We start from the raw sequence: 57,671 nt of genomic DNA, 5'->3' as shown, positions 1-57,671 counted from the left end.
GGCTTCGCTGCGACCCTGGCCCAGGTTCTCAACTACGACGGGGCTCAGATCCTGGAGATCCTCCCCGACAATCGAACCCTGCGCCTGCATCGCGCGCAGCTGATCGAGCAGTTCGGGCTGTGAACCGGCGTACTGCAGTTGCGACGGGCGGGCCGGTTTCCCGGCCCGCCCGGTCCGCGTATCGGCGGCCGGGCGTCCGCATCGGTGTTCGGCCGGGTGAGCGGCCGGATGGGAGACTGTTCGGGTGAATGCGTTTGGATCTTCAGCATCCGGGGCCGCCACCCCGGTCGGGGCCGTGCGACGGCGCGCCGTGGTGGACGCGCTGCGGCGCGGCGCCGTCCCCGAGAGCGGCCTCGACCTGCTCGCCACCGGCCTCGGCCGCTTCGAGCGGGCAGTTGACGAGGAACTGGACACCGTCGCCGGCGGCGGCTCGGTGTTCAAGGCCGTGCGCGGCGAGTACGGATCCGGCAAGACCTTCTTCACCCGCTGGCTCGGAGAACGCGCCAAACGACGCACCTTCGCCGTAGCCGAAATACAGGTGTCGGAGACCGAGACCCCCCTGCACAAGCTGGAGACCGTCTACCGGCGACTCACCGAACGCCTGACCACCGCGAGCTTCCCGCCCAGCGCCCTGCGGCCGGTCGTCGACGCCTGGTTCTATGCACTGGAGGAGGACGCACTCGCCGACGGCGCGAGCGAGAACGAGCTGCCGCAGGCCGTGGAGAAGCTGCTCACCGCCCGCCTTGCCGAGGTATCCCGGCACGCCCCCGCGTTCGCCACCGCCCTGCGCGGATACAAACAGTCCCTGGACGCCGGAGACGAGGCCACCGCCGCCGCGGTCATGGCCTGGCTCGGCGGCCAGCCACACGTCGCCGCAGCCGCCCGACGCAGCGCAGGAGTCCGCGGGGAGCTGGACCACTTCGGTGCCTTCGGCTTCCTGCAGGGCCTGCTCACCGTGCTCCGGGACGCTGGACACGCCGGACTCGTCCTCGTCCTGGACGAAGTAGAGACCCTGCAACGGGTCCGCTCCGACGCCCGCGACAAGGCACTCAACGCACTGCGGCAGCTCATCGACGAGGTCCACTCCGGCCGCTTCCCCGGCCTGTACCTCGTCATCACCGGCACGCCCGCCTTCTACGACGGACAGCAGGGCGTACAGCGACTCGCACCGCTCGCCCAGCGCCTCGCCACCGACTTCACCACGGACCCCCGCTTCGACAACCCTCGGGCCGTCCAAATCCGATTGCCCGGATTCACCGAGGAGTCACTGACCGGCCTGGGTGCCACCATCCGTGACCTCTTCGCCGAAGGCTCCCAGTCTCCCGACCGGATCAAGCAGCTCGCCGACGACGCCTACCTCACCGACCTGGCACGGGCCGTGGGCGGGGCCCTCGGTGGAAAGGTCGGAGTAGCACCACGGCTGTACCTGAAGAAGCTGGTCGGAGATGTGCTCGACCGGATCGACCAGTTCTCCGACTTCGACCCGCGCACGCACTACAAGCTGACGGTGGGAAGCGGCGACCTCACGGCCACTGAACGGAACTTCGCCGCTCCCGCGCCGGCGGCCTCGGCGGATGACCTCGACCTCGAGCTCTGAAGACCTATTTCTCGAAGTCCCGAACTCTGATGGACCAGTGCAGGAGTGACAGACGTGCAGGATCAGCCGCGCGGCACCGACCCGGTGGGACGCCTCGACCCGGTCGTCCTGCACCACATCGTCAACACGCTCGGGTGGCCCGATCTGCGCCCCCTGCAGAAGGCTGCCGTACATCCGCTGATGGACGGCGAGGACGCGATCCTGCTCGCCCCGACGGCAGGCGGGAAGACGGAGGCTGTCACCTTCCCGCTGCTGTCCGCCATGCGGGAGAAGCGCTGGACCGGTACCTCCGTGCTCTACCTGGCCCCGCTCAAGGCGCTCCTGAACAACCTGGTGCACCGGGTCGACAGCTACGCCCAGTGGTTGGGACGCCGAGCCGCGCTCTGGCACGGCGACACCCCTGAGTCCGTACGCCGCCGCATCCGCACCGATTCCCCTGACTTCCTGCTCACGACACCCGAGTCTCTCGAAGCGATGCTCATCAGCGTCAAGACCGACCACACGCACATGCTGGGCCGTGTGCGCGCCGTGGTCGTCGACGAGGTGCACGCCTTCGCAGGGGACGACCGTGGCTGGCACCTGCTCGCTGTGCTCGAACGCCTGGAGCGACTGGCCGGCCAACGCATCCAGCGCATCGGCCTCTCCGCCACTGTCGGCAACCCCGACACTCTGCTCACCTGGCTCCAGGGCGCAAGCCCCGCCGACCGCCGCGGCCGGGTCGTCGCCCCCGGCGTCATCCTGCCTGCCGCCACCGGCACCGCTGCAGCCGGCTCCGGAGACCTCCCGCGCCCCGCAGGGGAGGTAGAGCTCGACTATGTCGGATCCCTCGCCAACGCCGCCAAGGTGATCTCCGCCCTGCACCTGGGCGAAAAGCGGCTCATCTTCTGCGACTCCCGCAAGCAGGTGGAGGAACTCGGTGCGGCACTGCGAGCCCGCGACGTCACCGTGTTCCTCTCCCACGCCTCCCTCTCCACCGACGAACGCGCACGCTCCGAGCAAGCATTCGCCGAAGCCCGCGACTGCGTCATCGTCTCTACCTCCACCCTCGAACTCGGCATCGATGTCGGCGATCTCGACCGCGTCGTCCAGATCGACTCACCCAGCACCGTGGCCTCCTTCCTGCAGCGCATCGGCCGCACCGGACGCCGCACCGGAACCTCCCGCAACTGCCTGTTCCTGACCACCCGCCCCGACACCCTGCTCCAAGCCGCCGGCCTGCTCACCCTGTGGGCCCGCGGCTGGGTCGAACCCGTGACCCCGCCGCCCTCGCCCCGCCACCTCGTCGTACAGCAACTCCTCGCCGTCACTCTGCAGGAACACCGCATCGGCGACCGCCTGTGGCCCGAACAGTGGAACGGCCTCGCCCCCTTCGACCGCTCCGCCGCCCCCCTCCTGTCCCACCTGCTCGACGGCGGCTTCCTCGACAGCGACGGCGGCATGCTGTTCGTCGGCCCCGAGGCCGAGAAGCATTTCGGCCGACGGCACTTCATGGAACTGACCGCCTCCTTCACCGCACCCCCCGAGTTCACCGTGCTCGCCGGGCGCACCGAGATCGGCACCACCGACCCCACCGTCCTCACCGAAGAACGCCAAGGCCCGCGCCGCCTGCTCCTGGCCGGCCGCAGCTGGCAGGTCACCTTCATCGACTGGGCCCGACGCCGCGCCTTCGTCGAACCCGTCGAAGACGGCGGCATCGCGAAATGGCAGGGCAGCGAAGCCCGCGGCCTGTCGTACGCCCTCACCCGAGCCATGCGCGACGTCCTCCTCGGCACCGACCCCGACGTCCGCCTCACCCGCCGCGCCACCGCGACCCTTGCCGAACTCCGCATGGACCGCGCACCCCACGAAGTGCACCCGGCGGGCACCCTGCTGGTGCACGACGCGGATGCCGCACGCTGGTGGACCTGGGCCGGCTACCGCGCCAACGCCACCCTCACAGCTTCCCTCGGGAATCTCGCCGACCCTGTGCAGCGCCCCACCGACACCCACGTCCGCCTCCGCCAGGACCTCTCCCCCGCCGACTGGAAGTCCGCCCGCGCTGAACTACCCGACTCCCTCACCCTGCCAACCGTCGACCCGCGCGCCGTCCGCGGCCTCAAGTTCTCCGCCGCCCTCCCTCCCCGACTCGCCACGACCACGCTCGCCGAACGCCTCGCCGACTTCGACAGCGCCCTTGCCGCCGCCCGCGAGCCCGTACGGGTGGAATGGAGCAGCTGAATACCCAAGACTGTGGTCCGTCGAAGAACCGATCGTTCGCGCAGTGGCTGACGTAAGGCGCGCATGCCGCACGCGACCCGTGCGGGAGTGTCATGAATCAGGTGTGTTCCTCCCCGAAGGAGTCATCTGATGAGTACGACGACAGGTCACCTGATTGAGACCGTGGACCGCGTGTCGCTTGCCGTGGCTGACAGCAGTGTCCAGGGTGCCGACGTGAAGTCGATGCCGGTGTCTCAGAACGGTCTGTCCAGCGAGCTGCTGGAGGAGCTGGCCGCGCTGGCGGCCGAGAAGGTCCGCGGGGAAGGGCTGCGGCTGATGGGCGAGGGCGGGCTGCTGCCCGAGCTGGCCCAGCACCTGATGCAGGCCGCCCTGGAAGCCGAGATGGACGAACACCTGGCCGCCGAGGCCGGCCGGAGCGGCGGGCGCGGGTCCCGCTCAGGCGGCAACATGCGCAACGGCTACCGGACCAAGAAGGTCATGACGGAAGTCGGCGCCGTGACGGTGCAGGTCCCCAGAGACAGGCTGGGCACCTTCCGGCCCCGGATGCTGCCCGCGTACGCCCGCCGCACCGGCGCGCTGGACGACCTGGTGCTCTCGCTGACCGCCAAGGGCCTGACCTCCGGCGAAATCGTCTCCCACCTCGCCCAGACCTACGGGATGACGACCACGAAGGAGACCATCTCCACGATCACCGACAAGGCCCTGGAATCGATGGCGGAATGGCGCACACGCCCGCTCGATCCGGTCTACCCGGTCGTCTTCATCGACGCCGTGCACGTCAAGATCAGGGACGGTCACGTCGCCAACCGGCCCGTCTACGTGGCCATCGCGGTCACCGCCGACGGCTACCGCGAGATCCTCGGCCTGTGGGCCGGGAACGGCGGCGAGGGCGCCAAGTACTGGCAGACCGTCCTGACCGAGATCAAGAACAGAGGCGTCCGCGACGTGCTCATGCTGGTCTGCGACGGGCTGAGCGCCCTGCCCGACGCGGTGAACACCGTCTGGCCCCAGACCGTCGTGCAGACCTGCGTCGTCCACCTCATCCGCGCCAGCCTGCGCTACGCATCACGCCGCGACTGGGCCGAGGTCGCCCGCGACCTCAAGCCCGTCTACACCGCCGTCAACGAGGAAGAGGCCCGGCAACGGCTCGCCGACTTCGACACCGCGTGGGGCAAGCGCTACCCCTCGATCGCCGGCACCTGGCAGCGGGCCTGGAGCGAGTTCGTACCCTTCCTCGGCCTGCCCGACGCCATCCGCCAGGTCGTCTACACCACCAACGCCATCGAATCCCTCAACTCCCGCTACCGGCGCGCGGCCCAGGCCTGCGGACACTTCCCCAACGAGCAGGCCGCCCTCAAACGCCTCTACCTCGCCACCCTCGCCCTCGACCCCACCGGCCGCGGCCGCCAGCGCTGGAACAACCGCTGGAAGTCCGCCCTCAACGAGTTCGACGTCCTCTTCGACGGCCGCCTTACCGCCGGACGAGTGTAGGCCGAACAGCCCACCGAACAACTCGTAGGCCAAACAGACGAATCACACCTAATTCCTGATAGACCCACCCGTGCGTCTCCCACGTTTGGGAGTCGCACGGGTCGCCTTGGGCTCCGTCAGCGCAGTGCGCTGCCCGACGGCAGCATCGAACTCCGCGAGACCGCCTTGTTTTTGTGGGTGGGGAAGACGGCGCTGTGGGATGGAGGCCGGGGGAGGGTCATCGAGGATCAGCGGCGTCCTCTTCCTTGGCGCCTTCTTGTTCGACAGATCGCCGGTGGTGGGGGTGGTCCTCGTCCATCTTGCGGGCCAGGTGTAGCGGTGTGGGGAGGGACTGGCGGTAGTCCCAGGCCGCTGCTTGGTTGGTGAGGATGGCCGCCGCTTTGCCCATCCACACTGGATCTGCGTCGGCGTCGAGGGCAATGGCAGTGAAGTGTGTACTGGTGTGCGCGTAGAAGATCTTGCGCAGGCTGTCTTCTGCCTGAGTTGACCAGCGAGTCCAGTCACGGCCTGGGCGGTGCTTCAGCTCAGCGTAGTTCTTGGGGATGTTCGGCAGGGCGAAGCTGGCGATGCGCAGATGGTCAGGTCCTGGGGCCTGGAGCTGGAAGAGAATGCGTACGGTGTGGTTGGTCTGCTTGGCCCACTGACCTGTGGACTTGTCCAGGACCCACCGTTCGGTACCTACAGGGCGGGCAAGGCGCTGGGAGTTGGGCAAGACGCGAACGACACCGATGGGTCGTTGCGTTGCCGGCAGGGTCCCACCAGGGAGCCACCGCGGGGTATTCAGTTCCGGGGGCTGCTCGCCGGCCAGGGACAGGTCGCGAAGGCCGGTCCAAATCCGCTCCGTGGCATCTCCATCCACGTAGACGATGTAGGGGCGGGGCTCTGGCAGTTGGCGTCGGACGGCGGCGAGTGCGTTGTGGGCGGCCTGGGCGATTTGCTCCTCGTCTATGGGGATTCCCAGGTCGTCGGCGTGGAGTTGGGTGGTGGCCTGCGCGTAAGGCTGCCAGCGGGCGCTGCGTGGGGACCATGCCCAGGTCTGCCAGGGGCCGCCGTCGGTGCCGTTCGCCGGACGCATGGCTGTGAAGGTGAGGGTGACGGGCGCTGGCTGCTGGGTTCCTCCACGGCCGGCTGTTGCTCGGGTGGCATGGCGTCGTAGCCACATGCCGATGTGCCAGACGCCGTGGAGGCCGATGGGTGCGAAGGCGTGGCTGAGACGGGCGTCTACCAGGCCGTGGCGGCGTAGAAGGTCGCGGACTGCGTTGAGAGCCGTGTGCTGCTTCTGCTTCTGCCAGGCGGCGCGCTGCCTGGCCTCTGCTTGTGCCGAGGGTTTGGCCTTGGGCTTTGCCGAGTGGAGGGTTTCGTCGTCGGTCTCTTCGCTATCTCGTTCACCGAGTGCAGGTGGCTTCTCGGCCATGTACTGCAGGTACTGGGTGCCGACCCCATGCGTGGCTAGGGCGCGCTGGGAGAGGTGCTTGCCGTCCTGCTGTTCAAGCTCTTCTCGTTGGGCGTGTGGGGTGTGGGCGTTCGTTTGAGCACCTTGGGTTTCGCCGAAGACGGAGATCGTCCACCCGGAGCGGGGTTGCAGTTCGGGGTGGTGGTGCAGGAGCTCTCTGCGCTGGGTCGCGGTCATCGTGCCGTGGGCCAAGATGTTGTGCTTGTCGTGGCGAAGAACGATCTCGACTCGGTCGTCTGCACAGCGGTGGGTGGTTTCGGGGCCGGTGAGGGCGTCGGTCGGTAGACCAAACTGTGTGATGAGGGCCTGGCGCATGCGGGCGCAGACACTGTCGTTGCTCCAGAGGGCAACGATCCTCAGGTTGTTGATGTGCGCCGCGTCCAGAGTGACGGGAATGTCCTCGGGCTGGATGAGCCCCTTGTGGGTGCGTTCGCCGGAGACATGGGGCAGGGGAAGCTTGGGGACAGCGACATAGTGGGGTTGGCGTGCGGCCAGGTCGGGATTGACCGCGGCGACCCGTTGTTCCACTTGCCGGTAGAACTCCATGCCCATGCCGCGGCCGAGCGGAGCGGACTCGGTCTTGGGCTGAATGGCCCGTAGAGAGCCCAGCGTCGTGAGGCTGATGGTGTCCAGATCGTCAGGGAGGGCCGAGAGGCCCCTGAGGTCCCATGGCCTAGGAAGGTCTGCTTTGCCGGCCAGACGGCGGGCTACGGAGACCATGGGCACATTGAGGCGGGGTGCCGTGCGAGGTCCGTCGGTGCGGGCGGTAAGCAGTAGCGGCAGACCGGGGAGGTCATGGGTGATTGTGCGCACCTTGTACCAGGAACGGGCCAGCAAGGTGGCGTACGCGTTGATGTTCAGGACGGGGTCGGGCAGGTGACCGCTGGTGCCCTGGGACACGGAAAGGCGTGGCATCTGGTATCGCCGCTGTCCGTGGCGGTTCGGGGGTCCGGCGATGGTGTGATCCCACGCATTGAGGACACCGTGAGTGTCCATGCGCCACGTGATCTCCTGGCCGTCAAGGGTCCACGGACTTGCGGCCAGTTGTTCGGCGAGGTTCCAGGCGGCGAGTTCGGCTGCCCACCAGTGCTCCGTCTGCCCGCCTCGGATAGCTGGAAGCGGGGCCGGTCCAGGGACGGCGTTGGTGTCGGCCGCGATGTCGCCCAGCAGCCGTCCGAGTTGCTCCCCTTGCTGTCCAGGTAGGACGGCTTCGGCCCAGAAGGTCAGTACGTCCCGCAGGTCTTCTGGATCGAGCTGGCTGCGGGCGACGATCCGGATCGTTCCGTCGTCGTGCAGCAGCCAGCGTACCCAGTCTCCGTGGACTGCCCGAAGCACGCTGTCGAGGGCCCGGTAGGGCGGCTGGACGTCCTTCTTGCCGACCGTCTTTTCGTAGGCGGCACTGAGGTCGTACCAGGTGTCGGCTGCGCGCGGGGGCAGGACGTAGGTGACGATGCGACCGCAGTCGGTCGAGGTGATGCGGTAGGCGAGCTGGCGCAGACGCTTTCCGCGGAAGGGAGGAGGTTCGCTAGTGATGACCGGCTCCTGTGGAGGTGAGGCTGCGGCCCCGGTTCAGTCGGGTGATCAGGTCGGGGCTGGCAGCCGCGTAATGGAGGAAGCTCTCGGCCGTCCTGCCATGGATGGCACCGGTCCAAAGGAGCTCGTCCTCGGTGTAGGACTCGTACAACATGCGGAGGAGTGCGGGCAGGTCACTTCCCCAGCTGGTGTCGTGGAAGGCGCCGTCGAGGAAGTGGAACTCGACGTCGGTCTGTCCGCGGCGACCACGGCCGGCCAGCTGGGTGATGTTTCCGACCACGGTGGCGACGAGGTCGCACTTGAGGTCCGGATGCAATGCGGTGAATCGCTTGGGCGAGCCGAGCAGGAGCTGGATGCGTTGAATCGCGAGGGCTCGAGCGTGGCGCAGAGTGCGGGCGAGGTCGTCGTCGGGCTGCATGTGCCGGTAGACATGGCCTGCGATGTTGGCGGCCATGTCCGCGGGGGAATCCAGCGGCATGACGGGCCGGATAGCTAGGGCGATGAGGCCGATGGCTGATTCTCGGCGGCCATCCGATCCTTCAGCGAGTACGTTCAGGCAACGTGCGCAGCGCGACAGGGGTGCGACCATCACGTCACCATCGAGGGCGACCAGGTCGACGAAGCGGTCGCGGGTGATGCGACCGATCTGTTCGGGGATGCGGGGCAGCTTGGCTGTGACGCCAGGGTCGTCGGACTCGGCAGCGAAGATACTCATGCTGATGCCGTCGCGCACCAGCCCTTCGTGGAGACCGTGGGCGAAGATGCGGTCTTGAACATAGGAGTTGGTGGCCACCAGCCCGTGGGCACGATGACGCGTGGCGGGGTCAGCGCGTAGTCGGGCAAGTGAGACGGCCAGTTCGTCGGCCCAGGCGTAGGCCAGGTTGAAGACGTTGTCCTCACGCTCGGAGAGACGCGTCCCGCCCACGGCGATGGGAGATCCGTTGCGCTGTGGGGTGCTGGCGAAAAAGTCGATGCGGCCGGCATTGTCGTCACACATCCACCAGGTCGGCGGAACGATCAGGTGCGTGGCGGCGGCCCGGGGCAAGAACCCGGTAGCCGACATGCCCAGGACTGCTCGCTGGTGGTCGGCGGCAGCCAGGGCGACTACGTCACCGAGGTAGGCGGTGTGGATGTGTGGGTCGCCCCGCAGCATTTCAAGGGTCAGCCGGGGCCGGCCGGAGGGGTCGTCGATGCCGTCGATACGGAACCCGATGATCAAGTGGCCGAGCGGGCCGTAGGGAACGATGGTAGCGCCGTCGTATAGGCCGGTCTCATCTGCGAGCTTCTGTGCCGAGCGCAGCCCGGATTCGCGGAGCTCATCGGCTTTGCGTGCGAGTTCGAACACACAACGCTGAAGTGTGGACAGCCACGTCTTCATCATCAGGCTGTGTAGGGCGCCGGCCGTCTGGATCTGAACCCAGCGCTCGTGTTCGGCACGGTCGTCGGGCAGGTTCTCGGCCCAGAATTCCTTGTCCTCACCGTAGGCTTCCGCATCGAAGGGGAAGTTCTCCTGGAGGGCTGCTAGCAGGCACTCTCGGAGCTGTTCCTTGATGGCGGAGGCGTGGCTCTCGCTCTGGGAGCCTTCCCGCTCATCGAGGCTGAGCATGTCTTCAAGCAGGCGTCGAACGGGACGCAGGGCGGGGCGCAGTCGATCGGGTGGGATGCGGTCCTTGGGCCGTACCGCGGTGGCGGGCATGAGTGCGGTGAGCTCCTCGCGCTGAGTGGCGTTGGCCTGGTCGTCGGGATCAACGCCGATGAGGAGTTCAAGCAGATCGCGGTCGTAGCGACTGGCTTGGTACCAGTGCCGACGGTACTGGCGGGTGCGAGAGACGGTGCGGGCGTCTTCGCCAGCGGCCAACAGGCGGGCTTCATGGGGCTCGGGGCGGATAACGGATTCCGCAACCAGGTCGAGGAACTGCTCGGCCAGGTACTTCATGCGGGTGACGGGACGGCGGAAGGCCAGGGAGACTGCGGGTGCGACGTGATCCATGTCAGCTTCGAGATCACGCAGGACCGTGGTGCGGTTGCTGTGATCGGCCAGGACCGCTTGCTTGGTGTTCTGAGTGAAACCGGCGGCCTGGAATTGGTCGACCTCATCGATTGTGACCTGGTGAGAGATCCGGAGCAACAACTCCTGCGCGCTGATGCTGCTGCGGATGACGCCGTCGATGGCGACGGGCACAGAGATACGGCCGGACAGAAGAAACGCGTGGTTCGTGACGATCACCGACGCGGTGGCGGCTGCGGTGAGCTGGTCGAACTTGCCGCAGTCCTGGACGTAGCGGCACAGGTGGCGGGGGTTGGGAACGTCGGACGGAAGCCCCGGTCGTACCCATGTGCGGCAGGGCTCCTGACCGCCGCGGATGCCCGGCTTCACCTCCACCATGTCGCTGACCGGACATCCGTAGCCGGCCTGGTCGATGCGATCCAAGACCTTGGAGCCGAGCAGGCTCAGGGGGACGCCGTCGTTGTCAGCCTTGACGCTCTTCAGCGTGAACTCATGGCGGCCGTGAGGTGACGTCAGCGGCGTGCAGCGAAGCCGCGACGTATCGCCTTGGCCGCTGAGCTTGGCCAACGCCTTGTCGATGGTGGCGGCCTCGACATAGACGTCGTCATTCTCGCCCACCACGAAGGTCACTGTGTATCCCCGCAGGGCCAGGTGGACGCACAGCACCTCAGCCAGGACGTTCTTGCCTGCTCCGGTAGGCGCACTCAGATGCAGCAGCGCGCCAGCCCGCAGATTTGCCGTGCAGTGTCCGCCCTCCCGGTACCCCATGGCCACGCTCAGCAACACGTGCAACTGCCTATGACGGTAGGCGGGGCCGGGAAGAATGGAGTCCATCAGGCTCGCGGTCAGCAGCAGGGCGTCCAAGTCCACCATGAGGTCGAGACATGCAACCTGGGTGGTGAACTGCGGCGGGTTGTAACGAGGCTTGCCTTCAGCGGTGAAATCCACCTGGATGGCACGTCCGCCCAGAGAGGCTTGCCATCGGCCGTTCCCCGCGACGCGAACCTTGGCTGAGCCTCGCTGGGTACGCTCCGCCTGGTCCAAGGCGCGGTCGGCGACCTCCAGCGGAGCCTGGCCGTGGACGGGCACCAGGGTGAGGAGCCGACCGGACGCGTCCATCTGGCCGGGCCGGTAGCAGGCTTTGATCAGGTTGTCGTCATCGTGGGCCAGCAGCTCCGACACCTGCTCGCGCATGCGGCTGTAGCTGGCCAGCTCCGGCGCCCGGTGGCGCAGCATGCGCCCGACGCGCTGCTTTTCGGGGTAGGGCAGGGAGTGCCAGGCCCTCCAGGCAGCGGGAAAACGTCCGGACAAGAGCCCCGCCGCTTGGTCCAGGTCCACGACAAAGGCGGAGGACTCCTCGTCCTTCGTCGGGAAATAGTGCTCGGCCAGCGCGAGTGCGGCGACGAGCCCGCTCATGCCGCCGCTACCTGGGTAAGTAGACGGCCCTCGGTCAACACCTTCCAGCCGAGTGGCCCCACGATGCCCTCCAACAGCTGTACGAATCCCTTGAGGTGGTCAGGGATCACGATGAACATGCGCGGGACTGACGCCTCCTTCGCGCGCAACGACTCAGCAAGGCCATGCGTGTCCTTCCAGACCTTGGCGTCCAGCCGCCAGGTCAGTCCCCCTTTGGTGACGTGAAGGTCGTAGGCATCACCGAACGGCCAGAGCTCAACGTCTGCGCCTAGATCGATGAGTTTGTCGCGCAGCGCGACCTCGAAAAGGCCAGGCAGAGTGATCCACAACCACAGTCCGTAGGAAAGAGCCAGGTGCTCCTCCGCGAGCAGCGGCTGGGGAAGGTTCACGCGCAGCTCGCCGCTATAGGCGAGGCGCGGCCCTGCATCTGTGACCCGCATGCCGAATTCCGCACCGCGGTCCCGATGCTCTTGCCAAGCGCATCGGAAGGCGGCGCCGCCGTCCCGGTCTGGGAACGCGTGCATCGTCCACTGGCAGAATGGGCAGCGCGCACACCAGCCGAGGAAGCTGCGGTCAGCAGGAATTTCGGCGTAGACGCCCAACTGACGCAGCACGTGGGGCAAACGGGCTACCGCTCGGCGCTTCTGCACCGGGGCCAGGATCAGCCTTTCGCGTCCTGCGACGTACTGGTCCTGCCCGGCAGCCATCAATGCCATGACGAGACAGTGCTGAACGATTTCTGGTGACAGTCGATGCAGGGCCGTGCCCGGCCGATATTTCGACACAGCACGCATCACACTGCGCAGATGCTGTATGTCCACATCGAGCCCGGGTGCCGATCCGAGAGGGAGCTCCTCGAACGCCAGCTGCAGCAAGGCTGCAGAGGCCCGCCCCTCTTCATCCAGCAGTTGAAGGCCCTGAAGATCCTTGGGAATTCGGCTTCCAGGAAGTAGTTCCTCCAGCGGACCTGACAGCCCACGCCGAAACTCACCGAACCGCAATGCACCCGCGCCGGGTCCATACGCCCGCAAATACCTGCCGTGGCACTCGAACAAGACACTCAACTTGGCCCTGGCCTCCCCCTCAGCCGTCGAGAGGGTCGCCGCCGCAACCACGCATGCCTCCAGGGCCAAGCGCTGGGGAGCACTGAGATCATGCGCACTGACCAATACGTCAGAGCCAGGCAAGGTCACCCTCAATTCTCGACGGAAGAGCGATACGCATCACTCGACACTGATTCCTATCGCAGTGCAGCGTGCAGCTCATTCCTCCTTCCCCCAAAGAGAGCAATCCCTTGCTCGGCGATGAGCCCTCCGAGGTCTTCCGCGACGTACGAAGATGACGGGCTGCGGTTCCCCGCTCGATGATCGACGGCATCCGGTGATGGTGCTCGGGGTGGCGCTCATGGCTACCTCATTGATCACCTCCTCGAACACCGGCACGCCGAACGGGTCGTGCTTCACGTCAAGCCCTAGCCCCAGTACGTCTCCGACGCGATGACGGCTGATGTCGTCGACTGCCTCCTTCGCCTCACCGAGGCGACGGGTGAAGCTGGTCGGATCGGTGTCCGACTGTGGAAGGCCATGGCGGCAGGAAGCTTGGAGGTCCGCACCCACCCGTTCTCCTGCGCTCCGCTGCGTATGAGGAGATGCCCGAGGACCTTCGTGTCGAGTTCGCGAGCGCCACGCTCAGCATCATGAAGGGCGACCTCAACTATCGTCGCCTCGTCGGCGACCAGCTGTGGGACCCCATGACGCCCTTCGCCGATCTCACTGCATACTTCCAAAGGGGCCGTCGCGGCGCTCCGGACCCTAAAGTCCGACGTCATCGTCGGCCTGGCGCAGGGAACGGTGGACGCTCTCGAACGGTCCGGGGCTGCCTAGCGTACTAGGGCCTGTTCTGAGTTGAGATCACGGGATCGGTCATTCCCGCTTCAGGAGGGCGCTGGCTGCGGTAGACCGGTCGCGTGACTCGTGGTGATCTGACCGATGCCGAGTGGGAGTTGATCGAGCCGCACCTGCCGCTGGGGGCGTTCGGACCGATCCCTGACCTGCGCAGCTACTTCAACGCGGTGATGTGGCGGTTCCGCACCGGCAGCCCCTGGCGGGATGTGCCGGAGAGCTACGGCTCCTGGTCGACGATCTACGACCGGTTCCGGATGTGGGCGCATGGCGAAGTCTTCCAGGCCCTCATGGAAACGATGATCGCCGAGGCGGCGGCCCGCGACGATGTCGATCTCAGCCTGGTCAGCGTGGACTCGACCGTTGCCCGCGCGCATCACCACGCGGCGGGCATGGTCGTCGACCCGGAGCTCCTTGAGGACCTGGAGAAGGCCGTGGCGGAAGAAAAGGGGCTGCAGCAAAGGGGCAAAACAACCCCGTAGGTGAGGGGTCCGCGGACAGGGAGGACCCCGAGCGGGAACAGCGCCGCGCCGTGCGCCGACGCCGCAGGGCCCGACTGCGGGCCGCCGAACTGGGCCGCTCCCGGGGCGGGCTCACCAGCAAGGTCCACCTCGCCGTCGAGCGACGCTGCCGCCCGCTGGCCATCATCCTCACCCCCGGGCAGTCCGCGGACAGCCCGCGCTTCATCCCGGTCCTCAAGAAGATCAAGGTGCGCGTCCCGGTCGGCCGCCCCAGGACACGGCCGGACGCGGTCGCCGGAGACAAGGCGTACTCCTCCCGCGCCAACCGCGCCCACCTGCACAGACGCAACATCAAGGCAGTGATCCCGGAAAAGACCGACCAGGCCGCCAACCGCAGGAAGAAGGGACGTTCCGGCGGCCGCCCGGTCAGCCACGACGCCACGCTCTACAAAGATCGCAACACGGTCGAGCGCGCCATCAACAAGTTCAAGGAATGGCGGGGACTGGCCAGCCGCTACGACAAGACACCCGAGAGCTACGCCGCAGGACTCCACCTGCGCGGATCCATCCTCTGGTTACGCAGCCTGCCAGCCCTCCCGTGATCTCAACTCAGAACACGCCCTAGTGGAACTCACGCGCTGATTCAGGCATGACGGTAGGGGAATCTCCGTGACGATCGAGGCCCAGACAGCAGTCGCCGCTGCCATCGTCGTTGAGGACGAGCGAGTCTTGCTCGTGCGGCGACGAGTCGCGGAAGGAGCACTTTCGTGGCAGTTCCCGGCAGGGAAGATCGAGCCTGGCGAAGCTCCCGAAGAGGCTGCAGTGCGTGAAACCCAGGAGGAGACAGGGCTCCTGGTGACTCCGACCAGTGTGCTGGGACAACGGGTTCACCCTGTGACGGGCCGGAAGATCTACTACATCGCATGCCGAGCCGTCAGCGGCGAGGCGGTCATCGCGAGTGATGAAGAAGTGGCCGGCCTGGCCTGGGCTGCGCACAGCGAGATCCCACAGTACGTTCCGTATGGGCTATTCGAGCCGGTCCAGGACTACCTCGACGAGGCTCTGCGGCCGTGAGAAGCCGTATCTGAACCGATCATGGAACGTGCGGGTCGAACAGGTTTTTCGCCGGGGTGATCTTCCCGTCGTACGCGTATGAAGACGGGGCTCGGTAGCTCGAGGATGCGAATCCAACCGAGCAGTGCCGGGAGGCCCTGATGTCGTTGTTGTGCGCCTCCGAACGCCTCCGGCGCCCGTTGACTTCACCAGTCCGTCCGGCAAGCATCGGCAACTGTCGGTGTTCTTCGCACTCCGCAACCGCGGTAAGGGAGTGATGCCCACCGCGTCGACGTACGACTACCACTTCAGGAAAGGATGCCTCGCCGCAGGGCTGGTGGGCAGCCAGGGTCGGCCGAAGTACACGCCGCGCACTCTGCGGGACTTCTTCGCCTCGACGGCGCTCGCAAACGGCATCCCCATCCATGAGGTCTCCCGCTGGCTTGGGCATCGGTCCATCAAGGTCACCGTCGACATCTACGGACACCTCGTGCCCCGAGCCTGTGGAGCCGATGCCGGGAGATCCTGCAGAACGCCATGCGGCCGGCGCCCCAGGGCCTGCTGGCGCCAGACCATGTGGTGCTGGATGCGCTGGAGGAGGCCCGACGGTGCTGGATACGATCAGCCCAGAGCCTGTTCCCGCAGGTGGGAGCACTGCACTCAACGTTCCGCTTCAATGTCTAGCCGGTGACTTGACATTACTTCGCTGATTTGGCAAACACGCAGGTCAAATGGGGTCTGGTCTTCGGGGTCAGACCCCTGGATTTTTACCGTGCTGGATAGGTGCTGGATTTTCTGACCTCTCGTCACCTGCCATCACCCCTCATCTCCGTACCATGCTGGATTCGTGCTGGATGCCGACGCGACGCGCGGGCACGGAGGGGCGTCTGTTCGTGCACCGGGGTCCACTGATCCCGCCGCTCGGCCGTTCAGCACACGCTCTTCACAGGCTTAACGGTCGTTGCGGAAACAAATCTCGACCCACCCGACGTTGTTGATCTCCGATGCGATAGCGGGGGTGGTCGGCTTGAAGTTGTTTCGTACGGACACAACGAAAAGCGGCGTGACCGAGGTCACGCCGCGTCTTGCTGAGGTCGAGGCAGATGTGCAGGGCCTCGTCGAGGCGCACATGGAGACACTGCTGGGCGTCCGGTTCCTGGCGAGCGAGTACAGCACCGGGCCGGTCCACGGGGGCCGAATCGACTTGCTCGGGCTGGACGAGAACGGGTCGCCGGTCATCGTCGAGACCAAGCGCGGCGTCGACCCCGGCGTCATCCACCAGGGCTTGTTCTACCTCTCGTGGCTGATGGACCACCGGGCCGAGTTCGAGCACCTGGTCCGCGACCGGCTCGGGGCGACGGCCGCGTCCCAGGTCCTTTGGAGCGGCCCGCGCCTGATCTGCATCGCCGGCGACTTCACCCGCTACGACGTGCATGCCGTGCGCGAGCACCGTCGATCGATCGACCTGGTCCGCTACCGACTCTTCGGCAGCGACCTGCTCGGCCTTGAGACCGTGGCCTCCGTGAGCGGCGGCACGCAGGTGGCCCGTCGGGCACGGCGCCAGGGGGTTGCCCGGGCGGCGGCCGACGTCCAGGGCGCGGCGATGATGGAGCTGGCGAGCGCGGTCGACGAGGTACTGCTCGGGCTCGGGGACGGTGTGAACCGCGTCGAGCGCAAGCAGTACCGGGCGTATCAGCGGCTGCGGAACTTCGCCTGCCTGTGCCCTCCGCAGCGAAGCAAGCTGTTGGTCTACCTGAAGGTCGACCCGAAGGATGTCGACCTTGTTCCGGGCTTCACCCGGGACGTGTCCGGTCTCGGTCACCACGGGACGGGTGATCTGGAGGTACAGCTCCGTACGCCGATGGACGTGGAGCGGGCGCGGGATCTGTTCCGGGCAAGCTACGCGGCGGCGTGATCGGATGTCGCTGCCGCCGACTTGGCGGGCTGCGCTTCGTGCCGTATGTGCGGTCGTGGGTGGGTGCCTTTCGACGTGCGGGCGGGGGGTGGCGGTGGACTATCTATGGTGCGCGGGATCGCCGGCTTGGCCAACCGGCGATCCCGCGCTATGTTGCCCCGCTCGTGCGCGCCGATGATCAGCGTGAACGGCTGGCGGTTCGGCTGGCCGCGACCGCCGGAGCGGCTGGCGCACTGGTGGCGAGGCGGGTCCTGTGCTCGCGGCCCGGCTGGGCCTGGCGCGTGCCGGTCTCGTGGGCGAGGGTCTCGGAGAGATCGGCCAGCAGCGAACTCGGGGTGTGCGGGGACGCGGTGATGGCCCAGGTGGGACGGTCCGGACCGGGGCCGGCCCAGACGGTCCAGGTGGCCAGGTTCTGACTCGGGTGCTGTGCGGTGAATGCGTCGAACTGGACGCCCGCGTCCCCGTCGGGGGATGTCCAGCGGATCCATCGCCCGTCCACGGTGTGCTTCCATCCGGCGTCGGAGAGCGGCTGGGTGGCCGCGGTGACCATCTTCTCGTCCACGGGTGCGCCGATGGCTGTGTCCCAGCTGTCGCCGTCGGCGAGGTGGGTCAGCAGCTCCTGCAGCACTGGGGCTGGGGTTGCGCCGGTCGCGGTGAGGACCCACATGCGGTCGGAGACGGGTGTCTCGTAGGCGGCTACGGTCCACGCGGTCTCGTGGGCGGGGGTTTCGTGGACGCGCTCGATGCGCAGGGTCTGCGACTCGTGGATGGCGTGGGTTGTCTCGTCCGACCAAGTCCGTTCCCTGTCAAGTTCTGCGTGTTGAAGTGCCGTTGGCCTGTGCCACTGGCCCAAGGCCCAGTTCGTTCCCCTCCCGTCCACGGTTGCGCAGGACCACAGGAGACACCGAAGGCGCGTTCTACAGCCGGCGAAGTGCGCCGTGCGTTGGTAGGTGAGGCACCGCGGGGCGGACTGTGGCGGAGGAGGCGGCGGGGTCCGCGTCGTCGGCGTTCAGGTTGGAGCCGATCAACAAGCTGTTCTGAGTCCCCGGGGCAACCCCGTACTCATCATCGGCTACAAGGCCCTGCCGCACCAAGCCGCTCACAACGCTCGGTGAGAGCTCCGCCCAAAGGTGACCGCACCGGCCTGCCCACCCTGGTCATGTGCTTCCAGGGGCCCGCACCCCCTGGCCGACCGTCGCTGTCTTCACGTAATCCCAGCCTGGTATCGGGTCAAGCCGTCCGTTGACGCCAGCTAGATACTGAGTGTAGATACTGAGGTATGACTGTTCCTCTGACGCTCCTCGGACTCCTTGAACGGGAGTCGAGCCACGGCTACGACCTCAAGCGCGACTACGACACCTATTTCGGCCGGGGTAAGCCGCTGCCCGCCGGGCAGGTCTACTCGACCCTGGGGCGCCTCGCCCGTGACGGGAAGGTCGAGGTCGGCGAGACCGGGCCCGGTTCGGGGCCGGACCGTAAGCGTTACGTGATCACCGGGCTTGGGGTCACGCAGGTCGAGACCTGGCTGACCGAGCCGGTCGAGGGTGAACCGCACCTGCAGACGGTGCTGTTCACCAAGGTCGTACTGGCGGTGCTGCTGGAGCGCGACCCCCGCGTGTACCTCGACATCCAGCGTGCCGCCCACATGGAGCGGATGAGGGAGCTGACCGAACTGCGCCGGACCGGCAGCACGATCGACTCGCTGCTGGCCGATCACGGCGTGTTCCACCTGGAGGCCGATCTGCGGTGGATGGACCAGACCGTGGCACGGCTCGCCGCTCTGACAGCGGAGGTGCGCTCGTGAGTGCGGACGAAGGCTTCCTCGTGGAAGCGCGTGATGCTGTCCTGTCGTTCGGGCAGACGCCCGCGCTGCAGGGTGCGAACCTCTGCGCCCGTGCCGGTGAGATCCTCGCCGTCACCGGACCGAGCGGCTCCGGCAAGTCCACGCTGTTGCACTGCCTGGCCGGGATCCTCGTCCCCGACTCCGGCGAGATCTGGTTCGACGGCCGCCGCGTCGACACCCAGGGCGAGCCCGAGCGCAGCGCGCTGCGCCGGGACCGGTTCGGCTTCGTCTTCCAGTTCGGTCAGCTCGTCCCCGAGCTGACCGCCGAGGAGAATGTCGCCCTGCCGCTGCTGCTCGCGAAGTCCCGCAGGGCGAGCGCGCTGGCCGAGGCCCGATCGTGGTTCGGGCGGCTCGGCCTGGACGGTCTCGAGGGGCGCCGGTCGGGCGAGCTGTCCGGCGGACAGGCACAGCGTGTCGCCCTGGCCCGCGCCCTGGTCTCCCGGCCCAAGGTGCTGTTCGCCGACGAGCCGACCGGGTCGCTCGACTCTCTCACCGGCGAGCACGTGATGGATTTGTTGGTCGCCTCCGCACGGGAGGAGGGCACCACCGTTGTCCTCGTCACCCACGAGCCGCGGGTGGCCGCCTTCGCGAAGCGTGAAGTCATCGTCCGCGACGGCAAGGTCACGCCGCTCTTCGTCGAACGGCTCACCTCGTGATCCGCCTCGGCCTGCGCCTCACTCTGAGCGGCGGCAGGGAGGCTGCCGCCCGCCTCGCCGTCATCGTGGCCGCCGTCGCCCTCGGCGTCGGATTGCTGCTGAGCATCCTGGCGGCCATCAACGCCACCGCCACCCAGAACAGCCGGAACGCCTGGCTCAACACCGGCTCCGGCACGAGGACATCGAGCCAGTCGGCAGCGAAGGCAGACACCGACCCGTTGTGGTGGCTGCTCAGGGCGGACCACTTCGACGGCAAAACCATCGGCCGCGTCGACGTCGCCGCCACCGGCCCGAACTCCCCGGTCCCACGGGGTCTTTCGCGCCTTCCCGGACCGGGCGAGTTCTACGCCTCACCGGCCCTGGACAAGCTCCTCCACTCCGCCCCGGCCGCCGAACTCGCCGACCGCTACCCCGGCAACCAGGTCGGCACGGTCGGCAACGCGGGGCTCCCGGGCCCCGACTCCCTGGTCATCGTCGTCGGCCACCGCCCCGACCAGCTCGCGAAGCAGCACGACGCCACCCAGGTCACCACGATCACCACCGCGCCCCCCAGCAGCTGCAACGGCACGAACTGCACGGTCAGGGCGGGCATCGACAGCAGGGGCATCAAGCTCATCCTCTCCGTCGCGGGCACCGCCCTGATCTTCCCGGTGCTCATCCTCATCGGCACGGCCACCCGGCTGGCAACCGCCCGCCGCGAGCAGCGCTTCGCCGCGATGCGCCTGGTGGGCGCCACACCGCGGCAGATCTCGATGCTCTCCGCCGTCGAATCGACCCTCGCCGCGCTCGTCGGCACGGCCGTCGGCTTCGGCCTCTTCTACCTGTTCCGTACGCAGCTGGCCCTGGTCAACCTCACGAGTACGCCGTACTTCGTCGGCGACCTCACGCTGCGGACCGGCGACATCCTGCTCGTCTCCGTCGCCGTCCCGGTGGGGGCGGCCATCGCGGCCCGGATTGCTCTGCGCCGCGTGCAGGTCTCCCCGCTCGGGGTCACCCGGCGCGTCACGCCGCGCCCGCCGCGGGTCTACCGGGTGATCCCGCTGGCCGTCGGCATCGCCGAACTCTCGTACACCATCGGCCGGGTGCCCAGGAGCACCAACGGCCAGATCTGGGTCTTCGTCCCGGGAATCCTGCTGGTGCTGACCGGACTCGTCATCGCCGGACCCTGGCTGACCATGGTCGGAGCCCGCCTCCTGGCACGGCAGACCAGCCGCCCCGCGCTGCTCGTCGCGGGCCGACGGCTCGCGGACGACCCGAAAGCCGGCTTCCGCGCGGTCAGCGGGCTGGTCCTCGCCCTGTGTGTCACCAGCGCTGCCGTCGGGATCATCGGCTCGCTGAACGCCGAGCGCAGCATCCCGCAGGCCAGCCGGACGGTCGCCGGCGCCTTGGATGCCAACTACACCGAAGGCTTCAACTCCACTACCGGGCGTCAGAATGGCGGCGTGCCCCCGCTCTCGAAGGCCGCGCTCGGCAACCTGAACTCCGTACCGGGCGTCAAAGGCGTGCTCATGATCCACTCAAACCCGCTCGGCACCACGGACCCGGCCTATCACGGCCCCCAAGGCACCGGGACACCGCCGGTGGCCGGCCTGGCCTCGTGCACCGAGCTCGCGAAGATGCCGGCCCACAGCGCATGCGCCTCCGGAGCCCAAGCGGCGTCGGTCACCCAGAACTACGGCAGCTTCGGCACGTACTACTGGATGCACTGGCCCACGGCATGGCCCGCCGCCGACATCTCCGCCCAGCGCCTCGCCCGCCTCTCCGTCCAGGAGATCGTCGTGGCCACCAACGGGTCGACGTCGGCGATCGAACGCGCGCGCACCATCCTCGCGAACACGTATCCCGACCGCGACGTCCCCTGGACCGTCCGCGAGGACCATGCCCAAAGCGGCGCACAGCTCGCCGGATACCAGCAACTGGCCAACGTGGTCATCCTGGTCAGCTTCCCCATCGCCGGCTGCAGCCTGGCGGTGAGCGTGGCCGGGGGGCTGCGCGAGCGCAAGCGACCCTTCAGCCTGCTGCGGCTGACCGGCACACAGCTCGGGGTGCTGCGGCGGGTGGTGCTTCTGGAGAGCGCGGTCCCGCTCCTGGTGGTCGCCGTAGTGGCGATCGGGATGGGCTTCCTGGCCGCCCAGCTGTTCGTGCAGGCGCAGTTCCGGTACTCGATCCAGGCACCGGGGATCCAGTACTACGCGATCGTGCTCGCCGGGCTCGTCGCCTCGCTGGGGGTCATCGCATCCACGATGCCGCTGCTCAGGCGGATCACGGGACCCGAAACGGCACGCAACGAGTAGCAGGAACGACGACGGCTCGGACCGGCTGACCGCAGCCTGTCCGAGCCGTCGTCGTTCAGGGCGGCCTGGATCGCGAGCTCATTGCTGCGAGTCCTGCTCGTGCTGACGAACACCGAGGATCGGCTACTGACGGATGATCTTCGCTGAAGGCATCCGGCCGTGACCAGCCCGAGCATCCGGTCGCAGCCTCACACCAGCCCAGATGACCAGCGGCTTTCAAGTTGCATCACGCTCATTGGGCCGCGCCTACGGTGGCAGTGCTCTGACCGGGGAGCTGGGCTGTGACAGTGCGCCGCGCAGTTGCCGGTTCTCCGCGGTCAGTTGGTTGACGGCGCGGACGAGGTGATCGACGTCGGCCCGCAGCTGCGCCAACTCTGTGGCGTCCTTGGCACGGAGTTCCTTCAGCTTGACGATCTGCTTGCGCAGGCGGATCTCGGAATCCGGCATCTGTCCGCGGGCCCTGACCTGCGCGTAGAAGTCGTTTTTGAGGTCGGGGTGGCGCTGGGTGAGCGCGTTGCGGGGTACGCCGGCTTCCTCGGCCAGGGCGACAATCGTCAGAGCACCACTGGAGTACTGCGGTGTGCCCTGCAGGATGCGCTCCATGGCCGCGCGGATTCGGTCGCGTTCGTCGGGTGCGGGGCTCATCCGGTGCCGTCCTGGACAGTGATGCGGGTGCGGCGATGGGCGTCGGCAAGGTCGCGCAGACGCCCGGCGTTGCTGCGCAGCCGCTCGCCCAACGGGCCGGGAACCTGGGCAGCCCGCCGATCAAGAACGGTGGCGCGGCGACGCAGACCGGCGGCGTGCCGATCGGTGCGGGCGATGTTCGCGCAGGTGGGGGCGCACTGGTCGAGACTGGGGGCGTCCTTGATGCCGCGGTGGCACAGGGCCTTGTCGCGCTTGTAGACGCACATCAACAGGGTGTTGGGGTTGTCGTAGACGGCCAGTTGAGGGTTGGCGAGGATCTGGCGGGCCTGCCGGGCGGTGATGACGTTGCCGGTGTACTGGTGAGCGGTGGCGGCGGCCTTGATGGCCCGGCGGGCAGCCGGCCCGGAGATGCCGATGCCGTCCTCGAGATCGGCGTCCAGGTCGGCGACGGTGTCGATGGTGGCGCGGGCAGTCTCGACGTCGAGGAGGTCGTGGATGCCGTCCCGGCTGCGCGCGGCGTAGCCGGCTGATACGGAAGTCCGCAGATGGCCGTACTGAATCGCGAGAGCGACCAGCCCGCCGGGGCGACGGGCGATGTGCCAGGCCAGGCTCCTGCGGAATCGCTCCGTACCGATCTTGCCGTGCGGATCCGGCGGGATGACTTCATGAACAAGCCCATGGGAGGCTGCCTCCTCGTTGGCCCAGGTGACGAAGTCCTCCACCCGGACACCCAGCGTGTGGACGGTGAGGGAGCCGGTGCCGGCCCGGGTGCCGCGCAGGTCGTGGGCGTGGTGGTCGAAGAGCAGTTCGCCGTAGGGGACCATGCGCTCCAGGACACGGATGGCGTTCACGACCGGGGCGATGGCCACCCAGGGAACATCACGGAGTTCACCCTCCGATCGGTGGTTGCCGTCCGCGTCCCGGGCGGTCTTGTACACGGTGCTCGTGATCAAGTGGCATCCCTGCGGCTCTGCACTGTCCGGCTCCGCGTCGGGGCAGCAGCCGCTGCGCAGTCCGGCCGCCTCGCCGGGGCGCATCCCGGTCAGGTAGGCGATGACGATGAAGCACGCTGTGCCCAACTGGCGCATCAGGAAGGCTGCTTCGGTGTAGTCGATGGCCTCTCGCCACGCGGTCCCGCCGAGCAGTCCGGATATTGGGACGCTGAGCGGGCAGGGGCCGGGCCGGCGCAGGGCGGCCTGACGCCATCCTCGATCACGGGAGGCGTTGTAGACGTGGTTGAGCGAGGCGCCGGTGAGCGCGGCGATGTAGGCGCCCGCAGGCGTGGTTCTGCCCAGCCAATTTGTGGTCGGAATGGGCAGTTGGCCGACATCGATTCGGTCCATGAAGGCCCTGAGCGCGGCCCGTGAGGCGGGCGTGGCGACGTTGGCGGTGGCCGCTTCGCGCAGACGGTTCCTTTCGGCCCAGGCGGCCAGGATGTCGCCGCTGAACTCCTCGACCGTGCGGATCGCCCACACGAGCAGGGGGCCCATGGTCTGCTCGGCGATCGCCTCGGTGGCGTTCTCACCGCCCGCCGTCGCCGGCGGCAGATAGTCGTCCACCCCTTCGGTCTCCCAGGGAGGGCAGCCGATTCCGCTGGGCCGACCGCTGAGCTGGTCGAAGACCCACAGTCGAGTCAGCGACGACAGCCCGCTGTGCACCGTGATGCGGGCCGCCCCACTGTCGCGAACGTGATGGCCGTACTCACCCAGCACCTTCGTGGTGCAGTCGCCCAGCGTGGTGATGCCGCGGTCGGTGAGCCACACGGCCAGCCGCGCCCAGGTCCCGATCGTCTGGCAGAGCGCTTTGGGCGCCTGGCGCGAGCGCCACGTGGGATGGCGCTCGCGCAGGAACACCGACGGCAGTTCGCCGTTGACCAAGGTCCAGGCCGCCAGCCGCATCTCCTCCCGGAAGGCATCAGGGAACAGGGGCCAGTGGATGGTGCTGTGCGTGACGCCCGGGTTGGCGTTCATGGGGATCAGCGGCCAGGCCGGCGACGCGTAGCGGGCGACCGGGCCCATGTAGCCGTCGACGATCCGGTGGGCGGGGATGACAGGGGTGTCCGGTCCGGGAAGGACAAGGGTCGTAGCAGGGGCTTCGGCGGGCGTCACTGGTCGAGGTCTCCGTTGAGCAGCAGGGCGATGAGGTCGCGGTCGGTGTCGGTGACTTCGGCCAGGGCGCGGGTCCACACCGCGGCGCCGAGCAGGCCCTTGAGGTGCTCCAGTCGGGCGTGCGCGTCGCCCCAGTCGCTCTGCCACCGGCTTGGGTCCATGACGGTGCGCAGGTTGTCCAGTGCGTGATGGAGATGGGCCAGGCGGCTGTGGTGTGCGGGGTGGATCCGGGCGTTGGTGCACGCCAGACACATCAGGAACGATGCTTCGCAGCCCCCGTCGGGGCCGGGATAGGGGCTGTTGTCGTAGTCATGGCAGTCGGCGGTTGCTGTCGGCTGATCGGCCGGATCGGCTCTTTGGCGCAGTTCGGCGGCGAACACGGTTTCGCGGGCCTTGGCCACAACGGCCTCGGCCGCCTCGGCGATGACCGGGATCGCAGCCCGGCGGACCTGGGGATCGGTCAGCGCGTAGACGCGGTCGTGGGTGGCCCGGCTGTTCTGTCCGGGCTCGCGTCGGTGCAGCGTGTTCACCGTCCGCCGGCCCCTCCGGAACGGTGAGGAGGAGAAGCCCTGTTGGGTTGCCCAGGTCTTGGCCGTACAGCCGGAGACACCGAACCCGAACACTCCGATGCCCGACTTCCGGCTCGCCTCGTCCTGCGGATAGCCGTCCAGCGGGGCCCTGGCGGAGCGCCAGATCAGGAATCGGTCCGTGCCGGGACTCAGGGTGTGGACAGCGGCACGGGCGAACACGGTGGCCTCCAGAGCCTGCGTGATGAGCCGGCCCGGGGAGGCGGCTCCGTCGTCGGTGAGGTTGCGGGTCTCGAAATACCGCCCCATGCCGCGCTTGTGCTTCTCCAGCTCGACCCGGTAGATCCGCGGGCCGTCGCGGTCGGCGTCCGGAGCCGCCCGTGGCACCTTCAGACGGTTGATCACCGACAGGTTCCAGCCGTGCTCGGCCAGCAGCAGTACCCCCAGCGCGACCGTCTCCATCCGGGTCAAAAACAGCCGCTGCCACGTATGCTCGGGCCGTTCCCCGCCCAGCACCCGTATATAACGGGCGAGAACCCTGCCGCGCTGGCGAACCCTGGTGTCGTGGGGTGCCTCACCGGTCCGCGCCAGACAGTCCAGTGCCTCACCCAGCAGCCACGCCTCGCTGCCGCGAGCGAACGCCCCCGACTGCCATTGGGCAAGGTGGCGAGCGTTGTCCGTGATCCGCAGATACGCGGTGCGGAACATCCGCCGCGCCGTCGTGACGATCGCGTCGAACTCGGCACCATGGAAGGAGACTTCCTTCGCCTTGGGCGCCAGGACACGTTGGGAAAGAGCTTCACGTGTCGCCGCTGACAGTCGCGGATCGTCCAGCAGCAGCCCCCGCACCGTGGTGATATGGCGGTAGCCGAACACAGTGTTCGGCCGGCTGAGCCTCCACTGCTTCCACACCCCCGCCGTCAGCTGGTCGAGGTCGGCAACCGGTGCGTCCAGCGCGGCGAGGTACGCGGTGAACGCCTGTAAGGGAAGCCAGAAATACCTGCTGCTGTGGTGCGAGGTCCACCGGCTCGGCACGCACCGCGCGGCGAACAGCCGGGCCAACGACCGGCGCAGGGCATCATCGACGGGCAGAGCACGGAAGTCGTAGACCGCGACGGCCCCCGCCCGATCGCGGTGCTCGACGACGAGCCCGTCACCCACCACAACCGGTGGCCTACGCACTGGCGTTGACGGCAGCGGCGCCGTGCGCCCACGCCGGCTCATACCGCCTCTTGCGGTGTGACCTGCAGCTTGTCCTCGATGTCCTGGATGCCCTCGGCTTCACGCGCCAGGCGCGCGAACACCTCATCCATCTCCCGTGCCGGCCGCCCACCGTCGTGGAAGGGGGGCGTGGTAGCCAACAACGACCGCAGCTGAAGGTCGGCGACCGGGGCCAGATACCGCTCGCGGGTCGTCTCAAGGAATGCATGGCCCAACAGGTCCTGCACCATCCGCCACGGATCCCCGTACAGCAGCCGGTAGTCCCGCCGCTCCTCGGGGGTCAGACCGAACCGCCGGTCCATCAAATGGTGCAGGATCACCAGCATGTAGAGGGCGAAACTGTGCCGGCAGGAATGCGGAGTCGCATACGGCGCCAGGCTGCGGTGCGGGTCCAGCCTCCGCTCCGGCTCCGGATCCAGCACCGCCCGGCACCGCCTGTTCGCCGCCGTGAAGACGTTGTTCCACGAATGCGGCTGGAACGGCAGACCCATCTCGTTCAGCCACAGCCACAACGGCTCCGGCCCTGCAGGGCCTTCGGCATACCACGTCATCCGCTCGTCCGCGACAGCCTCCGTCAGCGCGACGCGGCCCGTGACGCCCTGGCGGTCGCACCAGTACACCGTCGGCTTCGGCCCCCGGCTCACCCTGGTGACCAGGCGCATATCCCGCACACCGTCGTACCGGCCCCGGACCTGGGCCCTGCGGATGACCTCGGCACGCGAGGACTCAACGTAGCTCTCGATGTCACCCACCACACCGGCCTCGACGTAGTAGGTACGGGCCTTCTTGGAACGAGTGACCGCCGACGCCAGCCGCCCCGTGTAGTAACGGCCGCCCTCCAGGCGCAGTGACGGCACCTCGAACGTCAACAGCGAGGCACTCTCCAACCGCCGCACTCCCGAAGAGGCCAGCAAGCGCACAAATGCAACGTTGCGGTCCTCCAGCCGGCCCACCCAGCCCGGCGCGGGCAGCCCATCAGCGCCGTACCCGCGCAGCCCCACATCCACCCAGAGCCGGAACGTCCGAGGCGTCAGCCAGTGAACGTTGCTGCCCCGGGCATCCTTCGCCTTCCCATCCGGCACCGCGACGAGCTGCCCATGACGGCCCATCACCTGATGCATCGGCACCGGATTGCGCGGCACGAACTCGTTCCCCGGCTTCGTCGCCCACGTGTACAAGTTCATCAGCGCGGCCAGTTCACGATTCCACTTGTTCCCGCCCACCCGCACCGGGTTGTCGGGCGACGTCCGTCGCCAGAACTGGAAGTCGTCCACGTCCGACTCCGCCGCCTGAGTCCAGCCCCTCCCGTGCAGCCACAGGAAGTTGAGGAACAGGCAGACGTCCGTGATGTAGTTCCGCTTCGTCTCCCTCGTGTAGCCCCGGAACGGACTACTACGCGTGTACAGGCTGAGGAGCTCGTCGACGCGGTAGTCCGGCGAAAGCAGAATCGGATCACCGGGTCGGATACCGGTCGACTCTTCGCGCTCCGCCAGGTCTGCCCACCCCGCCAACACGGGCACGTGTGGCGACATGCTCGGCGCCGTCTTGGGAACCCAGAACACACGCCACTTGCTCATCACGCCACCCTGTCAGATCGGCTTCAACACGCCGATTGAATAGGGAACGCCTGCCACTTCTCCCATTCGCTGTGGGAGTCGATGAACGCGTCGAGGAGCGCGTCGTGGTAACCGGCATCGGCCAGGTAAGCCGGAACGGTCTCCGGCTCCGGACGGGCCGGTTCGGCCTTGACCGCGGTGAGGGAGAGCGGGGCGCGGGCCTCGGCAGCGGCGCGTTCGGTATCGGTCAGGGGTGCCGGGCCGGGGCGCATCTCGGCGCCGTGGACCTTCTCGAAGGCGAGCATGGCCCCAGCGGGTGAGTCGAAGGTGTCGGTGACCTGGCGCAGGTGGTCCTCGCCGTGGAGGTAGACGGACTTGCCGTTGCGGTGGAGGTAGGTGCCGACCGCGACGGTGGTGTGGCCGTCGTGGGCGTGGGCGTGGATGAGGAGCTGGCCGTGGCGGATCTCATCGTGGATCTTCTGCGCCTGATTGGATACCTCGCGGATTTCGCTGCGGGTGCACCACGACATCGGATAGTTCGCCCAGGTCCATTCCTCGTCCATGGCCTCCTGGAGCCGAGGGGTGATCTCCACGGTGATGCCGTCGGCGGACAGGTGCGCGGCTGCGTCCTTGGCCCAGTAGGGCTCCTCGTGGTCGATGCGGACCAGGACCAGGACGTTGGCGGCGACGACGGTCCAGTCGGCTGCCTCCAGACTCAGGTGGGCAACGTGGGCCTGGGTGCCGGTCAGGACGGCAGTCACGGCGCTTGGATGGGAGGGGTGGGTGTCGAGGCGAACGTGGGCGTCGATGGGGGGAGTCACGTTGGGGTGTCGTCTCTTCTGCCGGTGGCCGGGCCTTCGGATCCGGCCACCGACGTGTGCGGGGTGCTATCGGATTGCTCGCGCGGCGCGGCCGGTGTACGCGGCCGTCGTTGTTGGCGGGCCGGCACGGGTGGTGGGCGCCGGCCGCGGTCGCGGCGTCGGGACCGTTCCGGTGGCGTGCTGCCAGCGGGTGCGGACGGCGCTGATGTCGGCGAGGGAGCGGCGGGCGCCGACGACGAGCTGGAACGGAGTGTTCGCCGTGTCGCCGGCGTACGCCTCGATGCGCCGGCCGGCGCGATCGGCGGTGGCCAGGAGGGAGCGCTGCAGGGCGCGCTCGCCCCAGTGCTCCACGGAACCGGCCGGTTCGGCCAGCAGGTGGAGCACCTCGCCCGGTTCGCTTCCGTCGTCCAGCAAGCCGCGCTGCTGGGCCTCCCACAGGACGGTGACGGGGTCGACGGGCTCGCGGCGGCGCGCCAGGGCGGTCAGGCACTGCCACAGGCCGGCGTGCAAGGGCAGGGTGAGGTCGTCGGGGAGCAGCCACCGGACGTACTCGCTGTCGACGGGGTTGGCGGTGGCGGTCGCGAGCAGCATCTGCTCCTCCTCGACCGCCTCCGTGTAGTCGGGCGCGACGGGCGGCGATGGTGCCGCGGTGCGGGGCACCACGCCTGCGCGCGGCGGGAAGCGGGCTGCGATGTCGTCCACGACCGCGGCGAGCGCGTCGGCCTCGGCGAGCACCGCATGGACGGGGTGCGGGAGGGAGACATCGTGGACGGTCTGGACGAGGCGTTCGGCGGCCGTCTGCAGTCGGCGGCGGGCATGTTCGGCCTCGACCATCCGCGCGTAGGCAGGCGCGTGGCGGGGCCAGGGGCAGACCTGGACGAGGGTGTGCAGGTACGAGGCGGTCAGCCCGCGAGCCTGCTCGCGTCCCGCGGCGAGCACGCGGTCGAGCCACTTGGTGTTCTTTGCGTGCTCGGCAGGGTCGGGCAGTGGCAGGGTGGTGATCGCGGCGTACAGGGCAGCGTGCGCGGCGGTGGAGAACGAGTCGGCGGCGATGCCGCTCACGTCGTCCAGGCGGTACGGGTCGAGGAGGAGGGCCCCGAGCAGGGCCTGCTCGACGTGGAACACCGGCTGGGGCGGGGCGATGGCGTCGAGGTCGTCTTCGTCGGGTTCGGGGGCGTGGGGCATCAGGCGGCGAGGGTGAAGTCGTCGGAGTCGAGGGTGACGCCGAGGTGTGGGGCGAGGAGGTGGCCGGCGAGCAGCGGGGGCACGGCGTTGCCTATCTGGGAGAACTGCTGGCCCTTGTTGCCGGCCCAGGGATAGTCGGCGGGGAAGGTCTGCAGGATGCCCGCCTCGCGGGCGGTGATCCGGATCGGCTCAGGAACCGCTGGCGCGTCGACATCCATGGCCGGCGGTGAGGCGGGCTCGGCGATCCAAGTGCACTCGTTCGCGCGGTGCCCGAAGAACAGCGTGCCAGCCGGCTCGGACAGTGGACGGACAGTGGCGTTTGCCTGGTTGTTGCTGCGCAGGGACCAGGACCAGCGGTGCGCCCCAACGGTGAACGTCGGCGCCGGAGCGTCGGCGGCTCGGTTCTCGCGTGTGCCGTGCCGGGCCGCCCATCCGGCGCCTTCGCGGCGGGACTGCAGGACCACTCCGTCCGGCCGGGGCATCCAGGTGCCGCGCTCGCGGGCGTCGGACAGCGTCTTGCGGGAGCCCGAGGGGAACGGTTCGGGTCCGCCGCCGGGTCCACCGCCCGCGCAGACGGTGGGGACGGGCCGGTCGGTCGCGCCCCATCCCAGGGCCTCGGCCATGCTGATCCAGCGGGCGCGGCCCGGACCGAACAGCGACTGCGGTTCGGCGAGTTGGGAGTGCGTGGGGGTAGGAGGCTGCGCCGTACGGACGCGGGAGGCCAGGAGTATCGCCCGCTTCCTGGTCTGCGGGACGCCGAAGTCGGCCGCGTTGAGGATCCCGCACCAGACGGAGAACCCCCACTCGCGCAGGACGGCCGCGTACTGCTTCCACAAGGGCAGGACGTGCGGCACTTCCTCCATGGCGACCCAGTCGGGCTCGCCGACCGTGTTCAGGGCGTACAGATAGCGCATCGGCTCGGCAGCGAGCAGGGAGCGCTCGTCGCGGCACGCGGCGAGGAGGCGTTCGCGGGTGTCGCGTCCGGCGGCCAGGTCCTCGACCGCCGCGTGCACCAGCGGCTGGTCGAGCAGGCCGAGGCGTTTGCCGGCCATGCTCCACGCCTGGCACGGAGGGGAAGCGATCACTCCGCGGGTGCGGCCGATGAAGGGCCAGGTCGGATACATTGCCACGTCGGTGCGGATGGTCAACTGCCCGGCCGCGGCCCGGGTCTTGCACGCCCACTCGTCCCATTCCAGCCCGACGTCGCGCACGCCGAGGACGTGCAGCGCCCTGCTCCAGCCGCCCGGCCCCGCGAAGAGGTCGAGTATCACGTGGCCAGCCCGAAGTCGGACTGTGTCGGCGCGTGCTTCGCGACGGCTCGGGCGGTGATCGCCTGCGACGCGCGGGCGGACGCTGCGGACAGTTCCTCCGCGCCGGGCTCCCGGTACCACGGCCGAAGATCAAGCATGGCGGCACGCATGCCGGTGGCGAAGCAGAGCGCAGTGCCCTTGGGCAGGGCGCGGACAGCGTCAGCGGGCAGGATCCGCTCCTGCCGCATCGACACCGACGTGCTCTTGCCGGACTCCGAGTGCGACGTGGACGTGGTCTCCACGTCGTGGTCGCCGATCAGGCGGCTGAGCTTGTCGGCGAAGTCGGGGTCGTCGATGCCGCTGCCGATCACCTTGACGGTCGAGGCGGACCACATGGCGTCCATGCCCGCGTCTCCCCAGACCTTCTGGCCCTGGCGGTAGGACTGCAGGATCGTGATCGGGATGATCCCGCGGCTGCCGAGGTGGGAGTACAGGTCTGGCAAGTCGCTGATTTTGCACACGTTGGCGGCCTCGTCGAGGATCGCCAGCATGGGCGGATCCAGGCGCCCGCCGGCACGTTCGGCCTGGGCGGTCGCGGCCCGCATCACCGAGTCTGCGCACGCGGCGATCAGCGCCGAGGCTCCGCCGCCGCCGTCCTTGCTGAGCAGGAACAGCGTGTCGGTGGACGTGACGAACTGCTCCGGCCGGAATTCCGGGACGTCCTTCTGCGGGGTCACCCACGCGGCGATTTCCGCGTTTAGGAGTGCGGAGGCGTACTGCCGGGCTGTCTCGTAGATGCCGTCCCTCGTTTCCGGGGGGCCCTCGACGGTGCCCTTGAGCTGAGCGGCGACGGCGGCGAAGTCGTGGTCGCGCAGGATGTCCAGCGGCGTGCGGTCGGCGGGGAAGGCGAGCCACTGCATGATGTCGGTGATGGGTCGCTCGTCGAGCGCCGCGGCCAGGAGCAGCTGGGACAAGATGTTGCTGCCGGCCTTCGACCAGAAGTCGCCCTGCTGGGAGGCGTCCACCGAGGCTGCGAGGAAGTGTCCGGCCAGCCGGTTCGCCCCGTCCAAGGTGGTCGCGCTGGCGAGAGGGTTCCACCACATCTCGCGGGCGGCATGCGCGATCTGCTGTGGATCCAGGGTCCACACCGCCCCCGCCTGGGCCCTTGCCTCGTAGGCGGTGGTGAAGGCGTCGCCGGCGGCCTTGTTCGACGTCAGCAGGACCGGGCCGGGTGCGCCGAGCATGGACGGGATGGCGAGCGAGGTGGTCTTGCCGGACCGGGGCGCCATGATCGCGACGGCGACGTCCTCGAACCCCATCCGTACCTCGTGGCGGCTGCCCTGCAGGTTGCCGAGAAGGATGCCGGTGTCCTTCGCGTCGATGTGCTTGCTGTCCTTCAGGCTGGGGCGCAGGGAGCGGGCTTTGTCGGTGATCGCCTTGGCCATCAGCGGCTCGATGTCCCGGGCCTTGGCCATGTCGGTGATCTTCTTCCGGCCGCCTCTTCGGTTCTTGTGCTGGGCCCACAGGACGCCCGCCCCCACCCCGAGGGCGAGGAGCAAGAGAACGGGGACGATGCGGGCACCGATCAGAAGGGACGTTTCTCCTGTGGCGGGCCAGACCTGCTCGGGGTGGAGCAGGGCGTTGGTCGGCTGGTAGGGGGCCCAGCTGGTGCCGGTGAGGTAGGCGGTGACGTTGCCGGACAGCCAGGCCAGGTGGGACAGGGGGACGACGACGGCGAGCACGCCGAGGAGGAGGCGCAGGACGAGGTCGTATCCGTCGGTGTTGCTGCTGGAGGAGGAAGGGGGCAAGGGCTACGTGCTTCCGGGCGGGGAGGGGAGGGTCAGCGGCTGCGGCCGTGCCTGGGCGGCGCTTGCCGAGAGGGTGTCGGGGCCGTCGGCGTGGTGGTGTGCCGGGCAGCGAGGGAGTGGACGCGGTCTTCCAGCGCGCCGGCGACGTACACGGCGAGCACGTCGGTGGTCTTGCGGGTGACGACGTTCGGGTCGAGGGTCGGCAGACTGCGCCCGCTGTCGGTGCCGTGCAAGGGCTTCGGATCGCCGAGCGCGGCGGTGAACGCGGCGACAAGGTGTGGCGGAGTGTGCGCACCGAAGCGGGCCTGCCAGACCTTCTGGTGCGTGCCGAGGGTGACGGTGGCGAACCAGGCTCCAGGATCAGCCGGTGTTCCCAGCCGCTCGACGTACGCACTCTTGTCGGGGGAAACGATGCCGTCGTCGCCGTACGGTGACCAGCCGACCTGCCGGAGGGTCCGGTACGGGTCGCCCGGCGCGTCGGCGCCTGGGGCCGGATCGGTGAGGGCGTCGGTGACCGCGGCGATCAGCTCGACCGGGGTACGGGCGCCGAAGCTCGCGTACCAGGCGGGCCGGTTCGGCTCGGCGGCGTGGTGCAGGGTCCACCACTGGTCGTCGGGGTCGGGCTCCAGGCGCAGGAGGGCCTTCTGGTCGGGGCTGGAGAGCAGGACGCGCGGCATCAGGGGGTCGTCGCCGTAACTCCATCCGCTGGCGCGGTGGAGAGGGACGGTGACCCAGGCGGGATCGCCCCCGCTGGCGAGGCGGCGCGGGGTGATGAAGTCGACCTCGACGGTCTCGGGAGTCGGGGGCATCGTCACTTCCGTGCCGCGGTTCGCCGGGAGGGCGCGAGGGCCGGTGTGGGTGCCAGGGGTGAAGGGGCCCGGCGGGCTGCGATGTTGATTTCTCGGAGCGCTTTGCCGTGGGTGGCCCAGTCGTCGAGGTAGCTCCACGATTCGGCGTGATGTTCGGCGAGGGCGTCGTCGAAGTCGGGCGTGCCGGGCTGGGCGGTGGCGGGGAGGGCGTCGCGGGTGAGCAGCCATTGCTCGTGCAGTTCGTCGAGCCGGTCGAGGGCCGTGTGGAGGACGCCCAGCTGGTAGACCCAGCGGCTCTGAACCGTGTTCTCCGGCAGTCGGGTCAGCTGGGTCTCGGCCGTGGCCAGCAGGTGCCGGGCGCCGTAGCGGAGCGGCTCGAACGCCTCGGCGGTGTCGGCATCGCGCTGGCTCTTGCGCATGCCGTAGGCGTGGTCGTCGTAGGGCCAGCCGTCGAGGTCGGTGTGCTCGTCGGAGTAGGCGTCCCAGGCGTCGAGGATCTTCTGGCTGTCCCGCACGTAGTGGTCGAGGTGGCGCAGGAAGTCGCGGTGTGCGTGGTGGTCTCGGGAGATGGGGAGGGGTCCTGTCAGGTCAGCGGCGAGCGGCCGGCTGCGCGGTAGTGGCGTGCGCCGGGGTTGTCGCGGGTTTCGTCTGCTGGCGGCGGGCTGAGCGGGCCTGGGCGCGCAGATGCTTGATGCGCGTGGCGTGGGCGTCGACCACCTGCTGCGGGCGCAGCGGGCTGGGCTCCTGGACGGCGCTGTAATGGCCGGTGCGTTCGAACATGCCGCGCTGGAGCGGGCTGTGGTCGGTCAGCGCGGTGAGGAACGCGCTGACCAGGTGAACGGGGGTGTGCTCGTCGAGGTAGGCGTGCCAGATGCGCGGGCCGGAATATCCCCCGTGGCCGGGCTCACGGGTCTCGATGTGCCAGGACGACCGGTCGTGGAATTCGCTCAACGGCCGCAGTTCGATGTGACACATGGAGTCCGGCGAGCGCGCGCCGTCTGGCTCGTGGTGCCATCCTGCCGAGGTCACCTGCTGCCACGGGTCCGGCTGCTGTGGCGGCGGGGCGGTGAGGGCGTCGGTAAAGGCGGCGAGGACCTCGGCGGGCACGAGTTCGCCGAACTCGGCGTACCAGCCGGGCTCGGTGCCGACGGGCTCCGCCCGTAGCCGCCACCACGCCGAGGTGCGGGACTGCGGATCGAATTGGAGCCGGCGGCGAAGGTCAGGGCTTGCCAGGATGATCTCGGCGCTCAGGGGGTCGGAGACCGTGTTCCATCCGGCGGCGGCCAGACCGTGGGTGACGTGGCGGGCGTCTCCGGGGCCGGCGAGGTGGCGGGGGCTGGTGTCGTACGGGATCTGCGTGGCGTGCTTGTCGGCGAAGGCGGCGAGCTGCCGTTCGCTCAGCGGCACCAGCAGCACTCCTGCTCGCTCGTCGGCGAACCGCCGTACAGATCACGGAGATCGTCCAGCACGTAGTGGAGGGTGTGCTGGTCGGCCAGTTCCCATGCGGCCGTGCGCAGCTCGGTGATCAGCAAGTCGCCCTTCGCCGTGCGCGGCGTGTCCGGGTTCTCCTGCACGGCGCGGGCGAGGGCGCGCAGCGTGTCGGCGAACTGGACGGGCAGGCCCGTGTACTCGTCGAGGAAGGGCTCGACGAGCGCGAGGGCTTCTGCGGGGTCGGGGTTCTCGCGCAGGTAGTCGGTGAGGTCCGCGAGCGTTTCGGTCAGGGTGTGGATGGTGTCCGGGGTGAGTGCGGGCATCGGGCTCCTCGGGGCGGGGCGGGGCTGTTGCGGTCAGCGGCGGGTGCGTGAGCCTCCGGCCGGGGTGTAGGGACGGGCGCTGGTGCGCGGCCTGGTGCTGCGGGCGCTGTTGCGGGCCCAGGTGGCGGCGCGGGCGGCCGTGATGCGGGCCTGCTGCCACGCGCTGAGCTGGGAGGGCTTCACGGACACCGACCAGGTACGGATCTGCGCGCTCATCGGCACGCGTCCGCGCGGGCGCATCACGGGGTCCGGGCTGGCGAGTTGGGCGGAGAAGGCTTGCACCAGGTGCATCGGGGTGTTCGGCGTGAAGTTGGCCGTCCAGCCGTTGCCCTGCTTGTCCTGCGCTCCGGTCCACCACATCGCCGCCCCTTCGGGGCTCTGCCGGTACTGCATCCACGCGGTGCCGTCGGGGCTCGTCGCCATGTAGTCCTGGCCCTCGAAGCGCGTGTGCCAGTTCTGCTCCTGTAGAGGGGCCCAGACGTTGGGGGCGTGGGCGGAGCGGGGGCGGGTGAGGGCGTCGGTCAGGCCGGCGACGATCTCCACCGGAGTTTGCCGGCCCAGGTGCGCCGACCACTCGCCGTTCGCCCCGTCCGCCCGGCCGTGAAAGGTCCATCCGCCGGGGAGAACGTAGGGGTCGTAGGCGATGCGGACGGTGCGGTCCGGGCTCTCCATGTGCAGGGGGCCGCCCGTCTTGGACTTGTCCCGCCAGCCGGAGGCGCGCAGGAACTCCGAGACGTGCCGGACGTCGCCGCCGCCAGCCAGGGCACGGGGCTGGACGAGGTAGTGCTGCTCAGCCTGTTCCCCGGGTCCCCAGCCCTGCCCCTGCTTCTTCTTCACCGGCGGCGCCGGACGACGAGCGGTGCGGGTGCCGGGGGCTTCGCCGCCGCAGCGGCGGGCTGGGCGCCGACGCGCTGGAGGGTGTCTTTGTGTTCGTCCAGGTCAAGGGTGACGTCGCTGAGTTCGTTCGAGGCACGGCCCAGGGCGAGCCACACCTCCGCGGGGAGCGCGCCTCGCTCTGCCTGGTCCTTGGCGAACACGCTGCCGGTGGCGACGAGGTGGGTGACGCCGCCGAGGACTCCGGTGTCCGGGTCGAGCACGCGGGCGATGACCTGAGCGGCCTGCGGCGGGGGAAGCTGAGAGAGGTGGTCGGCGAGCTGGCCGAGCTGGCGGGTGATCTCGTCGGCCAGCCTCACCGGGTAAGGGGCGGGGTGGGACATGCTCCTCCGGGGCGGTGGACGGTCAGTGGTGGTGGCGCTGTCCGACACGCTGTGCCTCGGCGATGACGGCCTCCGGGTGGGCGCCGGCCAGCGGGGAGGTGCGGTCGGGGCCGGTCGGAATACAGGCGCGCAGATAACGGCGGAAGAGGGCCGTGGCGAGTCGGGGCTTGAGCCGGTTGCTGATCGGTGGGGGTGTGCGGGTTGCTACGGGTTTCTCCGGGTCTCGGGTGGTGAGGCAGGTGGCCCCGGCCTGGAGCCGGGGCCACCGAGGCGCTTACGGCGTGCGGCGGGCCGGGGTGCAGGTGAGGGGGAGCCGATCGGTGGCTGTTGCCGCGCGGCAGGGCGGCCCGCTCGGGTGCGCAGGTCTTGCACGGCCTGCCGGTAGGCGGGTTCGTCGAAGACGTCGGGCGTGCAGTTGACCTCGTACCCGGCCAGGAGCAGGACGGGGATGGCGCGGGTTGCCAGCCGCTTCTGCTCGCCGGCGTCGAGGTGCTCGGGCACGGTGTGCCAGATGTAGAGCGGCGCGTCCGTGGGGTATGCGTGGCGTTCCAGGCCGAGCTGTTCCAGCAGGGCGTGGAGTTTGGCTGGGGCTCCGGTAGGGGTGTCGGCGTGGATGGTGGTCGTCAGGGCCTTGATGTAGATCTCGACGTCCGTGCCGTATTCGTCGGCCAGGTTGGCCATGTGGTTCTCCGGGGTCAGCGGCGGCGGGATTCCGCGGGCTGGGCGCGGCTCGGCGGTGGTGAGGTAGTGGCCGGCCGCTGCGCAGGGCGTGCGGCGTGGTTGCGGGCGTGGAGGATGGCGCGCGCGGCCTCGCTCATGGAGGTGGCGGTGCTTCCGATCCGTGCGATGGGATCGGGTTCCCCGGCGGGCGCGGCCCCTTGGAAGTCGCCGGCGGCGATCCAGGCGCGGACGACGACCTCTCTGGCGAGGGGCAGCAGCCCGTGGACGGGGGCAGCGACCTCGGTCAAGACCTCAGCCACCTCGCTGCTGGTTGTGGCGGCTGCGGCTCGCTCGGCGAGTCCCGCCAGGTCGCGCAGGGTGGCCTCACGTTCACCTTCCGGGGCGACCAGCATGTTCAGCGCGGGGTCGAGGTGGACGCTGTGCCCGGCGGCGAGCAGAGCGTGCGAGGCCGCGGTCGCCTTCAGGCGCTGCTGCTCGACGGGCAGGCCGTGCGGAAGCCGGTGATAGTCCCCACGCGGTCCGGGAGCGGAGAGGAAGCCGCCGGTTCGCTGCAGGATGTCTGCCGCCTGCTCGGTGCCGCCGATGGCCACGACCAGGTCGGTGCGGGGGTCCTTAGTGATCGTGACGTACTCCAGCACCCAGAAGTCGGGCTCCTTCTGCTTCACCGCGACCGGGTGGCCGGCGTACGGGGACCGGCCGGGACGGGCGGCACGGAAGCGGCGGCGGTGGGCGCGGTCCGGCCTGCGGGATGCTGCAGAGCGGTGCCGATGCCGAGCGCGTCGAGGCGCGGGCCGATCTCGCGCAGGGCGCGGGCCTGGCCCTGGGTGTCGTCACCACTCAGGCGGTAGATGCCACTCTGCGGGTCCTGGACGAAGCCGTGGGCCACGAGGACGGTGCCGGAGCGGTCGTCGGCGGGGGCAGTGGCGATGCTGCCGTCCGGCTGCCAGGTCAGGACGATCCGGTCCGGCTGGGATGGCTGGATGCCGCCCAGAGCGTTGTGGCGGACCTGGGCGAGGGCGCTGTCGTAACGGGCGAGCAGGTCGCCGGCGATCTGCTCGGCGCTCAGGAACGGGTCATCGGCCAGGGCGATGCCGTTGGGTTCGGGAACGGCGCTGAACGCCTCGTCGGGCAGGGCGCGCGGGGCGACGGCGGCGATGAGGAAACCCTCACGCTCGTCGTGCCGGTCCAGAAGGACGAGCTGCGCACCGTCCGGTCGGCTCAGGACGGCGGCCTGCTGCAGGGGGTGCTCGGCGAGAGAGGCGGCGACCAGGTCCAGATCCCAGATACGGTCGGCGAGTTCGGCGAGGTCGTCCTTGGCGTCGGCCGGCAGGTGGGAGCTGGTCCAGCTGTCGGGGAGTTCGCCGGCGAGAACGTCGGCGTAGGAGGCGAGGCGCTCGGAGGTGTCGTAGTCGTGCATGGTGTCCTTGGGCGAGGTGAGGGTCAGCGGCGCAGTCCGACGGCCAGCGGGGGCGGCGGTGCCGGGACAGTGCGCGGCGGGGGCGGGCAGGCGCACACGGCGGACCGTTCGCGTTCGGTGGTGGGGACCTCTTCGCTGCAGGTGCTGCGGCCGGGGTGCGGGGCGTGCCGGTCGGCGAGCTGGTTGCGCAGGTAGGAGAGGTCGCCGTGGATGACGCGAAGGTGCTCGTCAGCGATATAGCGGAGCCGCTGGGCGATGTACTGGTCGGACGGGCCACCAAGCTCGTCGTGGAAGTCGGCGGTGGCGGCGAGGACTTCGTCCAGCGCCGTGAGGATGCCGTCGTGGGCTGCGGTCAGCTCGGTCAGCGCGTCGGATGCTTCCGCCGTGGTGGTGGCCTCTCGAAGGCGCTCGGCGAGATGCGCGACCGAGGCGCCCAGCGGCAGGTAGCTGGCCGGACGCGAGTCGGTGTCGAAGTCCGCGTCGCAGTCGACGTGGTATCCGGCCGCCCGCAGGCGGGCCACGGCGTCGGTGGCGAGACGGGCCTCGTCGCCTCCGCTAGGCCGGTCGGGGCGCGGTGGTACGTCTCATGGACGCGGACGACGGCGACGAAGCCCGCGCGCTGGAGGATGCTGTGCGCCTCAAAGTCGCCGCCCCGGGCGAGGAGTTCGTCGGAGTGCGGGTCGCGGCGGATGTCCAGGAAGCGTTCGGTGCGGGGCAAGGAGACGTTTCTCCTACGGCGATCGGTGGGCGTTGTGCCGGACGGCGGCCGGGGCAGGGACGGCATGGGGCTGGACCAGGAGGGTTGCGGTGGTGTCCAGGTCCTGCTGGATGGCGTGGAGGCGGCGGGCGATCAGCTCCAGGCGGTGTGCCGTATCGGTTCCGGCTGCTCCCGGCTGGCGGGCGATCCGGTGCGAGGCGTGCTCGATGAGTCCGCGTACCGCGGCCAGAGGGCCGGTCTGTTCGTCGGCGAGCTGCGTGAGGATGGTCGCGAGCTGGGCCGACGCCGTGAGCGCTGCGCGGACGGCTGGCCGCCAAGGGGTGTCGGATCGGACAGGGGTCAGGTGGAGGTCCTGTTCGATGCGACGCGCCTCCTGTGCTAGGCGCCGCAGTTTGTCGGCGGGAGGAGCGTGCCACGCGCCGTCGAGGCGGATCAGGTTGGCGATCAGGTCGAGGCGCCCGGGCTGGGCCTGGACGGCGATCCACCGGCAGCCATGTTCCTTGCCGGGGATCTCGATGCCGGCGGCCCGTGCGAGCCGGTGAGCGACCTCGGCCCACTCCGGTCCGGTCAGTTCCCGGTCGTCGGGGTGAAGACGGACATCGAGGTGGAGGATCGCCCGCCGGTCGTCGTCGGGGCTGGCGGCGAACGGATACTCCAGGTAGGGGTCTTCGAGGTGTTCGGCCCACTGGACGGACGTCCAGGTCTTCTGCTCGTCGTCCAGGGTGAAGTAATCCAGGCCGGGCCAGTGGGCGACGATCGTGTGTTCCGTCAGGCCCTCGTTCGGTGAGACCGGCCGCGCCAGCGCCTCTTCGAGCGGGTGGTGGGGCCGGTGGGTCCGATTGTGCAGGCGGGGGATCACCGGCCGCTCCGGATGTCGGCCATGTGCACGAGCTGGCCCAGGGCGGTGGTGGTGTACCAGCCGCAGTCGATCAGCTCGTCGCGGTCGGCGAACCGTGCGAGGAGGGTGTCCTCCATGGCTCGCAGGTAGATCAGGCAGTCAGGGCAGCGGCGTGAGAGGTGCACGAGGTAGCGGGGGTGGGCGGTGACGTAGGACTGGGCGCCGCCGGTCGCATCCCGCAGCCGCCACCCGTCCTCGTCGGTCGGGGTGTGCCAGGACGGGGCCACGACGCGCATCGCGTCGCCCCACAGTTCTCCGCCGGCCACCCCCTTCAGGACGACGACGGTGTCACCGGCCTGGAAGTGGGCGTGGGTGATGTCCCGGTCGGTGGTGAGCGGGTCGGGCGTGGGTGCGAACGCCGAGGTGGGCGGGGGCTGGGACATGAGTTCCTTCCACGCGATTGCTGGCGGGGTGGGAGCATCAATAGTCCGGAGGAACGCCGGTTTGGCTAACCGGCGTTTCCCGGCTATGTTGCCCCGCCGTCAGCGGAACGGGTTTTCCGTCCCGCGGTCCGCCTCGCTGGCCGCGTCGAGGAGTTCGAGCAGGTCAGTGCCGTCGGCGTCGCGCTGGTCGATCCACCACCCGGCACGGGTGATGGAGCGGGCCTTCTCCTCCAGCTCCGCCCAGTCCGCCTCGTCCCACGTGCCCTCGACGAAGAGCGCGGTGTGCGCGGCCGTCATCAGCTGGTGGCGGGAGCGCTCGCCCCAGTCCAGGGCCTTCTCCGGACCCTCCAGGTCCGGCATGTCGAACTGCTTGGCCCACGCGACGGCTGCATCCTGCTCCTCGGCCCGCTTGGTCGCGAGCCACTCCTCCTTGGACTCGGAGTCGGCGTCGCGCGCCGCCTTCCAGCAGCCGGTGCAGTCCTTCGACACGAGCCAACGGGCAAAGCCTGCCCGCTTGTCGGCGGGGCGGTTGGACAGGTCATGATCCACGCTGTGGGAGCAGGCGTGCTCCACGGTCCAGTGCGTACGCACGGCCATAATTCGATCTCCTCAAAAGGGGGTTGAAGGTGGGGGTGCGCCCTGATCAGGACGTCTTGTGCCGGCCTCGGAGTGAGCGACGGTGCCGGCCGCGCGGCCAGTGTCCGGCGGGGCGGAGCTGTCGGCGTGCGGCGAGAAGGACGGCGAGTGCGAAGGCCGCACCGGCGGCGGGGAGCGCGGCGCTGGCGAGCGGCTGCTCGGCGAGGCGTCCGGCCAGGGCGGTACCGGCGGACTGCCCGACGCCGATCGAGAGGATCAGCCACGCGTACGCCTCGCTGGTCCGGTCCGCCGGGGCGAGGGCGTCGGTGGTCACGTAGGCGCAGGCGACCACGACGGTCAGGAACGCACCGGGCACGGCGACCGCTGAGGTGGCCGCGAAGGGTGCGGCCAAGACCGCCAGCGGGAGCCACCCGGCGAGGAACGCAGCGCTGGCGATGATCAGACGGTCGGCGGTGGTCCGACTCCAGGTGCGCCGTCCATAGACGAGGCCGCCCAGGAAGCTGCCGGTGGAGAACGCGGCGGGGATGATGCCCGAGAGCATGTCCTGCTCGTGGTGCTCGGCCATGGAGATCGACCACACGTTCATGGCCCCGATCGCGAACCCGATGCCGGTGAGCGAGATGAACAGGAGCGCCAGGCCGGGGCTGGTTAGCCGACGAGCGGCACCGTGCCGGGTGTCGGCTGACGGCGTCGGTCGCCAGCGCCTCGATGGCGGAGCGAGCACGACCACGGTGGTGCCGGCCAGGCCGAGGGCGGCGGTGACGGTGAGCGCGACGGTGGGGTTGTACGCGGAGGCGAGGGCGGCGACGAGCAGGGGGCCGACGATGTACAGCAGGCCCTGCGTGCCGGTGTCGAGGGCGAGCGCGGCGTGCCGGAGGCGGGCGTCGGGCAGCACGCTTGGCCATAGGGCTCGCAGCCCTGCCTCCAGGGACGGGGTGGTCAGGCCGCCGGCGACGACGATGGCCGTGGCGAGGCCCGGTCCGCCGTACGGTCCGGTCAGCGGAAGGGCCATCAGGAGGGCTGCGTTGAGCACGGCGGCCGGAAGGTGCACGGCCGTTTGGCCGTGGCGGTCCATGAGGCGTCCCTTGACCGGCTGCACCACCGAGGAGGACAGCCCGTACAGGGCGCTGAGCAGTCCGCCGAAGGCGATGCTGCTGCCGCTCGTGGTGGCCCACAGGAGGATCGCGACGGGCGCCATGCCGTTGGGGAGGCGGCCGGTGAGGGTGCCGCCGAGGAGGCGGGCGACGTACGGGCTGCCCAGCACCGCGCCGTAGGTGATGCGCGGTGCCGGGGCCGGGGGTGCGGTCGGGGACAACGGCTACTTTCTCGGGGGGCTAGCGGTGGCGGGCGGTCGTACTGGCGCGGGATGGCGGCGTGGGCGGCGTGGTGTCCACGGCCGGCCGCGGGCGGGCGCGCAGCACGGGGGTGCGGTGCGGGGGCAGGACGGCGACGGTCGCGCCGAGGTCCTCAGCCGCCTCTTCGACTTCACGGGTGAGGAATTCGATCTGCCGGCCCAGTGCCGAAAGACGAGCGGCGATCTGGCGTCCCTGAGCGGTCTCCAACGCGCTGGCGAACTGCCCGCCGGTTTCGAGGAGTTCCTGGAGGCGGACCATCGGCCCTGCGTCGTAGCCGCGCTGGGTGGCGCTAAGAAGGGCGTTGGAGGCGTCGCCAGCGTGCTGAGCCTCGACGACGTCCCGGATGAGTTCCTGCAGCGAGATCTCGGGGACGGGCTCGGGCCGGTTGAACGCTGAGACATCGGCGCGCAACACACCGGGCGGGACTGCTGCAGGCAGTACCTTCCCTGCCTCGTACTCGTGGGCGTAGTGCCCGATCACCTGCCAGCCCGGTACCCCCGGATCGCCGCGCAGCGCGACCACCGTCGAGTCGTCGTCCTCGACCAGGTAAGCGAGGGTGATCGGCTGCCCGTCGGCGGCGTACCACGACTCGGTCAGCTCCAACTCGCCGCGCCGCTGCGCGGCCTGGGCCCTCTCGGTCCACATCTGCTGTTCCTCGTCGGTCAGCGGAGCCTTGTGGTGCTGGCCGTCGCGCTGGTCAGCGAGGTTGCTGGCGATAGGGCTGTGGTCCGCCCAAGCGGTGAGGTGCGGCCACAAGTTCGCGTGCTGAGTGCGTTCGGCCTGGGAGCCCGGGGTGGCCGGCCGATCGAGGGCCCGGCGGATCTCGGCGGTGGAGGCAGCCAGGCCGTCCAGGACGGCCCGCCACCCGGCCACGTGACGGGCGGGGGGCAACTCATCGAGCACGAGGCGGGCGGTATCAAAGAGGGCCTCGGCGTACGAGGCGAGGTGGGTGGCGTACGCCTCCACCGCCGCCTTGTCACGGTGGGCTCGTGCGGCTGCCGCGGCGCCCGCGTGGACGGCACGTCCGTAACGGTCGCGTGTCATGTCGAGCGCGGCCTCGGTCGCACGGTCGATGATCGCCATCCGCAAGCGGAAGTCGCGTGCACCGTTGGCCAGTTCGGGAGCTGTCGGCAAGGAGCCGTCGGGGGCCGGGCCGCTCGCGGGCGTCATCGGGACCGCCCGCCGGTCGCGGCCGTCAGATGGACGGTCGGAGCGTACGTGGGCTTCGGTGGGATCGGCCGGGCCGCCGGCGGGGAGGTGGTGGGCGGTGCGGAGCGCTGCCTCGTCCGGCCGGCGGCGGCCTGGGCGAGACGGCTGCGGCGCTCCTGGAGTCCGTTGGGCCGGGCGGGGCGTGGCGGGCCAGCCGAGCGGGATGGGTCGAGGCGGATGTCGGCCTGCACGGTGTAGCCGTGTCGGCGCAGGTCGTGGACGGCTTGGCGGGTGCGGCGGACTCCGTCGCGCTCGGGCTCGCTGAGCCGGTACAGGCCGGGTTCTCCGGGCGCGGGCTCGAACTGTTCGCGTTCCAGGTACCAGTGGGCGAGGTGTGCGGGCAGGGCGGCGGTGAAGGAGGCGACGAAGCCGTGTTCCTCGTGGTCGCCGAAGGCGAAGTGGGTGCCGGGTTGCAAGGGGGCGGGGTTCTCCTCGGGGCGTGGGTCGGAAGGGTCAGGGGCCGCGGTGCGCGGGCCGGGCCGCGGTGAGGGGGCGGGCCGCGGTGAGGGGGCGGGCTGGCGCGGCGACGGGCAGGGCCGGGCGGCGGTGGGGAGCGCTGATAGGGCCTGATCCGTTTATGTGATTACTCTTTGTGACCTGATTGCTACTTTCCGTGTCTGGTGCTTTGTGATCAGCTGGCCCTGCCACTACGTCCGGAGGCCGCCGCCATGGAGCCCTGGGCGTCACCACCGCATCAGGGAGTGCTCGATGGCGCTTGACGAGGAATCAGCAGCGACGGAAAGCCCCAGCCATGTTCTGGGTGCCGACCACGCGGAACCGACGTCGCAGGACATCGCGCGTGCTCAAAAGGCCCAGGAGGAACTGGCCGCACGCGGGTACAACGTCTCGACCAAGAAGAGGTGGTGGGGCTTCGAGGTCCATCTCGACGCTGAAGCCGCCAACATGGCAGGGGACATCGCTGAGTACATCGGCGACGTGGCGGGCAACGTCCTGCCGTCACCCTACGGCGAGATCGTCGAGCTGTTCTGCAAGGTCAAGTCGGCGTGGATCAAGGAGGTGGGCAAGGACTACGGCTGCAAGCTCGTCTCGCCGTGGATCGCGCCGGGCATGCTCATCCCGATCTCGCTGCGCCCCAGGGAAGACACCCATCTGTGGTGGACGGTCATGGACGCCTCGCACCAGTGGAGCGAGGACGAGAAGTTCGCCGACCACCGCTCCAAGTCCAACCCGGCCATGGCCGAGTACGAGGGGAAGCTGTACTGCGTCCACCGCGGTGACGGGGACGGCAAGCTGTGGTGGACCGTCTACGACCCGGACGGCAACGGCTGGTCTGCGGACACCGCCTTCCCCAACCACTACAGCCAGAACGGCCCCGCCCTGGCCGTCTTCAACGGCCACCTCTACTGCGTGCACCGCGGCGGCAGCGACGACAACCTGTGGTGGACCCGCTTCGACGGCAGGACCTGGAGCCCCGACACCAAGTTCGGCAGCCAGAAGACCAGCCGCGGGCCGGCCCTCGCGGTCTTCGGCGGCAAGCTGTACTGCGCCTACAAGGGCACCGGCAGCAACAACAACCTGTGGTGGTGCACCACCTCCAACGGCAGCAGCTGGAGCGGCGACAAGGAGTTCGGCGCCCACCGCACCGACTCCAACCCCGCCCTGGCCGTCTACAAGAACACCCTCTACGCCGTCTACAAGGGCGTCGACACCACCGCCCTCTACTACGCGCGGTTCAACGGCACCAACGGCTGGAACGGCGACAGCAAGCTGCCCAACCACCACAGCCAGGAAGGCCCCGCCCTGGCCGTCTACAACGACCACCTCTACTGCGTGCACCGCGGCGGGGCAAGCGGCGGCAGCCTGTGGTGGACCCGCTTCAACGGCAGCACCTGGCATGCGGACACCCAGCTCCCCGACCACTTCAGCAAGCAGGGACCGACCCTCGTCAACTACCGCGACCGCAACGGCACCGAGAACCAGCTCTTCTGCGTACACCGCGGCAACTAAACCCTCGCACGACACACCGCACGGCCGCAGACGGGCGCTGTGACCCCGCTCGCGGCCGTGGAACCGCACTGGCCCAGTCCCGAGGCTCCGGGCGCCCTGCAGCACGGCCGGGCAGCCGAGTGCCCGCCCGACCGGGTAGTCCGCCCGCCCGACGTGAGCCGCTCAAGTCGGCTGGGGGCGACCTGGATGCTCCGCCCAGCCCCCCAGGTGGGCCCTCCACCACCGGGCCGAAGCCGTCGGCGGCTTGGGCCCGCAGTAGCGGACTTGCGGGTCAGGGCACGTAGCTGACCGTCGCGGAGAGCTGTTGCAGGCTGGCGACGACCTGGCCAGGGTTGCCGGCCGGGGCGAAATCGACGGGCTGCTGGAGCTGGTAGCCCACCCCCTGCGGGGGGTAGTTGGTGAGCTGGTCGCCGATCAGGACGGCCGTCTTCGTGCCGGACAGCGTCATCGGCCCGCCCCCGCTCGGAGGCTTCTCGATGGTCAGTGTCCAGTCGAAGTACATGGTGTTGCGGTAATTGGAGCTGCCGTTGACCTCGACCGCACTCAGCGGGCTGGTGCCGAGGTCCACCCAGGCCAGGGTGACCCTGCCGAGCACCGGGCTGTCGCCGCTCATCTCGAACCCGACGACCTTCAGCTTCACCCCGGCCTGAACCTCCTGCTCCACCCGGGCCCTGAAACCGCCCTTGATGTCGACGGTGACGAGCCCCAGGGCATCCACTCGCAGCGGCGTATCCGACGCATGGCAAGCGACCGGGATTTCCTGACCGATTGATGGCAGCGGCACGAGTTCTCCATCCGAAGTTGTCGTTGTCCGGCTGCGTCCATGATCGCGACCGGATCATCATGATCGCTACCCACCGTCAATGCTCGATAACCCTATGTATCAAGCCTTGGGGGGCGGGGAGACGTGGCGGACGATCTGGGTGAACTGCGCACACCGGGCCCGGCCCCGGAGAGTCAGCCCTCAGAGGCGTCCCCGTCCGCAAGACGTCGCGGCGGCAGGTGCGCTGATGGGCCACCATCACACCTGGGATCCGAACTCCCAGCTCACCGAGCACTCCAGCGCGCAGGCGCCGGCCATCGTCAACTGCCGCGACCGTAACAACGCCACATCGACCTGACTGCTTGCCGACGAGGGGGAACTAGCGTCGGGCGGCGGGGCGCAGGGTGCCGGCCTTCGCCAGGGCTGCGGCAGGAGCGCTCTGGGGCTGCCTGCCGCGCGATGCACGGATGGCGGGCGGGGAGTCGAGGGAGGACCAGGCCGCCGGGTGGTCGTTGAAGGCGGTGCGCGGGTCGGTGGACCAGCTCACGATCGGGCCGATGTCCTCGTGCAGGAGGCTGATCACCTCGACGCCCTCCTTGTGCAGGACGTACCCCCACTGCATGTCCTGCTCGTCGGCGGTCGTGTCGGTGACCGACATGCGTACCGGGGGTGAGCCGTCCGGGGTGATCAGGTGGTCGAGGGTTCGGCTGGGCCTGTGTTCGCCGCCGGTCAGCGCGGTCACGAGTGCGGGCGGGGCGTCGTCGAGGAGATCGGTGCCGAGTTCGTCCCAGCCGACGGCGACGTCGTCGATGAGGTGCCGGGACATGGCCTCGATGTTGCGTCCGAACTTGTACTGGTAGGCGGCCAGGAGCAAGGGGAGGTGGTGGCTGGGTACGCCGTCGAGCTGGACGTGGATGCCCGCGTAACCCGTACCGATGGTGGGGCGGGCAATGAAGGAGCGTGTGGACAGGAGGTTCTCCGGAACGAGCGGGGTGCGGGGGCGTTCGGCGACCGTCACGGTGGCGCGCGGGTGCCTCTACGCGCGGTCCGACCAGGAGGGAACCGGGGGGCCGGAGGCGTCGGTACGCGCGCAGGTGTAGCCGATCAGCCGGGACGGTGCGGCCTTCGCGGGGACGGTGGCGGCGTCGTTGCACACGAACGTGTATGTAATGGAGATGCGGGGCACGTCGTGCAGCCAGGCTCGGTCGTCCCTCCCGGGGTTGATCTGCAGGCCGGAGTGCGCGACGGCGTCGGTCTGGGTGTGCGTGTGGGAGAAAAGGATCAGCGCGCCGCCGTCGGTGGTCTTCAGGGCGTAGGCGTCCGTGTAGCGGTTGGCGGCGCCGGCGAAGACAGTGGTGCCCTGGTCTCCGTAGCGGGTCCCGGTCTTGTCGTGGACTTCGATCTGCCGCTTGCTCGCCTTGGTCGGTATGAAGACCTTCGTGCCGGTGTTCGTGCCCCCGGTGGCGAAGTTGTCGAGGATCGCGGTGCGCAGCAGCTTGGCGTCGGCGCCGAGGTGCTTGTTGCCGTCGGCGGTGACGGCCGTTGCGTATCCGTCGTGGTCGAGGGCGACGTCCGGCAGGTCCGGGCTGTCGAGGTCGACGACGGAGACCATCTCCCAGCGCTTGTGCTGGGGGCGTTCGGCGAACACGGCCAGCCGTGAGGGTTCCTTGCCCTTCTGGTCCGAGAGCGCGGCGGCGAACCAGCGGTTCTGTCCGGCTCCCAGGCGCGGGATGTACAGCTTGGCGTTCGCGGAGTCGTAGTACCACGGCTTGTACGGCTTGCGGTCCGCGGTGGGCAGCCCTTCGGTCTCGGTGTAGTCCGAGACGGACATCGCGTACAGGGGGCCGTCCTCGACCGTGTCGAGCAGACGCCGATCACGACCGGTGTTGGCCTCGTTGTTGATCTTCGAATAGCGGGTGATGACGTCGCGGGCCTGGGCGGCGCTGAGAGCGGGCACGGGCTTCGGGGCGGCGCTGGCGCTGTGCGTCTGCCGGACCCGGGCGGGGCCGTCTTCGTCGGCGCAGCCGGTGAGGGCCAGGGCGAGGCAGACAGCGCCGGTTAGCAGCGGCAGGGAACGGCGAGCGGTGCGGATGGGGACTCCAAGGATCTGTTGGGCGGATGGGGATCAGCGAGTACGGCTGGTCGTGGGTGCTGTCTTCGGCGATGCCGGCGGAAGAGCCGCGCTGGTGGTGGGCGCCGAATGGCGGAGGTTCACGCCGATGCCCTTGGCCGTGAGTTGTTGGACCACGCCGTGGACGCGAAGTGCACGACCGTTGTCCCCATAGGCGGCGGGAAGGAGGAACGCCGCTTGGTGCGGGTGGTACTGGAAGCCGTGGGCGTACAGCGTCATCCGGGCGTCCACCGGCACGCTCTCGTACGGTGCGCCGAGGGCTCCGTCGCTGTACAAGGTCAGGGTGAGGACTTGGTCGACCTGCGGCGGGCCGGGCCGGTGCGGAGGCTCGGGCTGGTCCGCTGCGCTGGTGAGCACTGTCTGCAGGGCCTGCTCGTAGCGGGGCAGCACTCGTCGGGCGACTTGAGCCGCCGCTCGGGCGGGGTCCTTGGGTACGGCGATGCCGTTGGGTTCCTCGACGACGTCGAAGTGGTGAGGCTTGATGTGCCCCTCGGTGGGGGCGAGCGGCGCGACGACGAACTGGTGCGGGTAGCGGCGCCGGTCGGTGACGTACAGCCGCTGGTTGGCCGGCCCGTGGAGTACGGCGTCGTGGGTGAGGACGTACTGGCTGACGATGTAGTCGACGTGGCCGGCGTCCCAGAGCTGCTCGGTGCGGGGGAACTGGTCCTCATACCGCGCGTGGCGCTGGTAGTCGCTGGTCCAGATGCCCGGCAGGCGTTCTGCGAGGCCGGTGGCGAACGCGGACAGGTCGGTGCGAGGTGAGGTCATGTGTTCCTGGAGGGAGGCGGCGGAGCGGCGTCAGCGGGTGTGCCGCGGTAGAGCTGACGGGAGGGCTCGCGGCGGAAGGGACGGCGTACGAGCCGGAGCGGCGGGCAGCCGCGGTGCGGGCGCGAGCGGGGTGAGGGCCCGCATGCGGTCCTCGGTCACGTGCAGGACCTCTCCGAGGTTGCGGATCTCGGCGGCGGCGTCGGCGAGGTCGTAGGACAGGTCGAAGCCGTCGTCCTGCTCGGCTTCCTTCGCCTTTTCGCCGGCTGCTTCGAAGAACTCGCCGAGCTGCGCCAGCAGGCCGTCGGTGGGTTCCAGGATCTGGTGCAGCAGGGTGGCGGCATCCGCGTGCGACTCGGCCCCGTTGAGCCGGTCGGTCAGATCGCGCAGCGCGTCGCCGTAGACGTAGACGGTGCCACGGTCTGGTGTGCCGGGGGTGTCCCGGGCCGGGGGCGGGGGCGTCGGTTGGGCTGGGTGCAGGTGTGGGATCTCGTGGGGCAGGACGGGGTGCGGTAGCAGTCCGAGCTGGGCGAGGCGGTGGTCGATCGCCTCGATTAGGGGTTCGGCGCTGCCGCCGTGGCGGGCTTCGGGCCGCTGGCGAGCGCCGGGGCCGTCGGTGGGGGCCGAGTCGTAGAGGATCTCGGACAGCGTCTGGTCGTCGGGGTGCTCGCGGGTTGCGAGCCAGCCCTCGGGATCGCCGGGCGGACGCTTGGAGGACGGTTCCTGCGGCGGACTGATGATCAGGTAGCTGTCGTCGGGGAGCGAGACGCGCACGATGTAGGCGCTGAGTCCGAACTCGATGTCGCATGGCAGTCCGCGCGCTCGCAGCGGCGTGGTGATGTGTGCGTGGCGACGCCATAGCTCCTGCCACCACGACATGTTCACGTCTCGGTGGTCGGGAAGTGGCGCGATCGGAACCGCGCGGGCGTCCGTGGTGTTTGCCTCGTCAGCGGCCACGGCTTCTCCTGAGGGACGCCAGTCGGTGTGGCGGAGGCGTTCGGCGAGTGAGGTCGGTTTCCTGCTTCGGAACCGGACTGAAGTCGAGTTCGTACTCGTGGTAGGCGGCGATCAGGTCGTGTTCCAGCTGGGCTTCACGATCGGCGACTTGCGCCATGAGGTGGTCGTGTTCGGCCTGGCACTGCTGGTATTTGGCCCAGTCGGCGTCGCTGAAATGAGCGGGGCGGGTCAGAGCATTCCTTGGGATGTGGGTGGATCGGGGTCCGGGGCAGGCGCGGTCAGCGGTGGCGACCGCCCGGCCTGGGTGGCGGGGGCGCCGGCGGGGCTTCCTGACGGGTGAGCGTCGTGAGGAAGCTTTGGAAGTCGAGGTGGGTGCCGGTCGGTCGGGTTGGCAGACCGGGGTAGGGTCAGGGCGCACTCCGCGGTCTCGGTGAAGTGCGGTGCTGCGTGGCTCGACATGGTCGCCGCCGTGGCGAGGTGCCTCAGGACGGTGCTGCCGGTGCGGGTGGTGTGGTGTGGGCTCCGGGCGAAGTCAGCAGTCAGGTGGAGGACGTCGCGGGAGAGTTCCTGTGCGTCGGTGGCGTGCTGGAGCAGCGCGGTGTACGAGGGCGCGGCCGGTACGTGTCCGTTCTCGTCGAGCAGCTCCCATTGCTGGGCGGCGTCATGCAGTTTGTCCTTCATCGCGTTCAGCGCGCCGATAAGCTGGAGGGCGTCGTCGCGCGGTATCAGGTCGCGTTGGAAGTCGGGTTTCACGGGCCTCTTGGTCGTCAGTGCATCCGGGCGTCGGTGTCGAAGAGCGCCAGCTCGTGGCTGTGCAGGAGGTGCTGCACGATGAAAGATCGTCCGGCGACTTTCCACAGGCCGCGCCCTCGGTTGAGGTGGGCGATGGCGTCCATCTCGACGGAGGTCAGGCCGAGCAGCGAGGCCGCGGCGTGGAGCTGGTCGGTCTCCTGGCGGTAGATGATCCGGGTGGAGCAGTCGGCGAGAAGCCCTTCTGCCAGGGCGCGGCCCTGTGATCCGGCGTCACCTGCGGTGAGCAGATCGCTGAGTCGGTGAATCACCATCAGGTTGGCGATGCCGAGACCGCGGGAGAGCTTCCACTGGGCCTGCATCCGCTGGAGCAGGCCGACGTGGCGCATCAGGCGCCACGCCTCGTCGTACACGATCCAGCGCCGGCCGCCGCTGGGATCGGAGAGGGCGGATTCCATCCATGCGCTCGCGCAGGTCATCGCCAGGACGAGGGCGGTGTCGTCGCCGGAGCCGCCGAGGCGGGAGAGGTCGATGGTGAGCATCGGCGCGGTCGGGTCGAAGGCGACGGTGGAGGGGGCGTCGAACATGCCGGCCAGGTCGCCGTGGACCAGGCGCCGCATGGCGTGGGCCAGGTCGCGGGCGGCGTCGCCGAGTTGGCCCGACATCATCCCGGCGGCCTCGTCGAGTGCGCTTGGGTTGTTGAGGGTGGCGGCGACGTCGCCGAGGAGCGGGGTGCGGTGCGTGTCGGCGGCGCGGGTGACGACGGCATCGAGGGCGACGTCCAGGGCGGTGTGCTCCATGGGCATCAGGTCCCGGCCCAGGACAGTGCGGGCGAGGGAGCCGAGCAGGAGCAGGCGTCGTTTGCGGATCTCGCCGACCCAGTCGGCCTTGGACACGCTCTCCGGGCGCGGGGCCGCGTCCAGGGGGTTCAGGCGACCCGGCAGTCCGGGACCGAGGGCGACGGACTGGCCGCCGAGGGCTTCAGCCACCGGAGTCCACTCGCCCTTCGGGTCGCACGGGACGTAGACGCGGTATCCGAAGGCGACCGAACGCAGCGCGAAGGACTTGGCGAGGGCGCTCTTGCCCTGGCCGATCACGCCGGCGAGCAAAAGGTTGGGGTTGGTGAATCCCTCGACTTTGCCGTACAGAGCGAACGGGTCGAAGACGAATGATGCTTCGGCGTGGACGTCGCGGCCGATGTAGATGCCCTCGGCGCCGAGTCCGCCTTCGGCGAGGAAGGGATAGGCGCCGGCCGCGACCGCGGTGGTCATGCGGTGGGCGGGCAGCTTCAGCTGGTTCCCGCGAGAGGAGGCGGGCCCGGGGCGTCCGCTCGGTGGGTAGAGCGGGGCGGGCATCTGGTGCTCGGCGGGCGTGCTTTCGCTCTGGTGGGCGCTGGCTTCGGCGCGGACTTTGGCGGTGGCCTCGGCGAGCTGGCGGCGGGCGGCCTTGCGGCTGGCGCGGTCGGTGCCGTGGGGGGTGAACAGCGGGCTGGCGGACGCTCGGCGGGCGCGACGGGCGGGCCGGTGGCTCATCGGGGGCCCTCGATTCTGCGGGTGGTGCTCATCGCACGCAGGCCGTGGTGTGCGGCCGGAGGTCGGTGGGGGTGGTTTTGCGGCGTACTACGTGTCCGGCGGCGAGGTGGCGTTGGCAGATCGTCAGCACGGGCGGGCCCTCGGGGAGCCGCTCTGGATGGCAGGAGCTTGTCTCGGCGTCGGCCTGGGGTGTGCCAGGCAGCAGGTGGAAGGCGGCGTGGACTTCGCTGGTGGCCTGCCAGAGCCTGGTGTGGGCGGTGGCCAGGTGACGTCCGGCGACCGGGTGCGGGGGCCGGGTGTGGTCGGCGAGCTGGTCCAGAAGCTGGAGCAGAGCGGTGAGGTGGGCGTGCAGCACGTCAAGGTGCAGACGATCTCCGGGCTTGGGCGGATCCGCGTCCGACGGCGCCAAGGCCCGTGCGTGGTGGCGGATGCCGGCGCTCGCGGCGCGGAGGTAGGGGTGCGCGTCGTCGGGGCGCGTAGGAGAGGTCAAAGGTGGTGGTCCTTCCTGCCGGTAGGCAGGGCAGTGAGGGGCGACCCGGCGCGGGTGAACCGGAGTGCGGTGGGTCAGGGCGCGTACGAGCGCGGCTGGTTCACAGGGCGGTGCGGGCCAGCGGGAGCGCGGTGAGGGCGAAGGCGTCGGGCTGCTGGTAGTTGAGCCGTCGGAGGTCGACGCCGGAGGTGACGGCGTGGGTCTCGATCTGTGCGCAGGCGGCGTCCAGGAGGGCGTCGGTCTCGGCGGTGACGGTGACCAGGCCGGTCAGTGCGACGTCCGCGTGTCCGGCGATGAGCTGGCGTTCGCGGGTTTTGACGTCGGCGTACTCGACGGAGTCCTCTTCGGAATCGACCTGTCCGCGGCGTGCGCGCTCGTTGGCGTCGGCGATGATCGCGGCCTTCTTGCGCTGGACGTCCCGCAGTGCGGACTCGAGCCCCTGCGGCACGTATATAAGGGAGAGGCTGCGGCGCACGCCGGCCGTGAACATCAGCCCGTGCAGGAACCCGGCCCCCCTCTCGGTCCTCGGCCAGTTCTCCACCCAGTACGTCGCGTGCCGTGCGCTGTCGGTGGCGAGGCGGTCGTACTCCTCGAACTGGACGACGGGCCCGGCGGCTGCGGGGTCGGCTTCGGCGCGGCCGGTCTCGGACCACTGCTGGAGCGCGGCGAGGGCCTTCGGGTCGTAGGCGGTGCGAATGACGGCGGCGATTTCCCGTGCGCTCAGCCAGCCGGTGACCTGGAGACCTGCGTTGCGGGCGGCCTGCGCGATGGACGCGGTGGTCTGCTGCATGACGGTGAACGCCCCGGGCAGCCCTCCGCCGGCCTGGTTGATCAGGCGCCGGGCGGCCTTGAGGTCGAGGGAGATGGCGAGGTAGGTCTCGTGAGGGGCGGCGGCAGGGCCGGCAGAGGAGACCAGCTCGGAGTAGATCTGTCCGGCGACGGGGGTCTGGGGCTGCCCGTTGTGGGTCCAGTGGCGGCTGAGGGTGTCGCCCGAGTCGGGGACGGTGCGTTCCAGCACCTGCACGGTGGCGATGTGCCCGGTGCGGGCGATACCCGCGAGCGCGCGTCCCCAGCTGCTCACGTTGTGGTTCTGGGTGGCGGGGTCGAGGAGGGCGAAGGCGCGGCTGGTGACGCGGGCGATGGCGGTCAGGGTCTGCTGGTGCGGGTCGTGGACGGCTGCGGCGCCGTTGGCGGAGTCGCCGGGGGTGACCACCTTGAGGGAAGCGGCGGTGCCGGGCAGATGGAGGACGCCGTCCTGCCGGGGCCGGGTGACGGGCCGAGCGAGCCAGAGGGTCTGGCCGGTGCGGCGACGGTGCGCATACCGGGTGACGATCGGCGCCCAGTCGATCAAGGAGCGGCCGTGCCGGCGGATCGCGACGAGTGCCCCGGATGCCGCCCACAGCGGTGCCAGGGCAACGGCGCCGAGCAGCCCGGTGGAGATCACCGTCATCAGCAGCAGGGCCAGCATGCTGGATACGAGTACGAGTTGGGGCAGGGAGAGGCCGAGGAGGATGCCGCGGCGGCTTCGGTGCGGGAACTTCACCGTGACCGGGGCGACGGAAAGATCAGTCAAGGGGCGGGTCCTGGAGGCGCGGGTTGAACCCGGGGGCGGGAGGGCGCGTGCACATCCCGCCCCCGGGAGTCGGTCAGGGAATCAGAGGCCGGTCGGAGGCGGCGGGGGGCCGCTCGCCTCGCTGGACGGGGCGTTCTGCGTGCCGGAGGACGGCGGTGCCCCCTGCGGCGGCGGGGTTGTGGTCGGCGGAGTGGACTGCCATCCGCCGCTCTGCCCAGACGCGGCACTCGCGCCGGATCCGCCAGGCCCCGGGCTGCCGCCCACCTGGCCGCTGGTGTCGTCGGATACTCTCGTCGGCGCGGGCTGGACGGCCTTCTCCAAGCCGGACTTGACCGCGTCGCCGCCGGGCGAGGCACCCGTTCCGCCGCTCTGCGATCCCTCCTTTCCCTCGCCGCCTCCGCCGGTCGGGTTGGCAGCGACGTCGCCGGGGAACCCACCGCCGTCGGGGCCCTGCGGTGCGGCACCCGCGCCGGCGGCAGCGCCCCCGGTTCCGGCGGTGGCCGCAGCAGCGGCGGCCTTGCGGGCGGCCTTCTCGGCGTGCGCCTTCGCGATCTGCGCACCGGCGCCGCCGGCACGGTGGATGGACTCCCCGTCGGTCCCGTCGGCCGCCCAGTGCACGAACTTGAAGACCGCGTACGGACACAGCAACACCAGGATCATGATCACGATGCCGGACATGACGTCGGCCAGAGCGGCGATGCCGTCCTTGGCCTCGGTCTTGCCCATGGCGGCGATACCGAGCACGAAGATCACGGTCATCAGGAGCTTGGAGACCACGAGGGTGGCGGTGGCTTCGATCCAGCCCTTGCGCCAGCGCCGGGCGACTTCCCAGCCGCCGCCGGCGGAAGCGAAAACGGCGAGGGTGACCATGACGAGGATGCCGACCTTGCGGACCATCATCACGCACCAGTAGAGGAAGGCGCCGATGGCGGCGCCGAGCCCGGCGACGACCGGAACGAGCCAGCCGAGGCCGGACAGCGACCCGATCTGGTTGACCTTCACGATGCGGCGCACGGCTGACTCGATGTTCAGGTGCGCGGTCTTGAACAGGCCGTCGGAGACGGCGTCGACGACTTCGACGGCCACCGTGGTGAAGGCGATGGCGCAGAAGGCGAACAGGACACCGCTCATGGTGCCGGTGAACGCTTGTGTCAGCGCTTGCCCGTCGCGCCGGATGGCGGCCCGGACCAGCTGTGCGCAGAACGTGGCGACCAGCAGGACCAGGCCCAGTGGCAGCAGCATCTCGTAGTTGTCACGGAACCATCCGGCGTTCAAATCCACCTTCGTGGTGGTGTCGACTGCCTCGGCGGCCAGATCGGCTGCGGCGGCGGCCAGTTCACCGGCGGACTTCGCCATCCAGTCACCGATGGCCTTGCCGGGGTCCGAGGCGAAATCCACCGCGTCACCGACCGCGCACAACTTGTCGGCCAGGGGGTAATCACAGAAACCCACGGGGAGTTACTCCTCCTTTCTTGTCTCAGACGCGGGTCACTGCGTGACGCTCGGAGCGATGGCCGCCAGGGTGCAGTCGTGATTCGGGCGGCACTGGACGGCGAGGGTCACGGCCCGTTCCTCGGCCCCTCCGCCGCCCTTCTTCCAGGCGATCTGCTGCGTGCCGTTGACGGTGACGACGTAGATGTACGCCTCGGTGATCGCGGACGGGTCCTCGGCCAGCGCCTGCTTGAACGCGCCGGGGTAGTGGCCCTCGGTGACGTGGGCGGTGGCGTGCTGGTCCTGGTCGGCCATCCGCGACCACAGCACCGGGTCAGGAACCTGGCCGGAGACCGACGCCCAGTCGGCGTACTTCGTCTCGGTGGTCATCCAGGCGCGCATGCCAGCGAGCTGCTGGTCTCGGCTGGTGTCACGGGTGTGGTAGGACCACAGCATCTGGGCCGCTGCCTTGGCGTAGGCGACCGGCTCGGCAATCTGCGGCGGCTTGGGCACCGTCCCGGATCCGGAGGATGGCTTCGGTGCGGCCTCGGAGGCGGACGGGCTGCCGGTCGGGGCGGGCGCCGCAGTATCCGGAGCCTGGTGGCTGTTCCCGCCTCCGGTCAGCAGGGCGACGACAACGGCGATGGCGAGCAGGACGGCGACGGCGGCGACGACGATCGCGATGCGCCGGTTGGCTGACCACCCCGTGCCGTACGCGGACAGTGAGAGGGAGGGGGATCGTTTCCGCATCAGTGGACCTGCGAGCCCAGGCTGGAGAAGAAGGCCACGATGCCGTTCGCGGCACCCAGACCGAGGGCAGCGCCGGCGGCCACGACCGCGCCCTTCTTGCCGTTGGCCTCGGCCTGGTGGCCACCGGTGTGGTGGCCCCAGGCCCAGACGCCGAGTGAGACGGCGAGGGCGCCGACGACGGCGATGATGCCGAACATGTTGATCGAGTTGACGACGTTCTTCAGCACGCTCAGGCCAGGCAGGCCACCGCCCTTGGGCGAGATTCCTGGGTCGTAGGCGAGCTGGATGACGCGGTCTGCGAGGGGGACGGACATGGGTGTGGGAGGGCTCCTTGAGTACGCAGGCCAGGCGGGGGCCGGCGGGGAGGGGGAGAAGCGAGGCGACTGTCTCGCGGAGGGAAGGCCGACAACGATGCGTGAAACAGCTGGCCCGCTTGGCATCCGCAGCGCGGCGTGCACGAGGACACGCAGGTGTCGTCCCGGGCCGGGCGAGCACATGGTCCGGGTGGGTGCTGCCGGCGGCAGCGCTGTGGCTCACACTGCGGGGCGGCGGCCGGGGTGCACT

The 57,671-nt window shown here is 69.5% G+C and carries 51 protein-coding genes and 3 pseudogenes (2 of these 54 running past the window's edge); 13 read left to right on the top strand and 41 right to left on the bottom strand.

What is annotated here, in order from left to right; genetic code table 11:
• The 4 genes from pglZ to SMIR_RS05020 all read left to right on the top strand — a co-directional run.
• Nucleotides 1-123, top strand: partial view of a BREX-2 system phosphatase PglZ gene (gene pglZ / locus SMIR_RS05035; protein WP_212726652.1) — the 3' end only. Its footprint begins 2,796 nt before the window's first position; 123 of the gene's 2,919 nt are visible here — the last part of the coding sequence; its start codon lies off the left edge, out of view; the stop codon is at nt 121-123.
• 121 nt (nt 124-244) lie between these two features.
• Nucleotides 245-1,597, top strand: coding sequence for a BREX system ATP-binding protein BrxD (gene brxD / locus SMIR_RS05030; protein ID WP_212726651.1), 1,353 nt, complete (start codon nt 245-247; stop codon nt 1,595-1,597).
• A gap of 54 nt (nt 1,598-1,651) precedes the next feature.
• The gene (locus tag SMIR_RS05025; protein ID WP_212726650.1) at nt 1,652-3,814 is read left to right on the top strand and encodes a DEAD/DEAH box helicase; all 2,163 of its coding nucleotides are present in this window, start codon (nt 1,652-1,654) and stop codon (nt 3,812-3,814) included.
• Between the two features lie 222 nt (nt 3,815-4,036).
• The gene (locus SMIR_RS05020) at nt 4,037-5,305 is read left to right on the top strand and encodes an IS256 family transposase (protein ID WP_212728294.1); all 1,269 of its coding nucleotides are present in this window, start codon (nt 4,037-4,039) and stop codon (nt 5,303-5,305) included.
• Between the two features lie 217 nt (nt 5,306-5,522).
• Here SMIR_RS05020 and SMIR_RS05015 read toward each other — a convergent pair whose 3' ends face one another.
• The 3 genes from SMIR_RS05015 to SMIR_RS05005 form a co-directional block, all read right to left on the bottom strand.
• On the bottom strand, nt 5,523-8,093 hold the full coding sequence (locus tag SMIR_RS05015; RefSeq protein ID WP_212726649.1) for an RNaseH domain-containing protein: 2,571 nt from the start codon (nt 8,091-8,093) through the stop codon (nt 5,523-5,525).
• Nucleotides 8,094-8,283: 190 nt separating this feature from the next.
• Nucleotides 8,284-11,715: a hypothetical protein gene (locus tag SMIR_RS05010; RefSeq protein ID WP_212726648.1), complete on the bottom strand. Its 3,432-nt coding sequence runs from the start codon at nt 11,713-11,715 to the stop codon at nt 8,284-8,286.
• On the bottom strand, nt 11,712-12,830 hold the full coding sequence (locus tag SMIR_RS05005; protein ID WP_212726647.1) for a restriction endonuclease-related protein: 1,119 nt from the start codon (nt 12,828-12,830) through the stop codon (nt 11,712-11,714). Before SMIR_RS05005 ends, SMIR_RS05010 begins: the two co-directional genes overlap by 4 nt.
• Nucleotides 12,831-13,127: 297 nt before the next feature.
• Here SMIR_RS05005 and SMIR_RS05000 point away from each other — a divergent pair.
• The 5 genes and pseudogenes from SMIR_RS05000 to SMIR_RS04980 all read left to right on the top strand — a co-directional run.
• Nucleotides 13,128-13,598, top strand: a pseudogene (locus SMIR_RS05000) (ARMT1-like domain-containing protein); the annotation flags it as partial.
• Nucleotides 13,599-13,681: 83 nt separating this feature from the next.
• Nucleotides 13,682-14,679 (top strand): annotated as a pseudogene (locus SMIR_RS04995) (IS5 family transposase).
• Nucleotides 14,680-14,746: 67 nt separating this feature from the next.
• Nucleotides 14,747-15,151: an NUDIX hydrolase gene (locus SMIR_RS04990; protein ID WP_249938360.1), complete on the top strand. Its 405-nt coding sequence runs from the start codon at nt 14,747-14,749 to the stop codon at nt 15,149-15,151.
• 256 nt (nt 15,152-15,407) lie between these two features.
• A complete protein-coding gene (locus SMIR_RS04985) occupies nt 15,408-15,821 on the top strand; it encodes a tyrosine-type recombinase/integrase (RefSeq protein WP_249938359.1) in 414 nt (137 codons plus the stop codon).
• A 327-nt stretch (nt 15,822-16,148) separates the two neighbouring features.
• On the top strand, nt 16,149-17,045 hold the full coding sequence (locus SMIR_RS04980; protein WP_212726646.1) for a DUF5655 domain-containing protein: 897 nt from the start codon (nt 16,149-16,151) through the stop codon (nt 17,043-17,045).
• A gap of 178 nt (nt 17,046-17,223) precedes the next feature.
• Here SMIR_RS04980 and SMIR_RS04975 read toward each other — a convergent pair whose 3' ends face one another.
• Entirely contained in the window at nt 17,224-17,925 is a 702-nt protein-coding gene (locus tag SMIR_RS04975; RefSeq protein ID WP_422664401.1) for an SPDY domain-containing protein, read from the bottom strand.
• A 399-nt stretch (nt 17,926-18,324) separates the two neighbouring features.
• Here SMIR_RS04975 and SMIR_RS04970 point away from each other — a divergent pair, with 399 nt between their 5' ends.
• From SMIR_RS04970 to SMIR_RS04960, 3 genes are read left to right on the top strand one after another with little or no spacing between them, the layout of a single operon-like run.
• Entirely contained in the window at nt 18,325-18,849 is a 525-nt protein-coding gene (locus SMIR_RS04970) for a PadR family transcriptional regulator (RefSeq protein ID WP_212726645.1), read from the top strand.
• Nucleotides 18,846-19,544 carry an ABC transporter ATP-binding protein gene (locus SMIR_RS04965; RefSeq protein ID WP_212726644.1) on the top strand — a complete coding sequence of 233 codons (699 nt, stop codon included), beginning with the start codon at nt 18,846-18,848 and terminating at the stop codon, nt 19,542-19,544. Before SMIR_RS04970 ends, SMIR_RS04965 begins: the two co-directional genes overlap by 4 nt.
• On the top strand, nt 19,541-21,838 hold the full coding sequence (locus SMIR_RS04960; RefSeq protein ID WP_212726643.1) for an FtsX-like permease family protein: 2,298 nt from the start codon (nt 19,541-19,543) through the stop codon (nt 21,836-21,838). The genes SMIR_RS04965 and SMIR_RS04960 overlap by 4 nt, the downstream gene beginning before the upstream one ends.
• A gap of 246 nt (nt 21,839-22,084) precedes the next feature.
• On the opposite strand, the gene SMIR_RS04955 is transcribed toward SMIR_RS04960, so the two are convergent.
• From SMIR_RS04955 to SMIR_RS04840, 24 genes and pseudogenes are all read right to left on the bottom strand, one after another.
• Nucleotides 22,085-22,483 carry a hypothetical protein gene (locus SMIR_RS04955; protein ID WP_212726642.1) on the bottom strand — a complete coding sequence of 133 codons (399 nt, stop codon included), beginning with the start codon at nt 22,481-22,483 and terminating at the stop codon, nt 22,085-22,087.
• Nucleotides 22,480-24,591, bottom strand: coding sequence for an integrase (locus SMIR_RS04950; protein ID WP_212726641.1), 2,112 nt, complete (start codon nt 24,589-24,591; stop codon nt 22,480-22,482). Before SMIR_RS04950 ends, SMIR_RS04955 begins: the two co-directional genes overlap by 4 nt.
• Complete coding sequence (locus tag SMIR_RS04945) at nt 24,588-26,282, bottom strand: hypothetical protein (protein WP_212726640.1); 1,695 nt, start codon at nt 26,280-26,282, stop codon at nt 24,588-24,590. Before SMIR_RS04945 ends, SMIR_RS04950 begins: the two co-directional genes overlap by 4 nt.
• A 56-nt stretch (nt 26,283-26,338) precedes the next feature.
• Nucleotides 26,339-27,871 (bottom strand): site-specific integrase, encoded by a 1,533-nt coding sequence (locus SMIR_RS04940; RefSeq protein WP_212728292.1) that lies wholly within the window; start codon nt 27,869-27,871, stop codon nt 26,339-26,341.
• Nucleotides 27,872-27,960: 89 nt separating this feature from the next.
• Nucleotides 27,961-28,716, bottom strand: a pseudogene (locus tag SMIR_RS04935) (DUF317 domain-containing protein); the annotation flags it as partial.
• A gap of 66 nt (nt 28,717-28,782) precedes the next feature.
• On the bottom strand, nt 28,783-29,901 hold the full coding sequence (locus SMIR_RS04930; RefSeq protein ID WP_212726639.1) for a DnaB-like helicase N-terminal domain-containing protein: 1,119 nt from the start codon (nt 29,899-29,901) through the stop codon (nt 28,783-28,785).
• Nucleotides 29,901-31,172 carry a DNA cytosine methyltransferase gene (locus SMIR_RS04925; protein WP_212726638.1) on the bottom strand — a complete coding sequence of 424 codons (1,272 nt, stop codon included), beginning with the start codon at nt 31,170-31,172 and terminating at the stop codon, nt 29,901-29,903. The genes SMIR_RS04930 and SMIR_RS04925 overlap by 1 nt, the downstream gene beginning before the upstream one ends.
• Nucleotides 31,169-32,959, bottom strand: coding sequence for a type IV secretory system conjugative DNA transfer family protein (locus tag SMIR_RS04920; RefSeq protein ID WP_212726637.1), 1,791 nt, complete (start codon nt 32,957-32,959; stop codon nt 31,169-31,171). The genes SMIR_RS04925 and SMIR_RS04920 overlap by 4 nt, the downstream gene beginning before the upstream one ends.
• A 32-nt stretch (nt 32,960-32,991) precedes the next feature.
• The gene (locus SMIR_RS04915; protein WP_212726636.1) at nt 32,992-33,768 is read right to left on the bottom strand and encodes an SPDY domain-containing protein; all 777 of its coding nucleotides are present in this window, start codon (nt 33,766-33,768) and stop codon (nt 32,992-32,994) included.
• Between the two features lie 2 nt (nt 33,769-33,770).
• Nucleotides 33,771-34,283, bottom strand: coding sequence for a hypothetical protein (locus tag SMIR_RS04910; protein ID WP_212726635.1), 513 nt, complete (start codon nt 34,281-34,283; stop codon nt 33,771-33,773).
• Between the two features lie 73 nt (nt 34,284-34,356).
• Nucleotides 34,357-35,175: an SPDY domain-containing protein gene (locus tag SMIR_RS04905; protein ID WP_212726634.1), complete on the bottom strand. Its 819-nt coding sequence runs from the start codon at nt 35,173-35,175 to the stop codon at nt 34,357-34,359.
• Nucleotides 35,166-35,522, bottom strand: a complete 357-nt coding sequence (locus SMIR_RS04900; protein ID WP_212726633.1) for a hypothetical protein — start codon at nt 35,520-35,522, stop codon at nt 35,166-35,168. The genes SMIR_RS04905 and SMIR_RS04900 overlap by 10 nt, the downstream gene beginning before the upstream one ends.
• A 33-nt stretch (nt 35,523-35,555) precedes the next feature.
• Nucleotides 35,556-36,359 (bottom strand): SPDY domain-containing protein, encoded by an 804-nt coding sequence (locus SMIR_RS04895; RefSeq protein WP_212726632.1) that lies wholly within the window; start codon nt 36,357-36,359, stop codon nt 35,556-35,558.
• The gene (locus SMIR_RS04890; protein ID WP_212726631.1) at nt 36,356-36,739 is read right to left on the bottom strand and encodes a hypothetical protein; all 384 of its coding nucleotides are present in this window, start codon (nt 36,737-36,739) and stop codon (nt 36,356-36,358) included. The genes SMIR_RS04895 and SMIR_RS04890 overlap by 4 nt, the downstream gene beginning before the upstream one ends.
• 204 nt (nt 36,740-36,943) lie before the next feature.
• The gene (locus SMIR_RS04885; protein ID WP_249938358.1) at nt 36,944-37,420 is read right to left on the bottom strand and encodes a P-loop NTPase family protein; all 477 of its coding nucleotides are present in this window, start codon (nt 37,418-37,420) and stop codon (nt 36,944-36,946) included.
• Between the two features lie 14 nt (nt 37,421-37,434).
• Complete coding sequence (locus tag SMIR_RS04880; protein ID WP_212726630.1) at nt 37,435-38,085, bottom strand: hypothetical protein; 651 nt, start codon at nt 38,083-38,085, stop codon at nt 37,435-37,437.
• Nucleotides 38,082-38,837, bottom strand: coding sequence for a hypothetical protein (locus SMIR_RS04875; protein WP_212728291.1), 756 nt, complete (start codon nt 38,835-38,837; stop codon nt 38,082-38,084). The genes SMIR_RS04880 and SMIR_RS04875 overlap by 4 nt, the downstream gene beginning before the upstream one ends.
• 23 nt (nt 38,838-38,860) lie before the next feature.
• Entirely contained in the window at nt 38,861-39,358 is a 498-nt protein-coding gene (locus SMIR_RS04870; RefSeq protein ID WP_249938357.1) for a hypothetical protein, read from the bottom strand.
• 210 nt (nt 39,359-39,568) lie between these two features.
• Nucleotides 39,569-40,414 (bottom strand): relaxase/mobilization nuclease, encoded by an 846-nt coding sequence (locus SMIR_RS04865; RefSeq protein WP_212726629.1) that lies wholly within the window; start codon nt 40,412-40,414, stop codon nt 39,569-39,571.
• Complete coding sequence (locus SMIR_RS04860) at nt 40,411-40,836, bottom strand: hypothetical protein (RefSeq protein WP_212726628.1); 426 nt, start codon at nt 40,834-40,836, stop codon at nt 40,411-40,413. The genes SMIR_RS04865 and SMIR_RS04860 overlap by 4 nt, the downstream gene beginning before the upstream one ends.
• Before the next feature lie 99 nt (nt 40,837-40,935).
• A complete protein-coding gene (locus SMIR_RS04855; protein ID WP_212726627.1) occupies nt 40,936-41,433 on the bottom strand; it encodes a hypothetical protein in 498 nt (165 codons plus the stop codon).
• Nucleotides 41,434-41,479: 46 nt separating this feature from the next.
• Nucleotides 41,480-42,748, bottom strand: coding sequence for an MFS transporter (locus tag SMIR_RS04850; protein WP_212726626.1), 1,269 nt, complete (start codon nt 42,746-42,748; stop codon nt 41,480-41,482).
• 19 nt (nt 42,749-42,767) lie between these two features.
• The gene (locus SMIR_RS04845; RefSeq protein WP_212726625.1) at nt 42,768-43,958 is read right to left on the bottom strand and encodes a hypothetical protein; all 1,191 of its coding nucleotides are present in this window, start codon (nt 43,956-43,958) and stop codon (nt 42,768-42,770) included.
• Nucleotides 43,955-44,413, bottom strand: a complete 459-nt coding sequence (locus SMIR_RS04840) for a hypothetical protein (RefSeq protein WP_212726624.1) — start codon at nt 44,411-44,413, stop codon at nt 43,955-43,957. The genes SMIR_RS04845 and SMIR_RS04840 overlap by 4 nt, the downstream gene beginning before the upstream one ends.
• 292 nt (nt 44,414-44,705) lie before the next feature.
• Between SMIR_RS04840 and SMIR_RS04835 the strand changes: the two genes are divergently transcribed.
• Nucleotides 44,706-45,965: a Kelch repeat-containing protein gene (locus tag SMIR_RS04835; RefSeq protein ID WP_212726623.1), complete on the top strand. Its 1,260-nt coding sequence runs from the start codon at nt 44,706-44,708 to the stop codon at nt 45,963-45,965.
• A gap of 271 nt (nt 45,966-46,236) precedes the next feature.
• Here the strand turns inward: SMIR_RS04835 and SMIR_RS04830 are convergent, their stop codons facing one another.
• The 13 genes from SMIR_RS04830 to SMIR_RS04770 form a co-directional block, all read right to left on the bottom strand.
• Complete coding sequence (locus SMIR_RS04830; protein ID WP_212726622.1) at nt 46,237-46,683, bottom strand: hypothetical protein; 447 nt, start codon at nt 46,681-46,683, stop codon at nt 46,237-46,239.
• A 424-nt stretch (nt 46,684-47,107) separates the two neighbouring features.
• Complete coding sequence (locus SMIR_RS04825) at nt 47,108-47,665, bottom strand: hypothetical protein (protein WP_249938608.1); 558 nt, start codon at nt 47,663-47,665, stop codon at nt 47,108-47,110.
• 99 nt (nt 47,666-47,764) lie between these two features.
• Complete coding sequence (locus tag SMIR_RS04820; protein ID WP_249938356.1) at nt 47,765-48,685, bottom strand: DUF8094 domain-containing protein; 921 nt, start codon at nt 48,683-48,685, stop codon at nt 47,765-47,767.
• A 168-nt stretch (nt 48,686-48,853) separates the two neighbouring features.
• Complete coding sequence (locus SMIR_RS04815) at nt 48,854-49,627, bottom strand: hypothetical protein (RefSeq protein WP_212726621.1); 774 nt, start codon at nt 49,625-49,627, stop codon at nt 48,854-48,856.
• Between the two features lie 30 nt (nt 49,628-49,657).
• Nucleotides 49,658-50,581, bottom strand: a complete 924-nt coding sequence (locus SMIR_RS04810) for a hypothetical protein (protein WP_212726620.1) — start codon at nt 50,579-50,581, stop codon at nt 49,658-49,660.
• 228 nt (nt 50,582-50,809) lie between these two features.
• On the bottom strand, nt 50,810-51,334 hold the full coding sequence (locus SMIR_RS04805) for a hypothetical protein (protein WP_249938355.1): 525 nt from the start codon (nt 51,332-51,334) through the stop codon (nt 50,810-50,812).
• 14 nt (nt 51,335-51,348) lie between these two features.
• Complete coding sequence (locus SMIR_RS04800; protein WP_212726619.1) at nt 51,349-52,863, bottom strand: VirB4 family type IV secretion system protein; 1,515 nt, start codon at nt 52,861-52,863, stop codon at nt 51,349-51,351.
• Between the two features lie 28 nt (nt 52,864-52,891).
• Complete coding sequence (locus tag SMIR_RS04795; protein WP_212726618.1) at nt 52,892-53,353, bottom strand: DUF6238 family protein; 462 nt, start codon at nt 53,351-53,353, stop codon at nt 52,892-52,894.
• A gap of 100 nt (nt 53,354-53,453) precedes the next feature.
• A complete protein-coding gene (locus tag SMIR_RS04790) occupies nt 53,454-54,926 on the bottom strand; it encodes an SCO6880 family protein (protein WP_212726617.1) in 1,473 nt (490 codons plus the stop codon).
• A gap of 81 nt (nt 54,927-55,007) precedes the next feature.
• On the bottom strand, nt 55,008-56,378 hold the full coding sequence (locus SMIR_RS04785) for an SCO6881 family protein (protein ID WP_212726616.1): 1,371 nt from the start codon (nt 56,376-56,378) through the stop codon (nt 55,008-55,010).
• Nucleotides 56,379-56,414: 36 nt separating this feature from the next.
• Nucleotides 56,415-57,107 (bottom strand): hypothetical protein, encoded by a 693-nt coding sequence (locus SMIR_RS04780; protein WP_212726615.1) that lies wholly within the window; start codon nt 57,105-57,107, stop codon nt 56,415-56,417.
• Nucleotides 57,107-57,421: a DUF6112 family protein gene (locus SMIR_RS04775; protein WP_212726614.1), complete on the bottom strand. Its 315-nt coding sequence runs from the start codon at nt 57,419-57,421 to the stop codon at nt 57,107-57,109. The genes SMIR_RS04780 and SMIR_RS04775 overlap by 1 nt, the downstream gene beginning before the upstream one ends.
• Nucleotides 57,422-57,669: 248 nt before the next feature.
• Nucleotides 57,670-57,671: a 2-nt sliver of a hypothetical protein gene (locus tag SMIR_RS04770; protein WP_212726613.1), read on the bottom strand. Its footprint extends 355 nt past the window's final position; only 2 of the gene's 357 nt are visible here; its start codon lies off the right edge, out of view — the gene reads right to left on this strand; the stop codon is cut by the window's right edge — 2 of its three bases fall inside, at nt 57,670-57,671.

The sequence above is a fragment of the Streptomyces mirabilis genome (assembly GCF_018310535.1).
Classification (GTDB): domain Bacteria; phylum Actinomycetota; class Actinomycetes; order Streptomycetales; family Streptomycetaceae; genus Streptomyces.
The sequence above is the reverse complement of the archived record's forward strand: the minus strand, read 5'-3'. Positions and strand labels throughout refer to the sequence as shown.

Bases quoted from the DNA above. Each gene is read 5' to 3' on its own strand.
- SMIR_RS04815 (WP_212726621.1), bottom strand. From the start codon at position 49,627: ATGACCTCACCTCGCACCGACCTGTCCGCGTTCGCCACCGGCCTCGCA.
- SMIR_RS04885 (WP_249938358.1), bottom strand. From the start codon at position 37,420: ATGGCCAACCTGGCCGACGAATACGGCACGGACGTCGAGATCTACATC.
- SMIR_RS04930 (WP_212726639.1), bottom strand. From the start codon at position 29,901: ATGCCCCACGCCCCCGAACCCGACGAAGACGACCTCGACGCCATCGCC.
- SMIR_RS04780 (WP_212726615.1), bottom strand. From the start codon at position 57,107: ATGCGGAAACGATCCCCCTCCCTCTCACTGTCCGCGTACGGCACGGGG.
- SMIR_RS04985 (WP_249938359.1), top strand. From the start codon at position 15,408: ATGCCCACCGCGTCGACGTACGACTACCACTTCAGGAAAGGATGCCTC.
- SMIR_RS04775 (WP_212726614.1), bottom strand. From the start codon at position 57,421: ATGTCCGTCCCCCTCGCAGACCGCGTCATCCAGCTCGCCTACGACCCA.
- SMIR_RS04900 (WP_212726633.1), bottom strand. From the start codon at position 35,522: ATGCCCGCACTCACCCCGGACACCATCCACACCCTGACCGAAACGCTC.
- SMIR_RS05010 (WP_212726648.1), bottom strand. From the start codon at position 11,715: ATGAGCGGGCTCGTCGCCGCACTCGCGCTGGCCGAGCACTATTTCCCG.
- SMIR_RS04835 (WP_212726623.1), top strand. From the start codon at position 44,706: ATGGCGCTTGACGAGGAATCAGCAGCGACGGAAAGCCCCAGCCATGTT.
- SMIR_RS04845 (WP_212726625.1), bottom strand. From the start codon at position 43,958: ATGACGCCCGCGAGCGGCCCGGCCCCCGACGGCTCCTTGCCGACAGCT.
- SMIR_RS04915 (WP_212726636.1), bottom strand. From the start codon at position 33,768: ATGCCCCCGACTCCCGAGACCGTCGAGGTCGACTTCATCACCCCGCGC.
- SMIR_RS04800 (WP_212726619.1), bottom strand. From the start codon at position 52,863: ATGAGCCACCGGCCCGCCCGTCGCGCCCGCCGAGCGTCCGCCAGCCCG.
- SMIR_RS04890 (WP_212726631.1), bottom strand. From the start codon at position 36,739: ATGTCCCACCCCGCCCCTTACCCGGTGAGGCTGGCCGACGAGATCACC.
- SMIR_RS04855 (WP_212726627.1), bottom strand. From the start codon at position 41,433: ATGGCCGTGCGTACGCACTGGACCGTGGAGCACGCCTGCTCCCACAGC.
- SMIR_RS04955 (WP_212726642.1), bottom strand. From the start codon at position 22,483: ATGAGCCCCGCACCCGACGAACGCGACCGAATCCGCGCGGCCATGGAG.
- SMIR_RS04940 (WP_212728292.1), bottom strand. From the start codon at position 27,871: ATGTCGCCACACGTGCCCGTGTTGGCGGGGTGGGCAGACCTGGCGGAG.
- SMIR_RS05020 (WP_212728294.1), top strand. From the start codon at position 4,037: ATGCCGGTGTCTCAGAACGGTCTGTCCAGCGAGCTGCTGGAGGAGCTG.
- SMIR_RS04860 (WP_212726628.1), bottom strand. From the start codon at position 40,836: ATGTCCCAGCCCCCGCCCACCTCGGCGTTCGCACCCACGCCCGACCCG.
- SMIR_RS04970 (WP_212726645.1), top strand. From the start codon at position 18,325: ATGACTGTTCCTCTGACGCTCCTCGGACTCCTTGAACGGGAGTCGAGC.
- SMIR_RS04875 (WP_212728291.1), bottom strand. From the start codon at position 38,837: ATGCACGACTACGACACCTCCGAGCGCCTCGCCTCCTACGCCGACGTT.